Source organism: Kitasatospora sp. GAS204B (genome assembly GCF_029892155.1).
Classification (GTDB): domain Bacteria; phylum Actinomycetota; class Actinomycetes; order Streptomycetales; family Streptomycetaceae; genus Kitasatospora.
The window spans coordinates 342,494-398,232 of the sequence record NZ_JARZAG010000004.1; the positions used below are offsets into that span (position 1 = coordinate 342,494).

Sequence of the window (55,739 nt, forward strand, 5' to 3'; positions counted from 1 at the left end):
TGGCACCCCGGCCGCACGTGTGACGCGCGGCGCCTCGCCGGTGCGGCTCCCGAAGCCCGGCGGTGGTGCGTGCGGTCACTGTAGCGAAGTTACCGCGAGGTAGGAAGGGTGCAGGCGAGGGCAGATCGTGGCATTCGGCGGGCCGTCAGCTTCGGGGTGCCGGAATCACTCGTCCGGGTAATACCGGGGCCATCGCCCGCGCGGGAGCATGAGTCGTATGGGCACCACCATGGCTGAGCAGGACGGATCGCCGCTCGAATCACCGGATGCGTCGCCGTTCGGATCATCGTTCGGGTCGCCCGCCGACGAGCCGCTCGGCGCCGAGCTGCGCGGCGAGCGCGCCGCCCGGGCTCGGATCGCCGCCGCCCGGCTCGCCGCCGAGGGCGTCGAAGGCGTGATCCTCAGCTGGGTGGACAACGCCGGTCTCACCCGGGTGAAGACCGTCCCGGTCCGCCGTCTGGAGCACGCGGCCGCCTGGGGCGTCGGCGCCGCCCCCTGCTTCGACGTCTTCCTCGTCGACGACTCGGTCACCACCAGCCGCCACATCGGCGGCCCGGCCGGCGACCTGCGGCTGATCCCCGATCTGCACCGGCTCACCCGGCTGTCCGCCCAGCCCGGTTGGGCCTGGGCCCCCGCCGACCGCTACGCCCAGGACGGCTCGGTGCACCCCGGTTGCCAGCGCCGCTTCGCCCGCCGGCTGACCGGGGCGGTCTCGGCGCGCGGGATCGAGCTGCGGGCCGGGATCGAGATCGAGTGGGTGGTGGCGCTGGCCGGCGCCCCCGGCGAGCCGCCCTGCTACCCCACCTTCGGCCCCGCCTACGGCCTGCACCGCCTGGTCGACCTCTCCGACTACCTGCGCGACCTGCTGCACGCGCTGGACGAGCAGGGCCTGAGCGTCCTGCAGCTCCACCCCGAGTACGCCCCCGGCCAGTTCGAGGTCTCGCTGGCCCCCGAGGGCCCGCTCGGCGCAGCCGACACCACCGTGCTGGTCCGCCAGACCATCCGCGCGGTCGGCGTCCGGCACGGCCTGCGCACCTCGTACGCCCCGGCCGTCGAGCCAGGCACCGTCGGCAACGGCGGCCACCTGCACCTCTCGCTCTGGCGCGGCGAGCACAACCTCGGCCAGGGCGGCCCCGGCCGCTACGGCCTGACCGGCGAGGCGGAGTCCTTCCTGGCCGGCGTGCTGGCCGAACTGCCCGCACTGCTCGCGCTCGGCGCGCCCAGCCCCGCGAGCTACCTGCGCCTGGTCCCGCAACAGTGGGCCGGCGCCTACCAGTGCTGGGGCCTGGAGAACCGCGAGGCCGCCCTGCGGCTGATCCCCGGGCCGCCCGGCGAGGGCCCGGCCGGTGCCAACGCCGAGCTCAAGTGCTTCGACGCGGCAGCCAACCCCTATCTCCTGGTCGGCAGCGTGCTCGCGGCCGGCCTCGCCGGTCTGGACGCCCGCCGCTCGCTGCCCGCCGAGGTCCCCGGCGACCCGGCCGCCCTGCCCGAAGGCGAGATCCCCCGGCTGCCGAGCAGCCTGGCGCAGGCCCTCGCCGAGTACCGCACCTCCGGCATCCTGCGCGAGGCACTCGGCGATCCGCTCTACGAGGCGGTGCTGGCGGTGCGGTTGGGCGAGCTGGCGCTCTTCGACGGGTGCTCGCCCGAGGAGCTGGCGGCGGCGACCCGCTGGCGGTACTGAGGGCCGAGCCGGCCGCCGAGACCTGTCCCGCGCCTGGGCCGGCGCAGGAAGCGAGATCGATGGCCACCCTGTTCCCCCGTTGCTCATGAACCGTGCTCGGCCGCTCAGCCGTGCCACCCCGGGGCGGAGGTCGTCCGCAGTCACCGGGCCTGCCCCGCTGAGTGGGCCTGACCAGGGGATCCTCTAGCTTTGGATCATGATGCAGAAGGGCGCGACTTTCCCAAGTCGCTGCTTTCAACCGCAGGGGGAATGTGATAGTGCGTAACAACATTGGTCGCCGGATCGCCGGGGCCGCCATGGTCGTCGGCCTGCTCAGTGCCGGTGCTCCCGTCCTCGCGGCGCCCGCGTTCGCGGACTCGACCACCGGCACCACCCAGGCCCAGGACGCCCAGGGCATCCCCTCGTTCAGCGACCTGCTGCGCGGCGTCGAGGTCGACTGGGCCGAGAGCCACTGGAACTGGACCGCCTGGAACGACAGCACCCCGGTCGCCTTCGGCGCCGACCAGGAGAAGTACCAGTGCGCCGAGTACGTCGCCCGGGCGCTGGCGGCGGCCGGCCTGGTCCCCGGGCTCGGCCCGGACGACTCGCAGGACGCCTACTTCAACTACACGGCGCCCAACGGCAAGACCTACGACCTGCTGCTGATCGGTGACCTGCCGCAGTACCACAACCTGTACGACTACCTGATGGACAGCGGCCTCGGCACCGACATCGGTGACCACCCCGAGGACGCCCGCCCCGGCGACGTGGTGGTCACCTACGCCGGGCCCGGCGTGACCAAGAGCCACACCGGCCTGGTGGCCACCGCCGCCGACGGCTCGAACGAGCCGACCGTCGACGCCCACAACCGGGCGCGCCTGCACTACGGCTACCACTTCTACGCGCCCTCGCACCTGGTGCGGATCGAGCCGCTGGGCCTGCTGACCGGCTTCCTGCCGAGCGGCACGCAGCTCGCCGCGCCGAAGACCGCCATGCAGAAGCTGGCAGTCACCCCGCGTTCGACCGCCCCGCAGGCCCCGACCGCCCCGGCGCTCCCGACCGTGGGACGTCAGGACCCGGCCGGCCCGCAGGTCTGACCCACCGAACGGGGTGCCGCCGCCGCGCAGGTCACGGCGGCGGCACCCCGCCCCGAGGTCATTGACAGTGACCCGTAGGGCAGTTGGGGCCTCGTCGGGGTCAGCGGCTCTCGATCACGACCGACTCGATGACCACGTCCTTGGCCGGCCGGTCGTTGCGGCCGGTCTTCGTCCCCGCGATGTCGTCGACCACCTTCCTGCCGGCGTCGGTCGTCACCTCGCCGAAGATGGTGTGCTTACCGGTCAGCCAGGCGGTCGGCACCACCGTGATGAAGAACTGCGAACCGTTGGTGCCAGGACCGGCGTTGGCCATCGCGAGCAGGTAGGGCTTGGTGAACGCCAGGTCGGGGTGGAACTCGTCGGCGAACTCGTAGCCCGGGCCGCCGGTGCCGGTGCCCAGCGGGTCCCCGCCCTGGATCATGAAGTCCTTGATCACGCGGTGGAAGACGGTGCCGTCGTAGAGCTTGTCGGTCGACTTCTTGCCGGTCGCCGGGTGGGTCCACTCCCGCTCGCCCTTGGCGAGTTCCACGAAGTTCCGGACCGTTTTCGGCGCGTGGTCCGGCAGCAGCCGGATCTCGATGTCGCCCTGGTTGGTCTTCAACGTCGCGTACAGCTGCTCGGCCATGGGTGCCTGCGCCTCTCACTGGTCGTCATGCGGGCACTAGACGCTACCTCTGGGGGACGCCGACGGGTGGCGCGCCGCGCACTCAGAGCGTGCCGGCGTCCTGCTCGACGGGCGCGGCCTCGGTGTCCGCGCCTTCTGCGGCGGGTTCGACGGCCGCAGGCGCGTCCGCCCGTCCCCGCCGGTTCAGCGCCGCGAACCAGGCCAGCCCGGCCAGGGCCACCAGCGAGGCGATGTAGAAGTTCAGCCGGAGGCCGAGAAAGTACTGCGAGTAGTCGACCCGCAGCGACTCCTCGAAGATCCGGAAGGCCGAGTACCCGGCCACGTACAGCGCGAACAGGCTGCCCGGCTTGACCTTCCCGCGCCGGCCGAGCCAGATCAGGAATCCGGCCAGCGCCAGGTCCCAGACGAGCTCGTAGAGGAAGGTGGGCTGGAAGGTGGTGTCCTGGAGGTACCCGGCGGGCCGGAAGGCTGGGGCGATCTCCAGGCCCCAGGGCAGCTTGGTCGGTCCGCCGAACAGCTCCTGGTTGAAGTAGTTGCCGATCCGCCCGATCGCCTGGGCCACCAGCAGGCAGGGCGCCAGCGCGTCCATCATGCCCGTGACGCTGGCGCCGGCCTTCCGCAGCCGCCAGACGCAGACCAGCGTGGCCAGCAACACACCGCCCCAGATCCCGAGGCCGCCGTCCCAGACCGCCAGCGGGCCCCACCAGTGGTGCGGGATGCCGGCGGGCGTGGTCACGTCGAAGTAGAGGCGCCCGCCGAGGATGCCGAACGGCACGCCCCAGGTCGCCATGTCGTCCACCAGCTCGGGGTTGCCACCCTTGGCCGCCCAGCGGCGGCGGCCGACGAGGACGGCGATCGCGATGCCCACGATGTACATCAGCGCGTAGAAGTGGATGAACAGCGGGCCCAGGTGGAAGCCGTTCACCGACGGCGAGGGGATGGCGGCAAGCAGCATGCTGCGAGGGTACGCGAGCTGGGCGAACAGCCGGGTGTCGGGATATCGGATGACCGCGCCCCGGCCGTCCCCTACGGTGGCCGGATGACCCCTCGGATGATCATCCTCAACGGCGGCTCCAGCTCCGGAAAGTCCGGCCTGGCCCGGTGCCTGCAGGCGGTGCTGCCCGACCCGTGGCTGACCTTCGGGTGCGACACCTTCGTCGAGGGCCTGCCCGCCGCGCTCCGCACCTCGGATGCGGGGATCGAGTTCGCCCCGGACGGCGCGGTGGCGGTCGGCGAGGTGTTCCGGGAGCTGGAGGCCGCCTGGATCGCGGGCGTCGCGGCGATGGCCCGGGCGGGCGCGCGGGTGATCGTGGACGAGGTGTTCCTCGGCGGCGCGCAGTCGCAGCAGCGCTGGGAGCGGGCCCTCGACGGGCTGGAGGTGCTCTGGGTCGGCGTGCGCTGCGAGGCGGCGGTCGCGGCGGGACGCGAGCTGGCACGCGGGGACCGGGTCGGCGGGATGGCGGCGACGCAGGCCGAGCTGGTGCACCGCGGGGTGCGGTACGACCTCGAGGTGGACACCGCCCACGCTGAGTCGATCGAGTGCGCGCGGCAGATCGCGGCCCGGCTGTCCTAGGGTCTGTCGCTCGTACGGGCCGCCCGCCCCCGGTCAGTGCCCGTGCAGGTCCGGCACCTGTTGCAGCCAGGCCGGCCGCCCCGCCGCCGTCCGCTTCGCCCGGGCAGCCTCGGCGACCCGCAACTCCGCCTCGGTGGCGAAGTGCTGCGGCAGCCAGCGCTCGGAGACCGCCGCCCGCGCGGCCAACTGCCGGACGTAGGCCTCGCGCAGCTCGGCGACGTCGGCGAAGCCCTCCTCGACCTCCAGCCACTGCGCCGGCACCAGGGCCACCACCTCGCGCAGCAACTCCTCGGTCACCTGCGGCGCCAGCTCGGCATCGGCCGCCGCCACGTCGGGGTGCTGGTCGCCCAGCGCGTGGCCGCTGAGGTCGTAGGCGCGGTCCACGGCGGCGGCCGCGCCGGACCAGCGGTGGTGGAAGACCAGCGCCGCGCCGTTGTCGATCAGCCAGAGGCGGCGGTGCCAGACCATCAGGTTGGGGTTGGCCCTGGTGCGGTCGACGTTGCCGGTGAGCGCGTCCAGCCAGACCACCCGCCCGGCTTCCAGCGGGTCGATCGTCGGCCCGTCAGTGGCTCCGGGCCTGAAGTCGTGTGCCCCCGGCAGGTAGTCCATCCCGAGGTTGAGCCCGGCGCTGGCCCGCAGCAGGTCCTGGATCTCGGCGTCGGGCTCGTGCTCGGCCACCGCCGGATCGAAGTCGACCAGCACCAGTTCGGGCACCCGCAGGCCGAGCCGCCGGGCCAGCTCGCCGACGATCACCTCGGCCACCAGCGCCTTGCGGCCCTGCGCGGCGCCGGTGAACTTGACCACGTAGGTGCCCAGGTCGTCGGTCTCGACGATGGCGGGCACCGAACCGCCGGCCCGCAGCGGGGCGAGGTAGTGCAGGGCGTTCACCCGGGTCAGGTCAGCAGACACCCGCCCAGCCTAAACGGAGCCCCGCGGCGGCGTCCCGGGCCTGCGACGATCCCACCCACCAGGTGTGGTTGGCTGTCCGCGACGTACCAGACGTACCACCCGAGCAGTACCCCCCGAAGGAGCCCAGCCATGGCCCAGGTCCACGCCCACACCGAGCGGACCTACCCCGCCACCGCCGAGCAGGCGTACGAGGCGATCGCCGACTACACCACCGTGCGGCCCACCCTGCTGCCCGCGCAGTACAGCGAGTACGAGGTCCGCGCGGGCGGTGTCGGCGCCGGCACGCAGGTGCACTGGCGGCTGCAGGCCACCGAGAAGCGGGTTCGCGACTGCCTCTTCACCGTCTCCGCGCCGTCCGCCGGGAAGCTGGTGGAGACCGACGCCAACTCCTCGATGGTGATCACCTGGACGGTCTCCTCGGTGGCCGGTGGCCAGACCACCGTGGCGATCGACACCACCTGGCAGGGCGCGGGCGGCATCGGCGGCTTCTTCGAGCGCACCTTCGCCCCCAAGGGCCTGAACCGGATCCACGACGAGGTGCTGAACCGCCTCGCCCAGCACCTCGGCAAGTAGCACCTCGGCACGTAGCACCATCGGCCGGACACCCGTACGACTGACAGCTCGTACGGGTGGACCGCGGCCCCGGGGGAGTGACGGCACGCGAACCGACCTGCCGCGTCACCCTAGGCTCGCGGCCGTGCATCTGACGATCCTTCACGTTTCCCAGCCGGTGGACGGCGGGGTGGCCCAGGTGGTCACCGATCTGGTCCGCGGCCAGCGCGCGGCCGGCCACCGGGTGCTGGTCGCCTGCCCACCCGGCGGCCGGCTCGGCCCCCGGGCCGGCGCCGCCGGGGGCGAGCTGCTGGAGTGGCCGGCCCGCCGCTCGCCCGGGGCGAGCGTGCCCGGCGAGGCCGCCCGGCTGCGCCGGCTGGTGCACGCGGCGGCGCCCGATCTGGTCCACCTGCACAGCGCCAAGGCCGGCCTGGCCGGCCGCCTCGCGCTGCGCGGCCGGCTGCCCACCGTCTTCCAGCCGCACGCCTGGTCCTTCGCCGCCGCGACCGGCGTGCTCGCCACCGCCAGCACCCGCTGGGAGCGGTACGCGACCCGCTGGGCGGCCGCCGTGCTCTGCGTCAGCGAGCAGGAGCGGCTGGACGGCGAGGCGGTCGGGATCAGCGCCCCGTTCGCCGTGGTCCCCAACGGGGTCGACCTGGCGCACCACACGCCCGCCGAACGCCGCGCCGCGCGGCTCTCGCTGGGGCTCGACCTGTCCGAGCCGCTGGCGGTCTGCGTCGGGCGGCTCTGCCGGCAGAAGGGGCAGGACCTGCTGCTCGCCTGCTGGCCCGCGGTGCTGCGGCGGGTGCCGACTGCCCGGCTGGCGCTGGTCGGCGGCGGCCCGGACGCGCAGGCGCTGGCCGCGCAGGCCCGGGCGCTGCCGGAGCCGTACCGGGTGCGGCTGGCGGGCGAGGTGACGGACCCGCGGCCCTGGCTGGCGGCGGCCGACCTGGTGGTGCTGCCTTCGCGCTGGGAGGGAATGGCGCTGGCGCCGTTGGAGGCGATGGCGATGGCCCGCCCGGTCATCCTGACGGAGGTGCCGGGGGCCCGCGAGCAGCTGCCGCCGGAGCAGCGGGAGACCGGACTGGTGCCGGCCGGGGACCCGGCGGCGCTGACGAACGCGCTGGCCGAGGCGCTGGCGGATCCGCTGGAGTGCGCCCGGCGCGGAATGGCGGCGCGTGCCTGGGTGGCGAGCCGGCATGACGTGCGCACGATGGTCGCTCGCGTGTCGGAGCTCTACCAGAAGACGATCAGCGAGGGCTAGTCGACTCCCCGTGTCTCCGCGCGGATCTGATCGTTTCTCAGGCAGTGACGTGCATGTTGTTCGGTAGGGGCGACTTGGTCGATCACCTGTTCAGGCCGTGCCCAGCGGCTAAATCGGAAATTCCGATTAATGGGCGGGTGGAATGAAACGGCAAGTCAACTCCCCATCAACGTCCGGGAATTTAGCCGTCGCTCGGTAATGTCTGATTTTGCTCACTTCGTTACAAAATGTACGAGATCCTGACGACCTCTTGTACGACTCTGTGCGAATTCGGGCGATTGAGGACGAACGGTACCGCGAAATCCGCCACCAAGGGCACACTGCAGGGGAGTTCGTGCGCGATGACCATTGACCACGAGAGTGTGCCGCGGCCTGGGCGACCCGCGGCGGGCGGTCGGCGGCTCGCGACCGAGCTGCTCGACCGGCCGACCCGGCGGCCGCCGCAGACCCGCAGCGCCGCCCAGCTCGGCCGGCACCGCCGAGGTCTGCGCGTCGCCGGGCTGCTGCCCGTGGCACTGCTCGTGGTCGACCTGCTGGCCGTCGGCGCGGGTTCGATCGGCTGCGCCTCCGCCCGCGCCCAGCCGCTGGGGGCCGCCGCGGCGCTGCTGCCGATCCTGCTGCCGCTGAACCTGGCCGGCGGCCTCTACCGCACCCGGATGAGCCCCTCGGCGCTGGACGAACTGCCCGCGCTGATCGGCCGGGTCGCCGTCGCGCTGGCCTTCGCGATCACCCTCTCCGACTGCCTCGGCGGTGCCTGGCCGTCCGGCGGCCCGGCCGGCTGGGCCCGGCTGCTCGCCCTGCTCACCGCGCTGGTGACGCTGGCCGCGCTCGGCCGCGCGGTGGTCTACGGACTGCTGCGCCGGCTGCGCCGCCGCCGTCCGGTGCCGGTCCTGGTGCTCGGCGCGGGCCCGCTCGGCCAGCGGATCGCGAGCACCCTGCGGGAACACCCCGAGTACGGGATGCGCCCGATCGGCTACCTGGACCAGGACCCGGTGCTGCTGCCCGCCGACTCCCCGCTGCCGGTGCTCGGCGGTCGCGACGCGCTGGAGCGGGAGCTGCGCCGGCACGGCGTGGTGCGGTTGATCGCCACCGCGGGCGCCGCCGACGAGCAGGAGGCGGCCGGCGCGATGCGCGAGGCGATCCGGCTCGGCTGCCAGGTCTGGCTGGTCCCCGGGCTGCGCGAGCACGGCGGCCTCGGCAGCGCGGGCCGGGCGGCCGACCACCTGTGGGGCTACCCCTGCCTGCGGCTGTCCCGCCCGCCGCTGCGCCGGCCCGGCTGGCTGGTCAAGCGGGCCGTCGACATCCTCGCCGCCGGCCTCGGGCTGCTCGCCATCTCCCCGCTGCTGGCCGCGTGTGCGCTCGCGGTGCGCCTGGACACCGGCCCCGGCGTGCTCTTCCGCCAGCAGCGCACGGGGCTGGACGGCCGGGTCTTCACCCTGCTCAAGTTCCGCACCCTGCGCCCGAGCAACGAGCACGAGTCGGCCACCCACTGGAACATCGCCCAGGACCACCGGATGAGCGCGGTCGGCCGGCTGCTGCGCCGCAGCTCGCTGGACGAGCTGCCGCAGCTGTGGAACGTGTTGCGCGGCGACATGACCCTGGTCGGCCCGCGCCCCGAACGCCCTTACTTCGTCATGCGGTTCAGCCAGGCCTACCCGGAGTACGCCGACCGGCACCGGGTCCCGGTCGGGCTGACCGGTCTGGCCCAGGTGAACGGGCTGCGCGGGGACACCTCGATCGAGGACCGGGCCCGCTTCGACAACCACTACATCGAGAGCTGGAGCCTCTGGCAGGACGTCAAGATCCTGCTGCGCACCGCCGCGCTGATGCTCCGTCCGGACGGGAGCTGACCCAACCGTGGCCCTGAGCCTGCCCCTCGACCCCGCGTTACGCTTCGGCCGGCCCTGGCCCGAGCTGCTCCGCGCGCTGGCCACCGCGCCGCTGCGCCGTCCCAGCCTGCTGGCCGCCGCCACCATCCTGCTGGTCTGCGTACCGACGGGTGAGAAGGACGTGACGGCCGCCGTCCACATCACCCCCGCCGACCTCGCCTCGCTGGCCCTGGTCGCGCTGCTCGCCCTCGACCTGCTGCGCGGCCGCCCGCTCGGCCTGAGCCGCCAGGCCTGCCTGGTCTTCAGCGGTGTGGTCTGCGCGGCCGGCGCCGCCACCGTGACCTCGATCGACCCGTCCGCCAGCCTGACCGGCTTCATCCGCCTGGTGCAGATCTTCGTGCTGGTCCCGGCCGCCGTGCTGGCCGCGCTGCGCGACCGCACCGATCTGCGCCTGGTGCTCGGCGCCTTCGTGCTGGCCGCGCTGATCGAGGGCGGCGTCGGCGCGGAGCAGTACCTCACGCACACCGGCGCCTCCTACGCCGGGGAGTCGATCCGGGCGGTCGGCACCTTCGGCGCGCTCGACATCATGGCGATGTCCGGGGTGGTCAGCTTCGGCCTGCTGGCCGCCTTGGCCCTCGGTCTGACGATCCGTCAGGGCGGTTGGGCGCGGCGCTGGCTGCTCGCCTCGGCGGCGTTCCTGGTGTTCCCGCTCGCAGTCTCGTTCAGCCGGGGCAGCTGGATCGCCACGGCGGTCGCCGCCACCGTGCTGCTGCTCAAGGCCGACGCCCGGCTCGCGCTGCGCTGGGCGGCGCTGGGGCTGGCGGCGGCGATCGTGGCGGTCGGCGGGCTCGGTGCGGGCGGTGGCGGGGTGACCGAGCGGCTGGACAGCATCGGCACGGTCTCCGGCGGCAACGAGGACCACTCGGTCAGCGACCGCTACGACCTGTGGGCCACCGCCCGGGCGATCTGGGCCGACCACCCGGTCACCGGCGCCGGGCCGAAGAGCTTCCCGCAACTGCGCGACTCGCACGCCCCGCTGCGGCTCTCCTCCGGCAGCGACGCGGCCGACTCCACCATCGGCTTCGAGCGCGAACCGCTGCTCTCGCCGCACAACATGTACTTCCTGGTGCTCTGCGAGCAGGGCCTGGTCGGCATCGTCGCCTACGGCGGGCTCTTCCTCGCGCTGCTGCTCGGCTGCCTGCGCCGCCGGGGCACCGGCGGCCCGGCGGCGATCGGACTGCTCTGCTGGGTACTGGTCGACTTCCTCTACGCCGACATCGGCGGCACCACCACCGTGCTCACCTCGGTGATCCTGGGCGTGGCGGCCTGGTGGGCGCTGCCGGAGCCGGAGCCCGCGCCATGACGCTGAGCCAGGAGGTCCGCCCCGCGCCCCCGGCGGCGCCGCCGGTGGAGCGCGGGCCGTCCTTCCTCGCCAAGGCCTTCGGCATCACCGCGGTGCTCAGCGCGGCCGGCTCCGCGCTGGGCCTGCTGCGCGACCTGCTGCTGGCCAGGTTCTTCGGCGCCGACTCCGGCACCGACGCCTTCCTGGTCTCCTGGACCGTGCCCGAGACGGCCGCGCCGCTGCTGATCGAGGACGCGATGGCCTTCCTGATGGTCCCGGCCTTCAGCCTGGCCCTGGTGCTGCGCGAGGAGCGTCCGGAAGGACCGGACCCGGTACGGCAGTTGACCGCCGACACGCTGCCCTGGCTGCTCGCCGGGCTGTGCGCGCTGTCCGGGGCCACCATGCTCTGGGCGCCCGAGGTGGTGCACGCCCTGGCGCCGGGCCTGGCCGACCCGGCGCTCGCGATCACCTGCACCCGGATCACCGCCGTGACCATCCTGCCGTTCGGCGTGGCCGGGTACCTGGGCGCCGCGCTGCGCGCCCACCACCGGTTCACCGCCCCCGCCGCCATCTACGTGGCCTACAACCTGGGCATCCTCGGGATCCTGACGACCTGTCACCTGCTGCTCGGGGTGCGGGCGGCGGCGCTCGGGGTGGCCTTCGGCAGCCTGCTGATGGCCGGGGTGCTGGTCGGCCCGTTCGTCCGCGCCCTGCGCGGCGGCCTGCACGGGCGCCGGCGGTGCGCCGCCGACGGGCGCGGGCTGCTGCTCAGCCCGCTCGCGCTGCTGCCGGTGGCCGTCTTCACGCTCACCCGGCAGTCCCAGGTCTTCATCGAGCGCTACCTCGGCTCGACGCTGCCGGCCGGCACCATCTCGCACCTCAACTACGCGGCCAAGGTCTCCCAGCTGGCGATGACCACCGCGATCCTGATCTGCACGGTCACCTTCCCGCTGGTTGCCAGGGCGCTGGCGGCCGGCGACCTGGTGGCGGCCCGCGACCGGGTGGAGAAGGACCTCGGCCAGGCGGCGGCGGTGGTGCTGGCCGGCACGGCGTTCCTGATCGCCTGCGCGCCCGCCGTGGTCTCGCTGCTCTTCCAGCGCGGCGCGTTCGACGCGGCCGACACCGCCGCCACCGCGCAGGTGATCCAGGTCTACAGCTTCGGACTGCTCGCCCAGGCGCTGATCGGGGTCATGGTGCGGCCGTTCTTCTCGATGCGCCCGGCCGTCCGGCGGGCCGACGACCCGCGCCCGGACACGGCGGCGGGCCGGGGGCTGCTCGACTGGTACCCGGTCGCCGCGATGGCCGTCGGGCTGCTGGTCACCACCGTGGTGGGCCTGTCGACCGCCCGGCACTTCGGCGCGCTGGGGCTGGCGGCGGGCAACGCGGCGGGCATCACCACCACCGCCGTGCTGCTGCTGCGCGGGCTCGCGCTGCGCGGCATCGCGTTGCGGATGCCGCAGGTGCTGGGCGGCCAGGCCCGGCTGCTGCTGGCCGGCGCCGCCGCGGCGGCCGTCGGCGGCTGCGCGGCCCGCGCGGTGCACCCGGCGGGGCTGTCGCTGCTGGCCGGCGGCGTGAGCGTGCTCGTGGTCTACCTGGGGCTCGGCACGCTGCTCGGGGCCCGCGAGCTGGCCGGGCCCCTCGCCCGGCTGGCGGCCCTGCTCCGGGAGAACCGAGCGCCGGCCGAGGGGTCGGCCGTGGGGGATGACCTGTTGGAGGAAGGAACCTTGCCCGATGGTCGCTGAACTCACCCGCCGTCCCCACCTGCCGCAGCAGGCGATCGACGTCGGCCGCCGGTCCGGTCGGCCGTGGATCCTGATGTACCACTCGGTGGCCGAGGAGGAGGAGGATCCGTACCTGCTCACGGTCAGCCCCGCCCGGTTCGCCGCCCAGATGCGCTGGCTGGCCGTGCGCGGCTGGCGCGGGGTGAGCATGCGCGAACTGCTGGCCGCCCGGGCCGCCGGCCGCCGCGACCGGCTGGTCGGCCTGACCTTCGACGACGGCTACGCCGACTTCGCCCGTCACGTGGTCCCGGTGCTGCGCGGCTACGGGTTCACCGCCACCGCCTACGTGGTGGCCGACCGCCTGGGCGGCGACAACTTCTGGGACGTCAAGGGACCGCGCAAGGCGCTGCTCACTGTCGAGCAGGTGCGCGAACTCGCCGACACCGGTTGGGAGATCGGCTCGCACGGGATGAGCCACCTGGCGCTGCCCGGGCTGCCCGGACAGCTGCTCGCCGCCGAGGTCGGGGACAGCCGGCTGGCCCTGGCCGAGCTGCTCGGCGGCCCGGTGGGCGGCTTCTGCTACCCGTACGGCGCGGTGGACGAGCCGGCTGCCAGGGCCGTGCAGGAGGCCGGCTACGACTACGCGGTGGCGATCGACCACAGCCTGCTGGCCAGCCGCTTCGCACTGCCCCGCTGCTACGTCGGCGACCGCGACGGCGCCTGGCGGCTGCGGGCCAAACGCGGCAGGCACGGCCTGCGGGACGTGGTCACCGAGCTGCGGCGGCTGGCGGCGACGCGATGAGGGTGCTGCATGTGATCACCGGCCTGGCCGCGGGCGGCGCCGAGCAGCAACTGCTGCTGACGATCCGTCACCTGCCCTCCTCGGTCGACTGCGAGGTGGCCACCCTGACCAATCCGGGCAGCGTGGCGGCGGCACTGCGCGCGGACGGCGTCACGGTGCACGACCTGGCGATGCGCGGCAACCGGGACCTGGCGGTGCTGCCCCGGCTGATCCGGCTGATCCGGCACGGACGCTACGACGTGGTGCACACCCACCTCTACCGAGCCGGCCTGTACGGGCGGTTGGCGGCCCGGCTGGCCGGGGTGCGCACGGTCCTGGCGACCGAACACTCGCTGCACGCCGGGACGATCGAGGGGCGCCCGGTCGGCGCCGGCGTCAAGTCCCTCTACCTGGCCGCCGAACGGCTCGGTGTCGCCACGGTGGCGGTCTCCGGGCGGGTGGCCGGGACGCTGGCCGACTGGGGCGTGCCAGGTCGGCGGGTGGCGGTGCTGCCGAACGGTATCGAGGCGGCCGGCTTCGCCGTGCCGTGGGCTCAACGGGTGGAGATCCGGCGGAAGTTGGGCCTGGCCGGGGATGCTTTCGTGGTCGGCGCGGTGGGTCGCCTGGTGCCCGGCAAGCGGTTCGACGTGCTGGTCTCGGCACTGACCGTGCTGCCGGGTGCGGTGCTGCTGCTGGTCGGCGAGGGGCCCGAGCGGGCGGCGCTGACCGAGCTGGCCCGCGAGCTCGGGATCGGCTCGCGGGTCCTGCTGATCGGCGAACGCACCGACGTACCGGAGCTGTTGAGCGCGATGGACGTGCTGGCCGCGCCGTCGGTCGAGGAGACCTTCGGCCTGGCGGTGCTGGAGGGCCTGGCGGCGGGGCTGCCGGTGCTGCACAGCGGCTGCCCGGCGCTGGAGGAGTTGCCCGCCGAGGCGGCGCCCGCCGCCCGCAAGCTGCCCTCGACGGTGGCGGCCTACCAGGAGGCGCTGCTGTCGCTCGGCCCGGCCCCGCTCGCCGTCCCGCTGCCCAGGCCACCCGCCGTGGCGCACTACGACATTGTCCGCACAGCCGGCCAACTGGGCGAGCTGTACGAGCGGTTGGGACGGGCCACCGCGCCGGTCCCGGCCGGGAGGGAGAACCGAACATGAACGGCACCGAGCGAGGGACCGACCAAGGCGACAACCGGGGCGGCGACCGGGTGGCCGGCGTCCGCGCGCTGGCCCGCCGCTGGTGGCCGCTGGCCGCCGCGATCCCGCTGGGCGCGGTCGCCGGGGCGGGCTACGCGGTGGCCGCGCCCCCGGTCTACACGGCCAACTCCTACGTGGTGGTGGTCCCGGACAGCAGCAGCGAGGCCGGCCTGGCGGTGAACTTCGCCCAGGCGTACGGACGGCTGGCGGCCCAGCCCCAGGTCCTCGCGCTGGCGGCCCCCGACGCCGGCCGCAGCGGCGCCGAGCTGGCCGGCCTGGTCGCCGGGACCACCTCGCCGGACGCCCCGGTGATCGAGATCGCGGGCAGCGGCGGCCACCCGGCCGACGCGGTGAAGGCGGCGGACGCGGTGGCCAAGGCCCTGATCTCGTTCGCGAACACCAGTAGCAAGGAGACCGGAGTGAAGCTGGTCCCGCTGGCGGCGGCCGCGGAACCGGACAAGCCGACCACCCCGAGCCGTCAGCTCGACGTCGCGGTGGGCGGCGCGGCGGGCGTGCTGGTGGGTGCGCTGGCGATGATGGCGCGCCGGAAGCCGAGCACTGCGACCCCGAGCGCGACGCCGGTCGCGACTCCGAGCGCGACTCCGAGCGCGGCGCCCGAGCCCCTGCCCGTGCCGACGCCGGCGGCCGCCGTCCCGGCGCCGCAGCAGGCCGAACCCGCGCGGAGCAAGAAATGACGGCTCCCCAACCGATCCGGGAGCCCACCCCGGCACCTCGTCCCCCGGCACCTCGTCCCCCAGCGCCGACCGCCGCTGCCGGCTGGACCACCGAGCTGCACCGCGCGGACGACACGCTGACCCGGCTCGCGGCGGAGTGGGACGCGCTCGCCGCGCGCTGCCGCACCGCGACCCCGTTCCAGTCCGCCGCCTGGCAGGCGTCCTGGTGGCGCGCCTACGGGCGCCCCGGGCGGCTGCGGGTGCTGCTGGTCCGCCGGGACGGCGAGCTGGTGGCGGCCGCCGCCCTCGCCGCCGGCCGGACCGGCACCCTCACCGCCCTCGGCGGGCAGCTGATCGACTTCACCGACGTGCTGCTGGACGACTCCTGCGCCGCCGAGGCCGCCGCCGAGCTGGCCCGCGCGCTGCCGCTGCGCCGTCCCTGGCAGGCGCTGGACCTGCGGGAGGTGCGGCCCGGGTCGGCCGCCCACCAGGTCTACGCGTGCTGGGCCGGGCGGCGCCATCAGCTGCTCGACTCGGTCTGCCAGCACCTGCCCGCCGTCCCGATGGAGCAGCTGCTCGCCCGGCTGCCGGGCCGGACCGCGCAACGCAGCCGGGCCAAGCAGCGCAAGCTGCTGGAGGCCGGCGTGGTGGCCCGCCGGGTGCCGGTCGACCAGGTCGAGGCCGCGATGGGCGACCTGTTGTGGCTGCACGCCCTGCAGTGGGAGAGCCGCACGGTCACCGCCGAGCACGTCAGCGAGCGCTTCGCGGCCCACCTGCGCGAGTCCACGGCGGGGCTCGCGCGGCACGGCCAGGCGGTGGTCTACCGCTACTACCTGGACGAGGAGCTGGTGGCGGTCGACCTGCTGCTGCTCTGCCCGTCCTTCGCCGGCCTCTACCTCTACGGCGCGCATCCGAGGCTGCGGGAGCGGATCGACATCGCGGGCCTGCTCTTCGGCACCTCGCTGGAGGAGACGGTCCGCGCGGGCATCCCGGAGCTGAGCCTGATGCGCGGTGAGGAGCCGTACAAGGAGCGCTGGCGCCCCGAGCACGAACGCAACCACCGCCTGCTGCTCGGGCCCGCCCACCTCGCCGGCGTGCTGAGCCTGCGCCTCGCCCTGGTCCGGGCCCGCGCGGCGGCCGTCCCGCACCTGCGCGGACCGGTCACCCGCCTGCGGGCGCTCGCCGGCCGCCGCTGACCGAGGCCGACGCGGACGGCGACCCGCTCGCGGACGGGGTCGCCGACACCGACGCTGCCGCCGACGCTGCCGCCGACGGGGACGGCGACATGGACGCGGACGGGGACGGGGACGCGGACGGGACCGCCGAAGCCGACCCGGAGGCCGAGGCGGTCGGCGACGGAGCAGCGGACGCCGACGGGACCGCCGCCGCGGACGCCGGCGCACTGGCCGATGCACCGGGAGACCCCACCCCCGCGCACCCGGGCAGCAGCGGAATCAGCGGCGGCCGCATCCAGGGCAGGTTGCCGAACAGCCCCTGCGGCAGCGGACACGGTGGCGCGGTCGGAGCCGTCGGCGCGGTCGGCCGGTTCGGAGCCGCTGACGCCTCGCCCTTGGAGCCGCTCAGCAACTGCTGGTAGACCGAGCTGGAGCGCGGATTGCTGCGGCACTCCCAGAAGCCGTGCGGGCAGTAGTCCGTGACGGTCTGGTAGAGCGTGTCGTGGGTGCGCATCCACTCGACCATCCGGCGCACGAACTCCGGGTTGTCGCCGTTGCGGAACAGCCCCCACTCCGGGTACGAGACCGGCTTGCCGCGCTTGGCGGCGAACTCCACCTGGTCCTCCAGGCCGTACGGCTCGCGCACGTAGTCGTCGAAGGTCGCGCCGGCCGGCTGGTCGTAGCTGTCGGTGCCGATGATGTCCACCACGTCGTCACCCGGGTAGCACTTGGTCCAGGCGATCGCGTCCAGCCCCCGGTTGGGGGTGAAGTCGAAGCGGAACCGCTGCCCGGGCACCGAGCGCATCACGTCGACGATCCGCCGCCAGTCCGCCTTCCACGCGGCCGGGTCGGGCCGGCAGCGACTGGTGTAGGTGGTGCCGTTCATCTCCCAGCCGAGCACGATCACCGTGTCACCGCCGCCGAGCGCCACCAGCTTCCGGGCGAGCCTGCGGAAGTGCTGGTCGTACGCGCCCTGCGCACCCTGTCCGAGCAGTTGCGCCACCTTCTCGTCGGGCACGTCGCCCTCGTTGGGGACCAGCATCGGCACGTTGAGCACCAGCGTCCGGCCGTGCTGGCCGAGTCGCCACTGCGACCAGAGGGCCAGCATCTTGGTGTCGCCGTCGATGTCGCCCCAGCTGTTTCCGGCCAGATAGGTGTGGCCGACCTGGAGGTTGGCGCCGCTCAGCCAGTTGGAGAACCTGGCGATCTGCGGGATGTAGTCGTCCCAGGAGCCGACGAAGGCGCCGAACGGCACCTCGTGGTCGGCCCGCCGGGTGCTCGGCTTGGGCGCCGGCCCGCGCGGCTGCGTGTTCGACGCGATCGCGCCGTCCACGGCGGCGGGACCGCGGTCGGCGCTGGTCAGCGGGCTGCCACCGGAGGAGATGCCGGCCGTGCTGAGCAGCAGCAGCGCGGAGGCGGCCAGGGCCAGGCGGCCGATTCGCATGGTCTCTCCTCCAGCACGGGAGCGGTCCAGCACGACGCTGGGCACGGGGGCCGGGCGTTCTGCACGCGGCCGCCCACCGACCGTAAGCTGATGCGCTGTCAGAAAAGCCGAATGTCACCCCAAAGTGGACAGTTATCGCGAGCCTGGCCGATCTCGACTGGCCCCGATCGCCGTCCTGATCGATCCTCAGCGGTTTCTGCCGCGTCAACCGTCGCCGATTCGCGCGGCCTGGTGCCGAGCCGGTCCGCCGACCCCCGTCGAATGTCCGGTTCTGCGCCTGTGGGACCGCAGGGGGGCACCACCGTGCTGACGCCCAAGCGCCCACCAGGTACCCTCCCGAAGTGTCCTGGAAGCCGCTTCGTACTCTGACCCCCCGGTCGGCCCTGCCCGCCATGGCCGTCCTGCTGGTGCTCGGCGCCGGCGCCGCCGCGCACGCCAACCGCCCGGTTCCGTTCGGCGACCAGGTGTCGGCACCCGGCAACGCCCAGGCCAGCCCGGTGGTCGCGCAGTCCGCCGCACCGGTCGTCCCGGACTTCCGGGTGGGCCCCGGCCTGGAGGCGTACGACCCGTCCAGCGGCGCGCTGCTCTGGTCCTACCGCCGGGACGGCGCCACCGCGCTGCACGTCACGCCGTTCGGCCAGAGCGCCGTGGTGGTCTGGGACGACGGCATGGTCACCTCGGTGGAGATCGACAATCACCAGGTCCGCTGGCACCGCTCCGTGCCGGGCCTGTCCGACTGGCTGCAGGGCGTCGGCGAGCCGGGCGCCGACCAGCGCACCGAGGCCCAGCGCGAGCAGCTCGAACTGCAGCGGGCCGCCGCCGCCGTGCAGGTGGCCAGCGAGCCCGAGCCCTGGGTCCAGGTGCTCACCCCGGGCCTGACCATGGGCTTCCGCGACCGTGACGGAGATCTCAGGTTCAACGCCCGCCCGCAGGACGGTTGCACCTACGACCCGTTGCGTGCGGTGGACACCGACATCGCGGTGCTGGTCCCGCGCAGCTGCACCGCCACCACCGGCGCGGGCCACCAACTGCTGCCCGGGTCGATCACCGGCTTCCGGCTGGACGGTCACGGCTATGTGCTCAACGCCGGCCCCAAGGTGAAGATCACCAGGCTGGACGCCAAGCGGGTGCAGATCGACGACGGCCCGCTGGTCGGCAGCCGGGTCTTCGACACCGACCAGGGCGCCTCGGCGATCCCGTGCGACAGCCCCGAGGCACCCTTCGCGGCGGTCAAGCCGCAGGACGGCTGCCCGGTGGCGGCACCGGCCGCCGACCACTGACGGCCCCGGCCGGCCGGGCACCCGCGTTATACCGCCGAGCATGCTCGGGGCGCCCGGTAGACTGGCCCGCATGGCTGTTCTCCTCGGGCATTAGCGGCGGCAGCCGGTGAGGCTCCCGGTCCGCGCCCGTGCGTGCGGTCGGGTGCCGGCGCCGGACCGTCCAGCACGCCCTGACCCCCGCCGCACCCCCGTGCCCGGCCGCGCCGCGCTCCGCGCGCCCCGGGCCGCCCAGCTTCAGGAGTTCTCGCAGCCATGATTTCCGCCAACGCCCTCGAACTGCGCGCCGGCGCCCGCATCCTGATCGAGTCCGCCAGCTTCCGGGTCGCCCCCGGCGACCGGATCGGCCTGGTCGGCCGCAACGGCGCGGGCAAGACCACGCTGACCAAGGTGCTGGCCGGCGAGGGCCTGCCGGCCGGCGGCACCGTGACCCGCTCCGGCGAGGTCGGCTACCTGCCGCAGGACCCGCGCACCGGCGATCTGGACGTGCTCGCCAGTGACCGGATCCTCTCCGCCCGCGGCCTCGACACCGTGCTGAAGAAGATGCGCGAGAACGAGGAGCGGATGGCCAACGGCAAGGGCGCCACCCGTGACAACGCGATGAAGAAGTACGCCCGCCTGGAGACCGAGTTCCTCACCAAGGGCGGTTACGCCGCCGAGGCCGAGGCCGCCACCATCGCCGCCGCGCTCGGCCTGCCCGACCGGATCCTCGGCCAGGAGCTGCACACCCTCTCCGGTGGTCAGCGCCGCCGGGTGGAGCTGGCCCGGATCCTCTTCTCGGACTCCGACATCCTGCTGCTCGACGAGCCGACCAACCACCTGGACGCCGACTCGATCGCCTGGCTGCGCGACTTCCTGAAGACCTACAAGGGCGGCTTCATCGTCATCTCGCACGATGTCGAGCTGGTCGAGACGGTCGTCAACAAGGTGTTCTACCTGGACGCCAACCGCTCCGCGATCGACATCTACAACATGGGCTGGAAGCAGTACAAGCAGCAGCGCGAGGACGACGAGAAGCGCCGCAAGCGCGAGCGCGCCAACGCCGAGAAGAAGGCCGCGACCCTCAACTCGCAGGCCGACAAGATGCGTGCGAAGGCCACCAAGACCGTCGCCGCCCAGAACATGGCCCGCCGCGCCGAGAAGCTGCTGGCTGGTCTCGACCAGGTCCGGGTCTCGGACAAGGTCGCCAAGCTGCGCTTCCCGGACCCGGCGCCGTGCGGCAAGACGCCGTTGATGGCCGAGGGCCTGTCCAAGTCCTACGGCTCGCTGGAGATCTTCACCGACGTCGGCCTGGCGATCGACCGTGGGTCGCGGGTGGTCATCCTCGGGCTCAACGGCGCGGGCAAGACCACCCTGCTGCGGATGCTCGCGGGCGTGGAGAAGCCGGACACCGGTGAGATCATCCCGGGGCACGGCCTGAAGATCGGCTACTACGCCCAGGAGCACGAGACGCTCGACCCCGAGCGCACCGTGCTGGAGAACATGCGCTCCGCGGCGCCGGACACCGACCTGGTGCAGATCCGCAAGATCCTCGGCTCCTTCCTCTTCTCGGGCGACGATGTCGACAAGCCGGCCGGGGTGCTCTCCGGCGGCGAGAAGACCCGGCTGGCGCTGGCCTCGCTGGTGGTCTCCAGCGCCAACGTGCTGCTGCTCGACGAGCCCACCAACAACCTCGACCCGGCCAGCCGCGAGGAGATCCTCGGCGCGCTGCACTCCTTCAGCGGCGCGGTGGTGCTGGTCACCCACGACGAGGGCGCGGTCGAGGCGCTTCAGCCGGAGCGGATCATCCTGCTGCCGGACGGCGTCGAGGACCTGTGGAGCCCGGCGTACCACGACCTGGTCTCGCTGGCCTGAGCCCGCTGCTCATTTCGCCTTTCTGTCGCCCGTGATCGGTTCGCCGGTCGCGGGCGCTCGACTTCGGTAGACGCGCGCTCCTGCATCCAGCCGATGCCGTCTCATCAGGTGGACCCATTCGGGAATGTCGGCGGGAGAGATTCCGTTTTATTCGGATCCGTTCGTGTCGCCGCCCGGGCGGCCCTGCTGATCAGCTCTTTCGCCCCACCAGGCCGGATTCCGCCGGGGGCGCACACCCAGGGTGAGCGGCCCGACGCGCTCGGATCACGCCCCTGCTGGGCCCTTTTCGCCGGATGGACCTTGTCGAATGGGTGGCCAGGACGCTGGGGATGGGTGATCATGGGAATCTGACCGAGCACAGCTACGAGGAGGCACGGGTGGCCGAGACTCTGAAAAAGGGCAGCCGGGTGACTGGTGCCGCGCGTGAGAAGCTCGCGGCCGAGTTGAAGAAGAAGTACGACTCCGGAGCGAGCATTCGCGCGCTGGCGGAGGAGACCGGCCGCTCGTACGGCTTCGTGCACCGCATGCTGAGCGAGTCCGGAGTGAACCTCCGGGGTCGCGGTGGCGCCACGCGTGGAAAGGCCAAGGCTGCTGCGGCAGCCGGTTCCTGACTGGCCGTCAGGTCAGGTGCCGCGTTCTCTCCGGTCAGCCGGTGGCCGGGTGGCATCAGGTTCCGACAGTCCGTCAGTACGCCCTATCAGTACGCCCGACGCATCGGCGACCGTGACAGGTACCTTCCCCCAGCCTCCGGCCGGGAGGGGCCCCATGGCCGCCGATCGTCATGTCCGCACGCAGGGTGAAGCTCGGCCGGAGCCACGGCGGTACCCAAGGCTCGGACAATAAGTTACTCTCCGGTAGACCCAGTGGGCAGTGCGCTGGAGCCTGTCCCGACCCTCGCCGGAGGTGCCCATGACCGCGCCCGTCCCCACCCCTGACCACTCGGCCGCGTGGCAGGAGGCCGGCGTCCGACTCGACGTCGAGGGCGAGTTCGCGACGGTCACGCTCTGCCACCCCGGGCGCCGCAACGCGCAGACGCCCGCGATGTGGCGGGCGCTGGCCGCCATCGGCCGTGAGCTGCCCGCGACGGTCCGGGTGGTGGTGCTGCGGGCCGAGGGCGTCTCCTTCTCGGCCGGCCTCGACCGGGCCATGTTCACTCCGGAGGGGATCCCCGGAGAGCCGAACTTCCTGTCGCTGGCCGCCTCCTCGGACAAGGAGCTGGACGAGGCGATCGCCGGCTACCAGGAGGCGTTCACCTGGTGGCGGCGTCCCGACCTGATCAGCATCGCGCTGGTGCAGGGCCACGCGGTCGGCGCCGGGTTCCAGCTCGCGCTCTCCTGCGACCTGCGGATCTGCGCCGAGGACGCCCAGTTCGCGATGCGCGAGACCTCGCTCGGCCTGGTCCCCGACCTGGCCGGCACCAAGCCGCTGACCGACCTGGTCGGCTACGCCCGCGCGCTGGAGATCTGCGCCACCGGCCGCTGGGTGCACGCGGCGGAGGCCGCCGCGACCGGGCTGGCCAACCTGGTGGTGCCCAGTGCCGAGCAGCTGGACGAGGCCGCCCGCGACCTGGTCGCCGCGCTGCTTGCCGCGCCGCGCGCCGCGGTGATCGAGACCAAGGCCCTGCTGGCCGGCGCCGGCGACCGCTCCTACGAGGAGCAGCGCGCCGCCGAGCGGGGCGCCCAGGCGCGCCGGCTGCGGGACCTGGCGGGGATCGGCGACTGACGCGCCCTGGGCGACACGGTCCGGGCGGGGTCCGGCTCTCGGAGGGGGAGAGCCGGACCCCGCCTTTTCCATGTCCGTGACCAGGGGGACTCCAGGGGCGAGTTTCGTGGCGGAATGTCACAGTTGGGGCAGATTGCGGTATAGCTGGAGACGTCCTTCAGGAGGCACCCCCATGCCCGAGACCCCCAAGCCGTCCGACCTGAGCAAGTCCGGCCCATCGCACGGCGAGGCGCACACCGGCCCGCCCCTCGAGGAGCGCGGGCGAACCGCACTGGCCGATGGTGTGGTGGAGAAGATCGCCGGGATGGCGGCCCGTGAGGTCCCCGGCATCCACGCGCTCGGCTCAGGTCTGGCCAGGACCTTCGGCGCGATGCGGGACCGGGTGCCCGGCGGACGGTCCAGCATCTCGCGCGGCATCAAGGCCGAGGTCGGCGAGAAGCAGACCGCGATCGACATCGCGCTGGTGGTCGAGTACGGGGTGGTGATCCCGGAGCTCGCGGCGACCGTGCGACGCAACATCATCCTCTCGGTCGAGCGGATGACCGGCCTGGAGGTGGTCGAGGTGAACATCGCCGTCAACGACGTGCACCTGCCCGACGAACCGGACGAGGAGGAGGAGCTGTCCTCCTCCTCGGACCGGCGCTCCCGGGTCCAGTAGTCCCCACCGAGTCCGCAGCGAACTGCGCAGCGCGGCCCGCATCGCACTCCGCCTGGAGTTACTCCGTTTGGGAGCTCAACGATGAATCTCGCCCTGATCGGCATGGTGGCCGGGATGGCCCTGGGCTTCGCCGGCTACTTCGGCGGGTTCGCGGCCTTCCTGCTGGTCGCGGTGCTCGGAGTGGTCGGCTTCGTGGCCGGCCGGGTCCTCGAGGGCGACATCGATCTGCGCGATCTCGGTGACCTGCTGCGCGGCCGCGACCGGCGCCGGTGAGGGGCGGCGGCGCGGCCCGGGGCTTCGCGGCGGAGCCGGGCTGGGGGCGGGACACCGGGCGCGGCACGCCGCCCGCGCAGCGCGGGCGGCTGGGGATCGCCGATCGGGTGCTGGTCCGGATCGCCGAGCTGGCCGCGCGCGACGCGCTGGGGCCCGACCGGGTCGGTGAGCTGCCCCGGGTGGAGGTGGCCGTCACCCAGGGGGTCGCCCAGGTGCGGGTGGGGGTGGAGCTGCCGTTCCCGGCCGACCTCGGCCGGTGGGCGGCGGCGGTGCGGGCGGCGGTGGCCGAGCGGGTCGGTGGGCTGACCGGGATCCCGGTGCGCGAGGTGCTGGTGGTGGTGGAGCGGCTGCACCCGGTGGGGCTCGGGGACGAGGCGCCGTCGGACGGAGCCGCTGATGAGTGAGGCCGGACAGGTGAGCCCGGGCGGGCCCGGCTTCCGGGTGCCCCGCTCGCCGCGGACCAGGGCGGCGGCGCTGGTGGCGGGCGTGCTGCTGGCCGGGGCGGGACTGCTGTTCTACGACGCCGCCTCGCGCTGGGCCGGGCACCGGACCGGCAGTTGGCGCCGCTGGCTGGCCGATCAGCTCGACTCGCGGCAACTGGACACCGGGTGGGTGCTGGCCGGGGCGGTGCTGGTGGGACTGCTCGGCTGCTGGCTCTGCGTGCTCGCCGTCGCCTCGGGCGCGGGGCGTTGGCTGGTGCTGCGGCAGGCTCCCGGGACGGTGGTCGACCGGCACGGGGTGGCCGCGCTGCTGGAGACCAGGGCGCTGGAGCTGCCGATGGTGGCGTCCGCCCGGGTGCGGGTCGGGCGGCGGCGGGCACGGGTGACCATCCACGGCAGCGCCGATCTGGCGCGGGCCGAAGCGGTGCTGGGGGCGGAGCTGGCCCGGCTGGGTCTGCTGCGCGCACCTGTGCTGCGGGTGCGCGGGCGGCCGGCCAAGCACCGTCCGCCGATGCACTGACCGCCGCCTGACCCCCGGACCGAGGCTGAGAGGAGGTGACCCGCGGTGAGTCGAGCCACCGTCAACCGGCTGCTGCTCGGGCTGATCGGGGTGCTGCTGGTGCTGGGCGCGCTGCTGGTGCTGGCCGGCGGGCTGGACGTGTACCGGCACCTGGGCGTGACGCCGCCCGGTTGGTGGCCGCTGACCTCACCCCACCAGCCCGTGCTGAGCACCGCCTCGCGCACCCGCTGGCGGGATCGGGGTTGGTGGTGGCCGGCGGTCGTCGCGGGGCTGGCGGCGCTGGTGCTGCTGGCACTCTGGTGGCTGCTCGCCCAGCTGCGGCGGCCGACCCCGACCGAGCTGGAGCTGCCCGCGGTGGCCGGTCCTGGCCTGCGGGTGCGGCTGCGCGGGACGGCGCTGGCGGAGGCCGTCCAGGGTGCCTCGCTGGGGCTGCCCGAGGTCACGGCGGCTCGGGTGCTGCTGCTCGGCCGGGGCCGGCGGTTGCGGCTGCAGGCGATCCTGCTGCTGGAGCCGGGCGCGGGGGTGGCGGCCGCGGTCGAGGCCTTCCGGGCCGGCCCGGCCGCGCACGCGGCGGCGGCCGTGGGGCGCACCGGGGAGCAGCTGCCGCTGGACCTGCGGGTGCAGGTCGCCCGGAGCCCGGCCCCGCAGCACCCCCGGCAGCAGCGCCGCCGGGCCCGCCGGGCGGCCCGGGTCAGCTGCCCCGGGCCGCCCGGCGGCCGGAGCAGCCGTCAGAAGGTGTGCAGGGCGCCGCCGTCGACGGGGATCATCAGGCCGGTGAGGTAGGAGGCGGCCGGGGAGAGGGCGAAGGCGGCGACCTTGCCGAACTCCTCGGGGGTGCCGTAGCGGCCGAGCGGGATCCGGGCGCCCGCGGCGGCCCGGGCGGCCTCGGGGTCGGGTGCGAGCGCGTCGAGTTCGCGCACCCGGTCGGTGTCGATCCGGGCGGGCAGCAGGCCCAGCACCCGGATGCCACGCGGGCCGAGCTCGCCGGCCAGCGCCTTGGCGGCCATCGCGAGGCCCGGGCGCAGGCCGTTGGAGATGCCCAGCCCCGGGATCGGCTCGCGCACCGAGCTGGAGAGCACGAAGGCGATCACGCCGCCCTCGGTGAACGCCGCGGCCGCCGCGCGGGCCAGCCGCAGCGCGCCGAGGAAGACCGTCTCGAAGGAGTCGCGCCAGTCCTGGTCGTCCGTCCCGAGCACCGATCCGGCGGGCGGGCCGCCGACGCTGATCAGGATGCCGTCCAGGCGGCCGAAGCGGGTGACGGCGGTGGTGACGATCCGTTCGGCGGCTTCGGCGTCGGCGTTGTCGCCGACCAGGCCGACGGCGGCCGGCTCGCCGCCGAGGGAGTCGACGGCGGCGTCCAGGCTCTGCTGCTGACGGCCGGTCAGCAGCACCTTGGCGCCGTCGGCGGTCAGCTCACGGGCGGCGGCGAAGCCGAGTCCGCGGCTGGCGCCGGTGACCACGTACACCTTGTCGTGCAATCCGAGATCCATGGGCCCATCCTGCCGCAGCGGCGGGCGGGGCGGCTCAGCTGCCCGGGTGCACTGCCACGTCGGCGAGCAGCTGCAGGAACGCGTCCTCGCCCATCGTCGGGGTGCCCAGCTCGCGGGCCTTGCGGGCCTTGCCGCTCCAGCTGCCCGGCTCGTTGGTGACCAGCAGGCTGGTGAGCCGGCTGACCGAGCTCGCGATGTGCAGGCCCGCCGCGATCGCGCGGTCCTCCAGCAACTCCCGGTCGGTGGCGGTGTCGCCGGTGATCGCCACCCGCATGCCCTGGATCAGCGGGCCGCCCTCCCGCCAGCGCCCCGGGTTCGGGTACGGGCAGGCCGGGCGCTTGCGGCCGGGCCGGTAGGAGGTGGCGCCCCAGGAGCCGCGGGCGGGCGAGGCGGACACGGTCTGGCCGTCCTCGCCGAGGTCGGTGACCGCCACGCAGGTGGTCAGCGGGAGCGGCACGCCGCCGCTGCGGGCCAGGTGCAGGCTGGGGCGGAACGCCTCGGCGAGCACCCGGGCGTCGTCCAGCGCGTTGTGCGCGTGGCGCTGCTGGACGCCGAAGTAGTCGGCCAGCGTGGAGAGCTTGCCGTTGGCCAGCGGCAGGCCGAGGTCGCGGGAGAGGACCATGGTGCACAGCCGCTGCTCCACCGGCGCGCGAAGCCCGGCGCGGGAGAACTCACGGGAGATCATGTTCCAGTCGAAGAGCGCGTTGTGGGCCACCATCACCCGGTCGCGCAGCCGTTCGGCCAGCTCCTCGGCGATCTGCGGGAAGGTCGGCGCGTCGGCCAGCATCACGCTGGTCAGGCCGTGGATCCAGACCGGCCCTGGATCGCGCTCGGGGTTGACCAGGGTGTACCAGTGGTCGACCATCTCGCCGTCGGCGTCCAGCCGGTAGACGCCCGCCGAGATCACCCGGTCGGTGCGGCCCAGGCCCGTGGTCTCCACGTCGACCACCGCATAGCCCGCGGAGCCTTCGGATGCACCGGTGCGCTGCGTGGGGATCGGGCGAGCCGTGGGCTGGAGCGCATGCATGGTGCACCAGCTTAAGGGGCGGTGCCCTCGACGGATGACGGAACTCCTCGGCACGCCGGGCGATGCGGCGTGGATCACGTTGAAGCGGACCGCGGAATAGAGTGGCAGGTGGGGCGGGTCGTACAGCTGGACGAATTTCCATCAGGTACCCGAAGGGCATCACCATGCGCGCCACCGTGATTCACGGCCCCAATGACATCCGGATCGAAGAGGTCCCCGACCCGGTGATCCAGCAGCCCACCGACGCGGTGGTCCGGGTGGTGAACGCCTGTATCTGCGGCAGCGACCTGTGGGCCTACCGGGGCGTGGCGGACCGCGAGGTCGGCCAGCGGATCGGGCACGAGTTCCTCGGCATCGTCGAGGAGGTGGGCCCGGCGGTCGACGGATTCAAGGTCGGCGACTTCGTGGTCGCCCCGTTCGTCTGGTCGGACGGCACCTGCGACTTCTGCCGGGACGGCCTGCAGACCTCCTGCCCGCATGGTGGCTTCTGGGGCAGCGTGGGCTCGGACGGCGGCCAGGGCGAGGCGGTCCGGGTCCCGTTCGCCGACGGCACGCTGGTCAAGCTGCCCCACGACGCGGCCACCGACCCGGCGCTGCTGCCCAGCCTGCTCGCCCTCTCCGACGTGATGGCCACCGGTCACCACGCCGCCGTCGCCGCCCGGGTCCGGCCCGGCTCGACGGTCGCCGTGGTCGGTGACGGCGCGGTGGGGCTCTGCGGCGTGCTGGCCGCGCACCGGCTGGGTGCCGGTCGGATCATCGCGCTGGGCCGGCACGAGGCCCGCACCGAGATCGCCCGGAAGTTCGGCGCCACCGATGTGGTGGCCGAGCGCGGCGAAGCGGCGATCGAGGCGGTCCGCGAGCTGACCGGCGGTCAGGGCGCGCACGCGGTGCTGGAGGCGGTGGGCACCGAGGAGTCGATGCGCACCGCGATCTCGATCGCCCGCGACGGCGGCGCGGTCGGTTACGTCGGCGTGCCGCACGGCGGCAGCGCGGGCGTGGACATCGGCCAGATGTTCGGCCGGAACGTGGCGCTCGGCGGCGGCGTCGCGCCGGCCCGCGCGTACATCCCGGAGCTGCTGGCCGACGTGCTGGCCGGTGACATCAACCCCGGGCTGGTCTTCGACCGCACGGTCGAGCTGGACGGCGTCCCGGCCGGATACCAGGCGATGAACGACCGCACCGCGCTGAAGGTGCGGATCGCCTTCTAGGCCCTGAGCGAGCCAGGCGGTCGCCTCGCAGGGCCGCCGCGCCGGCGGGCCGGCGACGTAGGCTGACTTTGGAGGTTCGCTCCCGTACCGGGATCGGCGCGCACCCGGGCCCAAGATCCCTCTGGTCTAAGCTGGCGCCCGGTCCGCCCCCGGTGGGTCGGGCGCCGGTCCGTGACAGGGAAGAGGTGGGCACCGTGCTGTTGGATAGCTTCGGCCGACAGGCCGTTGATCTGCGGGTTTCGCTCACCGACCGGTGCAATCTGCGCTGCACCTACTGCATGCCCGAGCAGGGTCTGCAGTGGCTCGCCAAGCCCGAGCTGCTGACCGACGAGGAGATCGTGCGGCTGGTCGCGCTGGCCGTCCGGGACCTCGGGGTGCGCGAGGTGCGGTTCACCGGCGGTGAGCCGCTGCTGCGCCCGGGTGTGGTGTCGATCATCGCGGCCTGCGCCGAGCTGGCGCCGCGCCCCGAACTGTCCCTCACCACCAACGGCGTGGGTCTGGCGCGCACCGCGCGGGCGCTGCGCGAGGCCGGCCTGGACCGGGTCAACGTGTCGCTGGACACGCTGGACGAGGAGACCTTCCACACCCTGACCCGCCGGCACCGCCACCAGGACGTGCTGGACGGTCTGGCCGCCGCCGAGGCCGCCGGGCTGACCCCGGTCAAGCTCAACACGGTGCTGATGCGCGGGGTCAACGACCACGAAGCACCCGAACTGCTCGCCTGGTGCCTGGAGCGCGGCTACCAGCTGCGGTTCATCGAGCAGATGCCGCTGGACGCCCAGCACGGCTGGACCCGCTCGCAGATGGTCACCGCCGAGGAGATCCTGGAACTGCTCGCGACCCGCTTCACCCTCACCCCCGAGCCCAGCGCCGCGCGCGGGGCGGCACCCGCCGAGCGCTGGCTGGTGGACGGCGGCCCCGCGACGGTCGGGGTGATCGCCTCGGTCACCCGGCCGTTCTGCCGGGCCTGCGACCGCACCCGGCTGACCGCCGACGGCCAGGTCCGCAACTGCCTCTTCGCCACCGGTGAGACCGATCTGCGCACCGCCCTGCGCTCCGGTGCCTCGGACGCCGAGCTGGGCGCGCTGTGGCGGGCGGCGATGTGGGGCAAGAAGGCGGGCGCGGGAATCGACGACCCGCAGTTCCACCAGCCGGACCGCCCGATGTCGGCGATCGGCGGCTGACGGGACGTCAGGACTCGTCCTGGTCCTGCGCCTGGTCCCGCGCCTGCTGTTGTGGCCGGTCGGCCAGCGCCACGGTCTCGCGCAGGAAGCCGCGCACGCTCAGGAACTGGCTCAGGTGCTCGCGGTGTTCGCCGCAGGCCAGCCAGGTCTTGCGGCGGTCCGGGGTGTGCAGTTTCGGGTTGTTCCAGACCAGTACCCACTCGGCGGCCGCCTTGCAGCCCTTGGCCGAGCACTTGGGGGGACCGTCGGGGCCGTCGGGAGCGCCGCCCGCCGCGCCGAAGAAGTCGATGCTCATGATCGACAGTTTCTCACCCGGGCCGGTTTCCCACCTCGGCCGGTGGAGCAGGATCCCTGCGCACCACCCTGATGCGGACATGGCGACGCCGGGCAGCCACGGGGGGAGCCGCCCGGCGTCGGTCCGTCACTCCGACGGGGGATGCGGAGCGCGTACGCAGTATGTCACGGAAAGGTGGGCCTTTGGCTAGCCCTCTCAAGACTAATTTGAGCTTCTCCTGAGGTTCAGAGCTGACAAAAGGCATGAAAAACGGGCAAGTTGGTCACAGCTGATATGAAACCTCAGCTGTCGCCCTGACTTGCCCGTATACGGAGAGTCAGCTTTTGCCGGGTGGCTCCGGGGCGGCCTCGCCCCGGCCGCCGCCACCCGTACCGCCGGGGCCGAGCATCAGCGGGGTGTCGGCCGGCATGTCGAAGGTGCTCGGCAGGCCCGGGGCCCGCTCCCGGCCGGCGTTGGCGATGATCACCGCGAAGTACGGCAGCAGGACGGCGCCGGCCAGCGCGCCGAAGGCGACGTAGCGCTGCACGTTCCACAGCGCCACCGCCAGCAGCACGCAGGCGGTGCGGACCAGCATCGAGATGATGTAGCGGCGCTGCCGCCCGCGGACGTCCTCGGAGAGGCTGGTCCGGGCTCCGGTGATCCGGAAGACCCGACCGTCGTCCGACTGCCTGCCGCCCATCTGCATCGCCGCCCTTGGCTCCACCCGCGCGACACCGATTCCGCCCGGTTTGCTCCACCGTACGCTCCCTCGATCCCCGGTCGGAGAGCGGGGGAGCGGCCGCTCATCCGGCGCTGTGCCGGGTGAGGCGGTCGGGTGGCACGGTGTCGGTGAGCCAGACGCCGTTCGCGCTGATCCGGAACTCGTGGCCGGCCGCGGCCAGGCCCGCCGCGTCCACCCGCAGCACCACTGGACGGCCGTGCCGGGCGCCGACCTTGAGTGCCGTCTCGACGTCGGCGGAGAGGTGCACGTCCTGCCGGCTCATCGGGCGCAGGCCCTCGGCGAAGATGACCGGCAGGGTGCGTTCGGCGGTGCCGTGGTAGAGCACCGGCGGGGGCTGGGTGGCGGCCAGGCCCAGGTCGACCGCCACCGTGTGGCCCTGGCTGGCCCGGATCCGGCTGCCGTCCGCCGAGTAGGCGAAGCGTTGCTTGTTGTTGTTCGCCACCACCAGGTCCAGGTCGGCCCGGCTGAGCCGGTTCCCGGACCGGGCGAAGGCGGCGAGCAGCGTGTCGACCGGGACCCAGCCGCCCTCGTCGAGGGTCAGGCCGACGGCGCCCGGGTCGTGGCGGAGTATGCGGGAGAGCCGCTTGGAGGTCTTGACCAGGCGTTTTTCGTCCAAAGGGGGGTTCCTCACTAGGAAGCTTGACTGACCGAGCTCATGTTGAAGTCCGAGACCCGCACCGGCGGCATCGCGGCGCGGCTGAACCAGTCGCTCCACTCGCGCGGCAGGCAGCGCTCGGTGCGGCCGGCCTCGGTGATCCGGCCGAGCAGGTCGACCGGCGATTCGTTGAAGCGGAAGTTGTTGACCTCGCCGACCACTTGGCCGTTCTCGACCAGGTAGACGCCGTCCCGGGTGAGGCCGGTGAGCAGCAGGGTGGCCGGGTCGACCTCGCGGATGTACCAGAGGCAGGTGAGCAGCAGTCCGCGTTCGGTGCGGGCGACCATGTCGGCCAGCGTCGGAGCCGCGCTCTGGTCGGCCAGCTCCAGCAGCAGGTTGTCGCCGGCCGGGCGGACCGGCAGCCCGGTGAGGGCGGCGGTGTGCCGGGTGGTCTGCAGCTCGGCCAGCTCGCCGCCCCTGATCCACTCGGTGGCACCCACCGGCAGGCCGTTGTCGAAGACCGAGTGCGAGTCGGTGGAGGAGTGCGCCAGCACGAACGGCGCGCTCTCCAGGCCGGCGGCGGCCGGGTCCGAACGGAGCGTCAGCGGCAGCTGCGCCAGCCGTTCGCCGAGCCTGGTGCCGCCGCCGGGCCGGCTGAAGACGGTGCGGCCCTCGACGGCGTCCCGGGCGTTCATCGACCAGCTCAGCGAGATCATCAGGTCGGCCAGCGCGCTCGGTGGCAGCAGCGTCTCGTAGCGTCCGGCCGGCAGGTCGATCCGGCGCTTGCCCCAGCCGAGCCGCTCGCCGAGGGTGGACTGCAGCTCGGCCACGTCCACGTCGGCGAAGTCGCGGGTGGCGGCGCCGGCCCAGGCGGAGGCGGCGCCGGCCTTGGCGTTCAGCTCCACGGTGCCGGTGGGCTGGTCGTGGCGCAGCCGCAGGCCGGTGGAGCTGCCCAGGTAGCTGCTGATCAGCTCGTGCCGGGCGAAGCCGTAGAGCGCCTGGCCCGCCGTGCGGGCCCGGGCGAAGGCGGCGCCGAGCTGCGGGGCGAACTCGGCGAAGACGTCGATCGAGGTCTCGGCGGGCGGCTCGGTGAAGCCGGCGCTCGCGGGGGCGGCGTCGGGGCCGAGCAGCGGCTGGGCGTCCTCGGCCGGGCCGGCCGCGCGGGCGGCGGCCTCGGCGGCCCGGACCAGCTCCTCGATGTCGGCTGCGGTGACCGCCTCGCGGGCCAGCACGCCCGAGGCGGTGCCCTCGGTGCCGTGCACGGTGGAGATCACGGTCAGCCGGCGGCCTCGGGTGACGCCGTTGGTGGTCAGCGCGCCGCCCGGCCGGTTGTCGGGGGCGGCCCAGCGCAGGTTGGCGCTGGTCTCCTCGTCGACCAGGACCACGCAGCCGTCGGCCCGGGAGAGTTCCAGGGCCCGCTCGACCAGCTCGTGCGGAGAGTTGTGCTGACCGGCCATCAGTGCGCCGCCTCCTGCTGCGTGTTGAGGATGTTGACCTGCTCGAAGAGGGCGGAAGGGCAGCCGTGGCTGACCGCCGCGATCTGGCCCGGTTGGGCCTTGCCGCAGTTGAAGGCGCCGGCCAGCAGGTAGGTCTGCGGCCCGCCGACCGCCTTCATCGAGCGCCAGAAGTCGGTGGTGGTCGCCTGGTAGGCGAAGTCCTTGACCTGGCCGGCCAGCTCGCCGTTCTTGATGGCGTAGGCGCGCTGGGCGGTGAACTGGAAGTTTTACCGCTGCATGTCGATCGACCAGGACCGGTCGCCGACCAGGTACAGGCCGTTCTCGACGCCGGCCCAGAGCTCGGCGGTGTCCGGCCCCGCGGCGGCGGGTTGCAGCGAGACATTGGCCATCCGCTGCACCGGGACGTGTCCGGGGGAGTCCGCGAAGGCGCAGCCGTTGGACCGGCCTAGGCCCTTCGACTTCGCCATCCGGCGGTCGAGTTGGTAGCCGGTCAGGATGCCGTCGCGGATCAGGTCCCAGGACTGGGTGGCCACCCCCTCGTCGTCGTAGCCGATGGTGGCCAGGCCGTGCTCGGCGGTGCGGTCGCCGGTGACGTGCATCGAGTCCGAGCCGTAGCGCAGCACGCCCAGCTGGTCGAAGGTGGCGAACGAGGTGCCGGCGTAGGCGGCTTCGTAGCCGAGCGCGCGGTCGAGTTCGGTGGCGTGGCCGATCGACTCGTGGATGGTGAGCCAGAGGTTGGTGGGGTCGATCACGAGGTCGTAGCGACCCGGCTGGACGCTGGGCGCCTTGACCTTCTCGGCCAGGTACTCGGGGATCCGTGCCAGCTCGCCCGCCCAGTCCCAGCCGGTGCCGCCGAGGTACTCCCAGCCGCGCCCGGCCGGCGGGGCCAGGGTGCGCATCGACTCGAAGGCGCCGGTGCGGTCGTCCACCGCGACGGCCTCCAAGGAGGGGAGCAGGCGGATCCGTTGCTGGGTGGTCATGGTGCCGGCGGTGTCGGCGTAGAACTTGTTCTCCTGCACGGTCAGCAGGGTGGCGTCCACGTGCGAGACGCCGTCGGCGGCCAGCAGGCGGCTGCTCCAGTCGGCCAGCAGGCCGGTCTTCTCCGCGTCCGGCACGTCGAAGGGGTTGATCTCGTAGGCGGAGATCCAGGTGGCGTCCTGGTGCACCGGCTCGTCGGCCAGCTCCACCAGGTCGCCGCCGCCGGCGGCCTTGCTGATCCGGGCCGACAGCCTGGCCACCGCCACCGCCTGCTCGGCCACCTGGGCGGCGGCCTGTTCGGTCAGGTCCACGCCGGCCGCGAATCCCCAGGCGCCGTCCAGCACCACCCGCACCGCGAAGCCGAGCTGGAGGCTGTCGGAGCTGCCGGCCGGCTTGGCGTCGCGCAGCCGCCAGGACGCGCTGCGCACCCGCTCCATGCGGAAGTCCGCGTGGCTGACGCCGAGTTGGCGGGCCCGGTCGAGCGCGGCGGCGGCCAGCCGGCGCAGCGGCAGGGCGAGGAAGAGCGGATCGACCTGGCGGCCGGCTGAGCTGCTGGCGGTCGGCGGCATCGGACTCCCTGGTGGTGACGGGCCGGCGGGCGGCGAGCGGTGCGGGCCCGCCCGGGTCAAGGGGGTCCCGCACCGCATCATGGCCTGCCAGCGCCCTTTCAGCCAGGAAATAACGGTCCGCGTGGCTGACGATCCGTCAGTTCCGTTCTGCTCAGGCCAGATCGGCCCACCAGGGGTCCAGCTCCGGCGGGTCGGACACCTCCACCCGCTCGCCCGGGCGCGGGACCGCGACCGGCACGCCCTGCGCCTTGGCCTCGGTGAGCAGCCGCTCGATGGGCTCGGACCACGGGTGCAGGCCCAGGTTGAAGGTGCACCAGTGCACCGGGACCAGCAGCCCGCCGGTCAGCTCCCGGTGGGCCAGCACCGCGTCCTCGGGGCTGAGATGGATGTCCGCCCAGTACCGGTCGTACGCGCCGATCTGCACCAGCGCGGCGTCGAACGGGCCGTGTTCGGCGCCGATCGCCGCGTAGCCCTCGAAGTAGCCGGAGTCGCCGGTGTAGAAGACCTTGCGGCTCTGCCCGGCGATCACCCAGGAGCCCCAGAGCGTGGTGTTGCGGGTCAGCGAGCGGCCGGAGAAGTGGTGCGCCGCGGTCAGCGTGACGGTCAGCTCGCCCAGCGTGCAGGTCTCGTCCCAGTCGAGCTCGATGATCCGGTGCTCCGGCACGCCCCAGCGGCGCAGGTGGCCGCCGATGCCCAGCGGCACCGCGAACGGTGCGGACTGGCTGCGCAGCAGGCGCTTGACGGTCGGCATGTCCAGGTGGTCGTAGTGGTCGTGCGAGATCAGCACCACGTCCACCGCGGGCAGCTCCTCCAGCTCCATCGGCACCGGGTGCAGCCGCTTGGGGCCCAGGTGCGCGGAGGGCGAGCAGCGTTCGCTCCACATCGGGTCGAGCAGCACCCGGGCGCCCTCGATCTCCACCAGTGCGGAGGCGTGCCCGTACCAGGTGATCGCCACGCCCTCGGCGGCCGGCCGGTCGGCGGGGGCCGGCTCGCGGACCAGCGGGACCGGGCGGCGCGGGGTGCCCCCGCCGCGCTCGGTCAGGAAGCGGCGCAGCACGGTCGGGTCGGTCGGCGAGAAGCGCTGCGGGGAGCGGGCCACCGTGGAGGGCGCGTTGTGGAAGGTGCCGTCCGCGTACTGGGGAGAGTTGCGGATCCGGTCACCCGGCTCGGCGTCGGGGTCGCGCCCGAAGGCGGCGGGGACCTCGCGCAAGGCCCAGGCCGCGGCGCCGAGCCCGACGGCCGCGGTGGTCAGGGTGAGCAGTCGGCCCCGGCGGCTGCCGCCCTGGGGGTTTGCCTCGCTCATCGGGATGCCGCCCTTTACTGGAGTGTTCTCGGCAGTCGGTCGGGCCACAGGCTACGACTCCACCCGCCCGCACGGACAGGCCAACGGGTATCCGCCGCTTGGCGTTCCCGACAGCTCGACCCGGTCAGGTCAGGGCAGTCTTTGTCGGAAGGCGACAGATCCGACCCGAATCACCTGTTGAGCCCTGATTCGTCGCGATGCGGAGGCAACCGATAGCGTCACACTGCGTACGCTGCCCGTGCGTCGCGCAACCACGAAAGGGAGAGGTGGATCGTTGAGCCGCTCGGTTCTCGTCACCGGAGGTAACCGGGGCATCGGCCTCGCCATCGCCCAGGCCTTCGCCGAGGCGGGCGACAAGGTCGCCATCACCAGCCGTTCCGGCGAGCTGCCCGAGGAGCTGGCCAAGTTCGGCGTCCTCGCGGTGCGCTGCGACATCAACGACACCGCGCAGGTGGATGCCGCCTTCACCGAGGTGGAGAAGGAGCACGGCCCCGTCGAGGTGCTGGTCGCCAACGCCGGCATCACCAAGGACGTGCTGATGCTGCGGATGACCGAGGACGACTTCACCTCGGTGGTCGACACCAACCTGACCGGCACCTTCCGCGTGGTCAAGCGCGCCTCGGCCAAGATGCTGCGGGCGAGGAAGGGCCGGATCGTGCTGGTCTCGTCGGTGGTGGGCCTGCTGGGCTCGCCCGGCCAGGCCAACTACGCGGCCTCCAAGGCCGGCCTGGTCGGCTTCGCCCGCTCGCTGGCCCGCGAGTACGGCCCGCGCAGCATCACCGTCAACGTGGTCTCGCCCGGGTTCGTCGACACGGCCATGACCGCGGTGCTCAGCGAGGAGCGCCGCCAGGAGATCGTCTCGGGGGTGCCGCTGGGCCGGTACGCCGCGCCCGCCGAGGTCGCCTCCACCGTGCGGTTCCTCGCCTCCGACGAGGCCGCGTACATCACTGGAGCCGTCATTCCCGTGGACGGCGGATTGGGCATGGGTCACTGAGAACATGAGCGGAATTCTCGAAGGCAAGCGGATCCTGATCACCGGCGTGCTGATGGAGTCCTCCATCGCCTTCCACACCGCGAAGCTGGCCCAGGAGCAGGGTGCCGAGATCATCCTGACCGCCTTCCCGCGGCCCACCCTGACCGAGCGGATCGCCAAGAAGCTGCCCCGGCCCGAGAACGTCAAGGTGCTGGAGCTGGACGTCAGCAACACCGAGCAGCTGGACGGCCTGGCCGACCAGGTGCGCGAGCACCTCGGCAGCCTGGACGGCGTGGTGCACTCGATCGGGTTCGCGCCGCAGGACGCGCTGGGCGGCAACTTCCTGAACACGCCGTGGGAGTCGGTCGCCACCGCGATGCAGATCTCGGCGTACTCGCTGAAGTCGCTGACCATGGCCTGCCTGCCGCTGATGGCCGAGGGCGGCTCGGTGGTCGGCCTGACCTTCGACGCCCAGGTGGCCTGGCCGCAGTACGACTGGATGGGCCCGGCCAAGGCGGCGCTGGAGGCGACCTCCCGCTACCTGGCCCGCGACCTGGGCAAGCAGGGCATCCGCTGCAACCTGGTCTCGGCCGGCCCGCTCAAGTCGATGGCCGCCAAGTCGATCCCGGGCTTCGAGCTGCTGGCCGACACCTGGAACCACCGCTCGCCGCTGAACTGGGACGTCACCGACATGGACCCGGCGGGCCGCGGTGTGGTCGCGCTGCTCTCGGACTGGTTCCCGAAGACCACGGGCGAGATCATCCACGTGGACGGCGGGCTGCACGCGATCGGCGCCTGAGCGCTGCACTTTCAGCGGCGACCCTCGTCGCGGCCGGTCGACCGGTCGTGGCGGGGGTCGCCGCTGTTGGTCGCGACAGACCCTACGACTCGGCGTCCATCCGGCCGCAGGCCCCGATCACGGCCGAGGACTCCGTCGCGGCGGCCGCCGGATCGCCACTGCTGATCGCGGCGAGGATCCGGTCGTGGCCCACGTAGCGCTCGGGCGAGAGCACCGGGCCGATGTCCTGGCGCAGATGGGCACGGGTCACCTCGCCGAGGTCGGCGTAGACCTCGGCCAGCACGTCGTTGTGCGCGGCGGCCACCACCGCCTGGTGGAAGGCCGCGTCGGCCTGCACGAAGACCTCGGCGTCGCCGCCGAACCAGGCCTCCTCGCGCCGGGCCAGCGCGCCGCGCAGCAGCGTCAGGTCGCGTTCGGTGCGCCGGGTCGCGGCCAGCGCCGCCGCGCCCGCCTCCAGCACCGAGCGGAGCTCGGCGATCTCCTGCTGCTCGGCGTCGGCGAACCGCCGGTGCATCACCCCGGCCAGTTCGCTGGTGGCCAGCACGTAGGTGCCCGAACCCTGGCGGATGTCCAGCAGGCCGTTGTGGGCGAGCGCGCGGACCGCCTCGCGCACGGTGTTGCGGGCCACGCCCAGCTGTTCGACCAGCGCGGCCTCGGTGGGGATCCGTGAGCCGACCGGCCACTCACCCGAGGTGATCTGGGCCCGCAGCTGGGCGATCACCTGATCGGCCAGCGGGGTGCGCCTGGGCGAGGACAGCGTCATGGTGCTCCTTCGGAGGCTCGGCTGGGACCATCTTCTCTCGATGATGGCTCGCTAATTCATCCCATCATTCTATGATGGTGCCTATGCTCTCAGCGTCCTCCGAAGCCGCGTCCCGCGAAGCCGACTCCGACACCACCGCCCGAACGACTCCCGCGCCGGCCCCTGCGCCGACCCCTGCTCCGGCCGTGGGCCACCGCTCCGGCCGGCTCGGCTGGCTGCTGGCCGCCGCCGTCGCGCTCGCCGCGTTCAACCTGCGGCCCGTGGTGACCAGCCTCGGCCCGCTGCTCCACCAGGTCCGCGACGACCTGCACATGAGCGCCACGGTGGCCGGGCTGCTCACCGCCGTGCCGTCCTTCTGCTTCGCGATCTTCGGCTTCGCCGCCCCGGCGCTGGCCCGCCGGTTCGGGCCCACGGTGGTGGTGACCGCGGGGCTGGGCGCGATCACCGCCGGCGTCGCCGCCCGCGCCTTCTCCGGCAGCACCGCCGTCTTCCTGCTGCTGACCGCCCTCGCGCTGGCCGGGGTGGCGGTGGCCAACGTGCTGATCCCGGTGGTGATCAAGCGCTACTTCCCGGACCGGGTCGGGCCGATGATCGGGCTGTACTCGATGGCACTGTCGGCCGGCACCGCGCTGGCCGCCGCCGTCACCGTGCCGCTGACCAGCGCGCTGGGCGGCAGCTGGCGGCAGGGCCTGGGCATCTGGGCGGTGCTCGGCGGGCTCGCGGTGCTGGTCTGGCTGGTCACCCTGGCGGTGCGCCGGGACGGGCGGCCGGCGCGGGACGGGGGTGCCGCCGCCGGGAGGCTGGCGATCACCCGCAGCCGCACCGCCTGGGCGCTGGCGGTCTTCTTCGGCTGCCAGGCCACCGGCGCGTACGCCGTGATGGGCTGGCTCTCGCAGATCTTCCAGGACGCGGGCGTCAGCGCCGGCACCTCGGGCATGCTGCTCGCCCTGACCATGGCGATCGGCGTGCCGATCTCCTTCGTGCTGCCCAGTTGGGCGGCCCGCCGTGGTGATCAGCGGATCTTCGTGGTGGTGCTGGCCGGCTGCGGCCTGGCCGCCTACCTCGGGCTGGCCCTCGCCCCGGCCGGCGGGCAGTGGCTCTGGGCCGTGCTGCTCGGCCTGTCCAACTGCGCCTTCCCGCTCACCCTGACGATGATCGGACTGCGCGCCCGGACCAGCGGTGGGGTGGCCCAGCTGTCCGCCTTCGCCCAGGGTGTCGGCTACCTGATCTCGATCCCTGGCCCGATCCTGGTCGGCACCCTCTACCAGCGCACCGGCGGCTGGGACCTGCCGCTCGGCTTCCTGGCCGTGCTGCTCGTGCCGCAGCTGCTGATCGGTCTGCGGGCGGCCCGGGCCCGGCACATCGAGGACGAGGTGACGGCGCCCCCGGCGGCCGGCTGACCCGGAATCGTGGACGAGGTGACGGCGACCCCGGCGGCCGGCCGACCCGGAAAGGATGCGAGACTCGGGCCATGCCCGTTCTCGAACCCAACCCGCCCGACAGCCGCCGCAAGCTGCTCCAGGTCTTCGGCGCGATCCTCGGAATCGTCGTGTTGATCTCGATCGTGGCGACGATCGCCCAGTCGATGGGCTGATCCCGACCGGCGGGCCGTCTGGCCCGGTAGCGAGCACGGTTTTCTGCGAAGCTTTCTCGTATGAGCCTCAACGCGCCTCGCAGGATCACCGTGCTCCGCCATGCCAAGGCCGACTGGCCGGAGGTCGCCGACCATGAGCGCCCGCTCGCCGACCGCGGTCGCCACCAGGCGCCGGCCGCCGGGCAGTGGCTGGCCGACTCGGGGATCAACCCCGACTTCGTGCTCTGCTCCAGCTCGGTGCGCACCCGGGAGACCTGGAAGCTCGCCTCGCACGAGCTGCCCAAGCGCAGCCGCAAGACGGTCTTCGAGGATCGGGTCTACGACGCGACCGCGGGCGAGATCATCGCGGTGCTGCAGGAGACCCCGGACCAGTTCGCCGACCTGATCCTGATCGGGCACAACCCGGGGGTGCAGAACCTGGTCGAGGTGCTGGCCGGGGACGAGAGCATGGGCGACGAGCTCGCCCGGCTGCGCCAGGGCGGGTTTCCGACCGCCGGGATCGCGGTGTTCTCCCTCGACGGTTCCTGGAAGTCGGTCGAACCCGGGGCGGCCAAGCTGGTCTCGTTCTACGTGCCGCCGCAGGACTGACGCCGCAGTGCCGCAGTACTGACATCGCAGCCGGTGTGGTGGGCCCGGTACGTGGTGCGCGTACCGGGCCCACCACCCGCGCGTCGAGAAGGGGCTCCTACTCCGGCGGCGTCCCGTGCAGCTCGTCCGCCGCCTCCACCTCTTCGCGGGTGATCCCCAGCAGGTAGAGCACGGTGTCCAGGAACGGCACGTTGACCGCGGTGTCGGCGGCCTCGCGGACCACCGGCTTGGCGTTGAAGGCCACGCCGAGTCCGGCCGCGTTCAGCATGTCCAGGTCGTTGGCACCGTCGCCGATCGCCACGGTCTGCTCCAGCGGCACCTTGGCCTGGTCGGCGAAGCGGGCCAGCCAGCGGGCCTTGCCGGCCCGGTCGACGATCTCCCCGGTGACCCGCCCGGTGAACCGGCCGTCCTCGACCTCCAGCGTGTTCGCCGCCGCGAAGTCCAGCCCGAGCAACTCCACCAGGTAGTCGGTGACCTGGGTGAACCCGCCGGAGACGATGCCCACCTGGTAGCCGAGCCGCTGCAAGGTGCGGATCAGGGTGCGCGCCCCCGGTGTGAGCCGCACCTCCGAGCGCACCTTCTCCACCACCCCCGCGTCCAGCCCGGCGAGCAGCGCCACCCGGGCCCGCAGGGATTCGGCGAAGTCCAGCTCGCCGCGCATCGCCGCCGCGGTCACCTCGGCGACCTCGGCCTCGCAGCCCGCGTGGGCCGCGAACAGCTCGATCACCTCGTCCTGGATCAGGGTGGAGTCCACGTCCATCACCACCAGGCGCTTGGCCCGCCGCTCCAGGCCCGCCGAGACCACCGCGATGTCCACCCGCTGCGCGGCCGCCTCCACCGCGAGCGCGGCCCGCAGCCGCTCGGTGGCCACGCCGGAGACGGCCAGCTCGACCGCGGTCACCGGGTACTTGGCCAGCCGGAAGACGCGGTCGATGTTGCCGCCCTCGCAGGTCACCTGCCGGGTCAGCGCCGAGACGGCCGCCGCGGTGAGCGGGTGGCCGAGCACCGTGACGTGTGAACGGCCCTCGGCGCGCGGCCGGTTGTCGCCGGTGCCGGAGATGATCTCGGCCTGGAGCCTGGTGTCCTCGGCCCACCGGTGCACGGTGGCGCGCAGCGCACCCTCGGCCCCCAGCGCCCCGCCGGCCGGCGGGGTGATCAGAGCACAGAGCGTTATCCGGCCACGGGTGACCACCTGCTCGATGTCGATCACGTCGACGTCGAACGCGGCCAGCGTGGCGAAGAGTCCGGTGGTGATGCCCGGACGGTCCTTGCCGAACACCTTGACCAGCAGAGTGCGCTCGTCGTCGGCAGTCCGGGGCTGCGGGGGAGTGCTGTTCATGGTGCTGCCCACGCTACCTGGCCGCACCCCGCGCACTCGGGCGCGTCCGTCCTCTGGACGTCCGTTGTTCACCGGCGATTCGCCGCGCGATCCGGCACGAGATCCGCACGAGATCCGCACGAGCTCGGGCGCGTGATCCGGCTCGTCGTCCGGCACCCGGGGCGGCGGGGAGCAGCCGCTGTCACCGCGCGGGCGGCGGATGGTTGCCGCCAGGTCACAGTCCACGGGGCTGGCTTTTCGCCATCGGGACCGAGCTGGAATGATTACCCCCCGTCAGACGCGATATTCCTCACTCCCCGTCTGCGGGGAAGCCATCGGGGGACCGAGAGAGCGGGGCAGGCGGACAGTGCCGCAACTCGTACTAGAGATCAACGGCCAGCAGCGGACCCTGGAGCCGGGGCGGGCCTACACCATCGGACGGGATCCCCAGGCGGACTTCCCGTTCGACGACGCCAGGGTCTCCTGGCGGCACGCCACCATCTCGTTCAACGGCGCCGCTTGGCAGCTGGAGGACCATGGCAGCACCAACGGCACCTACCTCGGTGGCGGCCGGACCCTGCACGCGCAGTTGGTGCCCGGCACGGTGCTGAACCTGGGCAACGCCGAGAACGGGCCGCGCCTGGCCTTCTCGGCCCCGGCCGCGATGCAGGCCGGCGTGCCCGCGCAGGCCGCGCCGGTCCAGGCCGCGCCGGTCGCCGCGGTGCAGCCCGGCCCCGCGGCGGGCTGGCACGACGCCGAGACCAACCGGCACGCGGCCTCGCCGCAGGCGCCGTTCCAGCAGCAGGCCCCGGCCCAGGCGCCGTACCAGCCGCAGCCGTTCCCGTCGCAGCAGCAGGGCCAGCCCTACCCGCCGCAGCCCTACCAGCAGCAGGGCCAGCCGTACCAGGGCCAGCCGCAGCACGGGCAGCCGCAGCAGGGCCAGCCGTACCAGGGTCAGCCACAGCCCGGTCAGGCGCAGCACGGACGGGCCCAGCACGGACAGCCGCCGTACCAGCAGCCGTTCGTGCCGGCCCAGGCCGGCGGCGAGCGCAACCCCACGATGATCCGCAACCTCACCGCGGGCATGCGGACCATCCGGATCGGTCGGGCGCTCGAGAACGACATCGTCGTCTCCGACCTCCAGGTCTCCCGCCACCACGCGGAGCTGCGCCAACTGCCCGACGGCCGCTACGAGATCGTCGACCTCGGTTCGCACAACGGGATCTTCGTCAACGGTATTCCGGCGCAGCGTCAGCTGCTCGGCCCACAGGACCGCCTGACGGTCGGGCACTCCTCGTTCCAACTGGTCGGCGACCAGCTGCAGGAGTTCATCGACAACGGCCCGGTCTCCTTCTCCGCCCACCACCTGACCGTCGAGGTCGAGCACAAGGGCGCCAAGAAGATCCTGCTCAACGACGTCAGCTTCGGGGTGCCGGAGAAGTCGCTGGTCGCGGTGATCGGCCCGTCCGGTTCCGGCAAGTCCACCCTGCTGCGCGCGCTCACCGGCTACCGTCCGGCCGACCGCGGCGAGGTGCTCTACGACGGCCGCAACCTCTACAAGCAGTTCGCCGAACTGCGCCAGCGCATCGGTCTGGTGCCGCAGTCGGAGATCCTGCACAAGCAGCTGACCGTCCGCACCGGCCTCAAGTACGCGGCCCAGCTGCGCTTCCCCGGTGACACCGAGGCGGCCGAGCGCGAGCGCCGGATCGACGAGGTGCTCTACGAGCTGCGCCTGGACAAGCGTGCCGACAACCGGATCACCGCACTCTCCGGTGGCCAGCAGAAGCGCGTCTCGGTCGCGTTGGAGCTGCTCACCAAGCCCTCGCTGATCTTCCTGGACGAGCCCACCTCGGGCCTGGACCCGGGCATGGACCGCGAGGTCATGCAGATGCTGCGTGGCCTGGCCGACGACGGCCGGACCGTCCTGGTGGTCACCCACTCGGTGGCCGAACTCGCGCTCTGCGACCGGCTGCTGGTGATGGCCCCCGGCGGCTCGGTGGCCTACTTCGGTCCGCCGGCCGAGGCCCTGCACTTCTTCGGCTACGAGACCTGGGCGGACGTCTTCCAGGCCTTCGAGAACTACCCGGACCACGACTGGGCCGGCCGCTACAAGGGCTCGGTGCACTACCAGCAGTACTCGGCGGACGTGGACGCGGTCGCCGTGCAGCAGGCGCCGGTCAACCACCAGCCGCTGAGCAGCCCGCCCAAGCCGCAGAGCTGGGGCTCGCAGTTGTGGACGCTGATCCGCCGCTACCTGTCGGTGATCGCCTCCGACCGCGTCTTCCTGGGCCTGTCGGTGCTGCTGCCGCTGGTGCTCGGCCTGGTCTCCACAGTGGTCCCGGCCACCCACGGCCTGGCCCCCAACCCGCTGGGCGGCTCCAACAACGCGGCCGGCACCATCATGCTGGTGCTCGCCATCGGGGCCTGCTTCTCCGGGGCGGCCAACTCGGTCCGTGAGTTGATCAAGGAACGGGCGATCTACGAACGAGAACGCGCCACCGGTCTGTCCCGGTCGGCGTACCTGGTCTCGAAGATCATCGTGCTCGGCGCGTTCAGCCTGCTGCAGGGCACGATCATCGCAGCGGTCGGCTTCTTCCCCCGCAAGCTGCCGGCCCACGGCCTGATCTTCAGCAACTCGCCGGCCATCGAGATGGCGATCGGCATCATCCTGCTGAGCTTCACCTCGATGATGTTCGGCCTGGTGATCTCCTCGCTGGTGAAGACCGCCGAGACGACCATGCCGCTGCTGGTGATGTTCGCGATCATCCAGGTGGTCTTCACCGGCTGCCTCTTCCAGCTGTTCGACAAGGTCGGACTGGCCCAGTTCGCCTGGCTGATGCCGGCCCGCTGGGGCGTCGCCGTGGTCGGCACCACGCTGGACCTGGGCCACATCATGGTGCTCGACCCCACTCACATGAGCGCGCATGACGGACTGTGGGCGCACAGCGCGCTGCAGTGGTTCATCGACTCGTTCATGCTGCTGGTCCTCTCCACCGCGATGGCCTTCCTGGTGCTGCGGCTGCTGCGCCGCCATGAGCCGGAGGTCATGCAGAAGGGCTGACGATCCTTCATCAGGGCTGACGGGTCAGGGCTGACGGCGCCCTCGTCGCAGGCCAGTGCGGGCGGTCCCCCGAACGGGGGTACCGCCCGCACTCGTATCTCATCCATGAGATATCGTCTCGCCCATGGCAGATGACTACCTTTCGCGCATCGGCAAGCTCATCCGTGACGCCCGCAAGCACCGCGGCTGGACCCAGGCGGAGCTGGGCACGGCACTCGGCACCAGCCAGAGCGCGGTCAACCGGATCGAGAACGGCGGGCAGAACATCAGCCTTGAGATGATCGCCCGGATCAGTGAGGCGCTGGACAGCGAGATCGTCTCGCTCGGCTACGCCGGACCGATGCACCTGCGGGTGGTCGGCGGCCGTCGCCTGTCCGGCAGCATCGACGTCAAGACCAGCAAGAACGCCTGCGTCGCGCTGCTCTGCGCCTCGCTGCTGACCACCGGCCGCACCACCCTGCGCCGGGTGGCCCGGATCGAGGAGGTCTACCGCCTGCTGGAGGTGCTGAACAGCATCGGCGTGAAGACCCGCTGGATCAACGACGGCGCCGACCTGGAGATCACCCCGCCCGCCGAGCTGGACCTGGACGCCATGGACCAGGCCGCGGCCCGCCGCACCCGCTCGATCATCATGTTCCTCGGCCCGCTGATGCACCGGGTGGACCGCTTCAAGCTCCCCTACGCCGGCGGCTGCGACCTCGGCACCCGCACCGTCGAGCCGCACATGGCAGCGCTGCGCCGCTTCGGCCTCGAGGTCACCGCCACCACCGGCGTCTACCACGCCGAGGTCGACCGCCAGGTCGGCCCCGACCGCCCGATCGTGCTGACCGAGCGCGGCGACACCGTGACCGAGAACGCGCTGCTGGCCGCCGCCCGGCACGACGGCGTCTCGGTGATCCGCAACGCCAGCCCCAACTACATGGTCCAGGACCTCTGCTTCTTCCTGGAGCGACTCGGCGTCGAGATCGAGGGCATCGGCACCACCACCCTCACCGTGCACGGCCGGCCCGTGATCGACTGCGACGTCGACTACGCGCCCTCCGAGGACCCGGTCGAGGCGATGAGCCTGCTGGCCGCCGCCGTCGTCACCGAGTCCGAACTGACGGTCCGCCGGGCGCCGGTGGAGTTCCTGGAGATCGAGCTCGCCGTCCTGGAGGAGATGGGCCTGGACTACGACCGCAGTCCCGAGTACGCCGCCGACAACGGCCGCACCCGGCTGGTCGACCTGACGGTCCGCCCGTCCAAGCTGCACGCGCCGATCGACAAGATCCACCCGATGCCCTTCCCCGGCATCAACATCGACAACGTCCCGTTCTTCGCGGCCATCGCCGCCACCGCGCAGGGCTCCACGCTGATCCACGACTGGGTCTACGACAACCGGGCCATCTACCTGACCGAGCTGACCCGGCTCGGCGCCCACGTCCAGCTGATGGACCCGCACCGGGTCCTGGTCGAAGGCCCGACCCGCTGGCGCGCCGCCGAGATGATGTGCCCGCCCGCGCTGCGCCCGGCCGTGGTGGTGCTGCTGGCGATGCTGGCAACCGAGGGGACGTCGGTGCTGCGCAACGTGTACGTGATCAACCGCGGTTACGAGGACCTGGCGGACCGGCTGAACTCGATCGGGGCGCAGATCGAGACGTTCCGCGACATCTGAGCGGCGCTCCGCGTCGCGGGCCCGGCCGATCCTCATGGCGATCGGCCGGGCCGCGGTGTTTCGGGGCAGACGGATATCAGCGGCGGGCCGTCGCGCGCAGGCTCTACGCTGCTGACGATCCGTTCCTGTTCGTCCGCTCTCCTGAGGTCACTTGCCCATGCGCTGGTCCCAGATGCACATCCCCACCCTCCGCGAGACCCCCGCGGACGCCGACGCGCCGAGTCACCGCCTGCTGCTGCGCGCCGGGTACGTCAAGCAGCTGATGGCGGGTCACTACTCGCTGCTGCCGCTCGCGGTGCGGGTGCGGGCCAAGGTGATGGGGATCATCCGCGAGGAGATGAACGCGATCGGCGCGCAGGAGTTCCTGCTCCCGACCATGCATCCGGCGGAGGTCTGGCAGCGCAGCGGGCGTTGGACGATCATGGGCGAGGAGATGTTCCGGCTCAAGGACCGCAAGGGCGCCCAGCTCGCCCTCGGCATGACGCACGAGGAGATCTTCGCCACGCTCGCCGCCGACCTCAGCTCCTACCGCCAACTGCCGCAGATCTGGTACCAGTTCCAGACCAAGTTCCGCGACGAGCCGCGCCCCAAGGCCGGTCTGCTGCGGACCCGCGAGTTCACCATGAAGGACGCCTACTCCTTCGACCTCGCGAGCGACGGCCTGGACACCGCCTTCGAACGCCAACGTGCCGCCTACCTGCGGATCTTCGCCCGGCTCGGCATTCCCGCGATCCCGGTCGAGGCGTCCAGCGGCACCATGGGCGGGTCGACCTCGACGGAGTTCATGTGCCCGGCGGAGGTGGGTGAGGACCTCGTCGTCCACTGTCCCGCCTGCGGGTACGCGGCGAACATCGAGAAGGCGACTTCTCGACTGTCGGCGCTGGAGGAGGCCTCGGGCGCGGCGGAGCTCGAGCGCTTCGACACCCCGGGCGTGCGGACCATCGAGGACCTGGCGACCGGTTTCGGTGCGGCGGCGGAGCGGCAGGTCAAGACGCTGGTGTACGTGCTGGACGAGCGGCTCACGTTGGTGCTGTTGCGCGGCGACCACGCGCTGGCCGAGCAGAAGTTGATCGACGCCACCGGCGCGAACGCGGTGCGGCCGGCCCGCCCCGAGGAGATCCAGGCTGCGCTCGGCGCGCTGCCCGGGAGCCTCGGCGCCGTCGGTGTCTCCTCGCTTCCGGTGCTCGCCGACGAGGCACTGCGCGGACGGCGGGCGATGTTCACGGGCGCGAACGTCGACGGCGTGCACCTGCGGGGCGTGGACGTCGAGCGGGACATCACGGTCGGGCAGTGGGCCGAGCTGCGCGAGGTGGCGGTCGGCGAGCCGTGCGTCTCGTGCGGTGCGCCCTTGCAGGTGCGGAAGGCGATCGAGGTCGGCCACATCTTCAAGCTCGGCTACAAGTACAGCGAGGCGTTCGGCCTGATCGTCCAGGACGCGGCCGGCGCCCCCGTCAACCTCATCATGGGCAGCTACGGCATCGGCGTCGAGCGCGCGATGGCCGCCGCGATCGAGTGCCACCACGACGAGAAGGGCATCACCTGGCCGCTGTCGATCGCCCCGTTCGCGGTGGCGGTGGTGATCGCCCAGCCCAAGGACGCGGAGACGGCGAAGGCGGGCGAGGACGTCTACCGGCAGTTGCTCGCGGCCGGCGTCGAGGTGATCGTGGACGACCGCGACGAGCGGCTCGGCGTGAAGTTCGCCGATGTCGAGCTGGTCGGCATCCCGCTGCGGGTGACGGTCGGCAAGCGCGGGCTGGCCGAGGGCGTCGTGGAACTGACCTCCCGGGCGACGGGGGAGACGGAGCGGGTGCCGGTGGGCGAGATCGCGGAGCGGGTGCGGAAGGTGGTGACGTCCGCAACCGAGTTGGGCGCGACCTTCGTCGGCGGCACCATGCTGGGCGGCCGGGCCTTCCCCGCGTACTGAGCGCATCACAGGTCGCGTCGCCGCACCAGCAGCAGTGGCAGCAGCACCGCGACCAGCGGCCAGATCAGGTACGTCAGCCAGGAGCCGGTGATCGTCGCCGGATAGGGGCCGAACAGCTGCTGGCGGCCGCCGATGAAGGCCAGGCGCTCCCAGGCGGCGATCGGCATCAGGTTGTGGAGGTCGCAGATCCACCGCTTGTCGGGGGAGTTGAAGAGGTTCGGCAGGAGCAGCAGAACCCCGACGGTGGCGATCACCGTGGTTGCGCTGTGCTTGATCAGGGCGCCCAGGCCGAAGCCGATCAGCGCGCAGACCACCGGGAAGAGGGCGGAGGCGATGACGCAGCGCAGCGCGCCCGGTTGGCTGATCGAGATCCCGATGTGACGGTGCGACAGGATCGCCTGGGTCAGCCAGAACGAGCCGAAGGCCATCACCGCCCCCGCGACCAGCATCAGCCCGGTCAGCACCGCCACCTTGGCCGCGAGCACCGAGCGGCGGGCCGGGACGGCGGCGAAGGTGGTTCTGATCATGCCCGTGCTGTACTCGCCGACGATCGCGATGGCGCCGATGCCGCCGGCCGCGAGGGCCACGATCCAGGCGGAGTTGTTGGTGAAGGCGTCCCGCATGGCCCAGTACGGGACGAACCAGTAGTTCTTCACCTCCGCCGAGTAGTTGGGGTAGTTGGCCAGGTCCGACCGGGCGGCGTTGGCGTTGGCGGCCAGGATGGCCAGCACGGTGGCGGCCAGCGCCCAGTGGATCGAGCGCAGCGACCAGAGCTTGGTCCACTCGGCGGCCAGCAGGTCGCGGAAGCGGGCACGCGGCTCGGCGACAGCGGCTGCAGCTGTGGCGGCGGGGGACGGGGAGTCAACGGTGATGGTCATGTGCGGTCTCCGGCGAGGTATTCGACGCTGTCGGCGGTGAGTTCCATGAAGGCCTGTTCCAACGAGGCGGTGCGGGTGACGAGTTCGGTGAGCCGGATCCGGTGCTGGAAGGCGAGCTCGCCCACCCGCTCGGCGTCCAGTCCGGTGATGGTCAACTGGTCGGGGCCGCCGTCCGGCCGGACCACCGCCCCGGCGGCGGTGAGCAGCGCGGTCAGCGCGTCGGCCTCGGGCGTCCGGACGGCCACGCCCGGCGCAGTGCCGCGCGCCGCGAACTCCGCGATGCTGGCGTCCGCGAGCAGCGCACCGCGGCCGATCACGATCAGCCGGTCGGCGGTGCTCTGCATCTCGCTCATCAGATGGCTGGAGACGAAGACCGTGCGGCCCTCGGCGGCCAGCCGCCGGCAGAGCCCGCGCACCCAGAGCACGCCCTCCGGGTCGAGGCCGTTGAACGGTTCGTCGAAGAGCAGCACCGGCGGGTCGCCGAGCAGTGCGGCGGCGATCCCGAGCCGCTGGCGCATGCCCAGCGAGAAGCCGCCGATCCGCCGGTTCGCCGCGCTGCCCAACCCCACCTCCCGCAGCACCTCGTCGACCCGCCCGCGCGGGATCCGGTTGCTCTGGGCGAGCGCCGTGAGGTGAGCCCGGGCGCTGCGGCCGCCGTGCACGTCGCCCGCGTCGAGCAGCGCGCCGACCTGTCGCAGGCCGCGCGGATTGCCGGCGAACGGGCGGCCGTTGACGGTGGCGGTGCCGCTGGTCGGCGCGTTCAGGCCGAGCAGCAGGCGCAGCGTGGTGCTCTTGCCGGCGCCGTTGGGGCCGAGGAAGCCGGTCACGTGGCCGGGGCGCACGGTGAAGGTCAGGCCGTTGACGGCGGTGGTGCCGCCGTAACGCTTCGTCAGTTCGTTGATTTCGATCACGTTGAGAACAGTGCCGGGCGGCAGGCCCGTCGCACATGCGGCTGCGGGCTAGAATCGGTGCCGCCGACCTGGCCCCGAGGATTACGCCCGTGGGCCGATGCCCGGGCCGGCCGGAACTGAATACGATCACCGCGTGGACGACACTCCCGCTCTCCCGTTGCTCAAGCGTGTGCCTCCGGCGGTCCGGACGGCCCTCGTCTGGACGGCCGTGGCCCTGTACCCGCTGGTGCTGGTCGCCGCGGTGCGCCTGGCCCAGACGGCGCACGGCGCGCCGCACTCGTTCGGACCGGTGCCGGCACCGGTCGGCGGCGCGAGTGTCCAGGCCGCCTACCCCGTCCTCGCCACGCTGCTGCCCGTCGGCCTGCTGGGCCGACGGCCGCTGCTCGCCCTGGCGTCGATGACGGCGGGCGCCTTCCTCGCGGAGGTGTCGCTGGCGGACTGGCCCTTCCTGATAGTGGCGGAGAGCCTGCTGTTGGGCGCCGCGGTCTGCTTCGTCGCGTTCCGCCACCCGCGCCGGACCTCCGCCGTGGCTGCCGGGTTGACCTGTGCCGGGCTGCTGAGTGCCGCTCCGATCTGGCTGCGCCAGTTCGCGCTGGGCGTGCCCGCCGCCGCGGTCCTGGTCCTGCTGATCCTCACCGCCTGGCTGATCGGCAACTCGGTTCGCCAGCACCGCGAGTACGCCGATTCGCTGCGCGCGCGCAACGCCGCCCAGGCGGTGACGGCCGAACGGCTGGAGATCGCCCGCGAGTTGCACGACCTGGTGGCGCACAGCATCGGCATCATCGCGATCCAGGCCGGGGTGGGCAGCCGGGTGATGGACACCCAGCCGGAGGAGGCGCGCAACGCCCTGCGCGCGATCGAGGCGACCAGCCGCGAGACGCTGGCCGGGCTGCGGCGCACGCTCGGCTCGCTCCGCCGCCCGGTGACCGGCCTGGAGCCGGGCCTGGAACCGGCGGCGCAGGCCGCGCCGCGCGGGCCGGCCCCGATGCTGGCGGACGTCGAGCGGCTGGCCGAGGCAACGGGCGCCACCGGGCTCGCGGTCGAAGTGCGCTGGCGGGGGGAGCGGCGTGTGCTCGCGTCCGAGATCGAGCTCTCCGCCTTCCGGATCATCCAGGAGGCGGTGACCAACGTGGTGCGGCATGCCGGGACGCGGCGGTGCGAGGTGCTGATCGACTATCAGGAGGCGCTGCTGTCGATCGAGATCGGCGACCGGGGGCGGGGCGGGGACGCGCTGGGAGCTGGCGGCGGCAGCGGGTTCGGCCTGATCGGGATGCGCGAGCGGGTGGCGCTGCTGCACGGCGAGTTCAGCGCCGGGCCGCGCCCCGGAGGTGGCTTCCGGGTGGCGGCGCGGCTACCGGTCCCGGTGACGGCGGCGGAGGTGGTGGTCCGATGACGGTGCGCGTGCTGCTGGTCGACGACCAGCCCCTGGTGCGGGCCGGCCTGCGGGTGCTCGCGGCCGACACCCCCGACCTCGTGGTGGTCGGTGAGGCGGGCAACGGCACCGAGGCGGTGCGGCTGACCCGCGAGGAGCAACCCGACGTGGTGGTGATGGACATCCGGATGCCCGGGATGGACGGCATCGAGGCCACCCGGATCATCACCGGAGACGGCGGCCCGGTGCGGGTCCTGATGCTGACCACCTTCGATGACGACGACTACGTGTACGCCGCACTGCGCGCCGGCGCGAGCGGCTTCCTGGTCAAGGACATGGCGCTGGAGGACATCCTCGGCGGCATCCGGGTGGTCGCCGCCGGGGACGCGCTGATCGCCCCCGCGGTCACCCGGCGGCTGATCGAGGAGTTCGTCAGCCGCCCGGAGCACCGCCCTGCCCCACCCCCGCGCCCGCAGGCGGTCGAGGGCATCACCGAGCGGGAACTGGAGGTGCTGACCCTGGTCGGGCGGGGCCGGTCCAACAGCGAGATCGCGATCGAGCTCTACATCAGTGTGGCGACCGTCAAGGCCCATGTGGCGCGGCTGCTCAGCAAACTGGCGGCCAGGGACCGGGTGCAGCTGGTGATCACGGCGTACGAGCTGGGGGTGGTCAGGACGGGTCGCCCGGAGGCCTGAATCCCGCGTCCGCGCACCGCCGATTCGCGGTTCGCGGCAGCCGTGGCCACCAGGCGCGGTGCCCCCGGTGCCCCGACCCCGGACCTACGCCCCCCGCCCTACCCCCGCCCCGCCCTGGGCCCCACGCCGGCGGCGGGGCGCGGCGCTACCGTGGGCCCATGGGGACCACGCAGCACCAGCCCGCCGTCGGCGGCGCCACCGCCCACCCGCTCGATGACGCCTGCGTCGATGGCCTGGAGGCCCTCAGCGAAGCCGTCCTCGCCATGAGCGGCCACCTGGAGGTGCGCGAGGTGCTCCGGCGGATCACCGCCTCCGCGCGTTCGCTCCTCGGCGCCGAGTACGCGGCGCTCGGCGTCCCCGACGATCACGGGGGCTTCGCGCAGTTCGTGGTGGACGGGGTGAGCGACGAGCAGTGGAAGGCGATCGGACCGCTGCCGCGCCAGCACGGGGTGCTCGCCACGATGCTGCACGACCCGGCGCCCACCCGGCTCGCCGATGTCCGCAAGGCGCCCGCGTTCGAGGGGTGGCCCGACGCGCATCCGGAGCTGGGCGACTTCCTCGGGATGCCGATCCGCGACGACGACGAGATCCTCGGCGCGATCTTCCTGGCCAACAAGGCGGGCGGCTTCACCGACCACGACGAGCGGCTGCTGCGGATCCTGGCCGCGCACGCCTCGATCGCGCTCGCCAACGCCCGCCTCTACGAGCGCAGCCGCGAACTCACCCTGGCCGGCGAGCGGGCCCGGATCGCACACGACCTGCACGATGCCGTCTCGCAGAAGCTGTTCAGCCTGCGCCTGACCGCCAAGGCCGCCGCCAAGCTGCTCGACCGCGACCCGGCCCGGGCCCGCGTCGAGCTCACCGAGGTGGCGAAGCTGGCCGCCGAGGCGGCGGACGAACTGCGCGACGTGGTCGTGGAGCTGAGGCCGGCGGCGCTCGACGAGGACGGGCTGGTGGCAACCCTGGCCTCCCAGGCACAGGTGCTGGACCGGGCGCACACCGCCACCGTCGCGTTCGAGTCCGACGGCGGGGTGCGCACCCTGCCGCCCGCCCAGGAGGCGGCAGTGCTGCGGATCGCCCAGGAGGCGCTGCACAACGCGCTGCGCCACGCCGAGCCGACGAAGGTGTCGGTGACACTGCGCGGCACCGAGACCCGAGGAGCGGTGCTCACCGTCGCCGACGACGGGCGCGGCTTCGACCCGGACGCGGTCCGCGAGGCCGGGCGCCACCTCGGGCTGGTCTCGATGCGTGACCGCGCGCAGAGTGTCGGCGGACGGCTCACCCTCACCTCGGCCGCGGGACGCGGTACGGTCATCGAACTGGAGGTCCCCGGTGCCTGAGAGTCCGTCAACACCCATCCGCGTCCTGCTGGTCGACGACCACCAGGTGGTCCGCCGCGGCCTGCGCACCTTCCTGGAGGTCCAGGACGACATCGAGGTGGTCGGCGAGGCCGCGGACGGCGCCGAGGGCGTGACGAAGGCCCAGGAACTGGCCCCGCACGTGGTCCTGATGGACCTCAAGATGCCCGGCGTGGACGGCCTCGAGGCGCTCAAGCGACTCAAGGCCGAGGGCAACCCGGCCCGGGTGCTGATCGTCACCAGCTTCACCGAACACCGCACCGTGGTCCCGGCGCTGCGCGCGGGCGCCGCCGGCTACGTGTACAAGGACGTCGACCCCGAGGCGCTGGCCGGCGCGATCCGCTCGGTGCACGCCGGACACGTGCTCCTCCAGCCCGAACTGGCCGGCGCCCTGCTCGCCGACGACGCCCCACGCGCCCCACAGGGCCGGGGCGGGACCCTGACGGAGCGCGAGCGCGAGGTGCTCGGCCACATCGCCGACGGCCGCTCCAACCGGGAGATCGCCCGCAGCCTCAACCTCTCCGAGAAGACGGTCAAGACACACGTCTCCAACATCCTCATGAAACTCGACCTCGCCGACCGCACCCAGGCCGCCCTCTGGGCCGTCCGCCACGGCGACCTGGCGTAGGTCAGTGACAGGCGGACGGCGCCCTACGCCGCGCCGCGCTCACTGCTGCGCGACGTTCGCGCCTGTGATGACTCCGTTCTGGACGGTGTAGCTGCCCACGAAGAGGTGGTGGCTGCCGTCCGTCTGCGTGGCGTCGAGCTGGACGGTCACCGTGCCGCCTTGGACGCCGGTGACGGTCAGGGTGTCGAGAGAGGTCGTCGAGAAGCCGGCGACGAAGGACTGGTAGTCGTGGGCCAGGTTCTTGCCGCCGAGCGCCCACGCCGTGGCGAAGTCGTGTGCGTTGACGGCGGCGAAGTAGTTCGTCACCACCTGCTGGGGGTCCGTTGCTGACGACGTGCCGGGTGTGGCGGCTGCGCCGGGTGAGCCCGGAGCCGTCGCGGGCGGGGCGCTGCTCGGGACGGAGGTCGCGGTCGCGCCGGAGGAAGCGGGAACGTTCCACTGCCCGGTCTGCTGGGCGAAGCCGGAGGCCAGCGTGAACTGGACCTTCGCCACGGTGGAGGTGTCCGGGACCTGGAAGGTGATGAAGCCCAATGCGGTGCCGCCGGGGGCGATGTGAACGCCGGCCGGGAACGCGGGCCCTGCCGTGGTGGTGTCCGTGATCGCTGCGTTGAAGCCCTGCCCGCTCGTGTCGATCAACTGGGCGCCGTTGGACGGGCTGTCCGAGTAGCCGGTCGTCCCGATGTTGTTCAGCCGGAACTGGACCGCCACGAAGTGCTGCCCGGGGCTCGGGCTGGAGAACTGGTCCGCCGGCTGGGCCGGGTCCACCACCTGGGTCACCGTCACCGCCATCCGCGCGCCGGCCTCCGTCCCCGCCAGCTCCAGGGTGTCACCCACCTGCGCCTGCGCGGCCGCGCTCGACGTCGACGTCGAACCGGGTGCGGAGGCCGAGGCTGTGGCGCGGGCGGAGGAGACCGGTGTGGTGGTGACCGTTCCGGAGGAGCAGCCGGCGGCGACCGCGCCTAACGCGGCCGCGCACAGCGACGCGGCGATCACGGCAGGGCAGTGGCGCACGGCCATCGCCTCCTGAGTTGGGCTGGACCCACCCCTTCAGTACCAGGCTATGGGGCGTGCACCCCGCCCGCTCTCCCAATCAGGCGAGGCGCACGAGCCCATGGCAGGACGGGCCGACGGGCCTACTCCCGCTCGTCCACCAGCGCGTTGTACGCCGCCACCTGCGCCCGGCGCGCCGTGCGGCGCAGGGGTGTCAGTACCGCCGCCCGGGCCGCCATCTCGGCGGCGCTCACCGCCGCGCCGTGGCTCTCGGCGGCGATCGCCAGGAGTGCCGACACTTGCCGCGCCGACTCCAGCACCCGCACCGCGCGCGGTGGGTAGCCGGGGGCCAGCAGCTTGCTGTGCCCGCGTCGGCGGTACTGCTCCAGGGCCTTCAGCGCTTCCGGGCCGGCTCCGGCCACGTCCAGCCGCGAGAGCAGGACGGTCGCCTCGCGCAGCCCGTCGGCCAGTTCGCGCTCGGCCTCGGACAGCGAGGGGACGTCGGCCGGCGGTGCCTCGTGCACCTCGTGGCAGCGCCAGAGCACGGTGGCGGACTGGTCGCCGGGCGGGCCGTACACCTCGATCTCGGGGACGAAGCCGACCGGCACCCCGACCGCCAGCACCGCCTCGCCCACCGTCAGCGCCGCGACGTTGAACGCGGCGGGCCCGGTCAGCCCCAGCGGGTGCCCCTCGGACGGCAGTGCCAGGCGCAGCCCCTTGACGCCGAGCACCCGTAGCCGTCCGAGCGCCCAGCTCAGCGCGTGCTGCTCGCCCTCGACATCGCCGGGCAGCCCGACCACCCGGTGCCGCTCGTCCTCGCCGACCACCT

The 55,739-nt window shown here is 73.1% G+C and carries 52 protein-coding genes and 1 pseudogene (1 of these 53 cut by a window edge); 35 read left to right on the forward strand and 18 right to left on the reverse strand.

Translation table 11 applies throughout. The features are described from left to right. Positions 1–217 precede the first annotated feature (217 nt). A complete protein-coding gene (locus tag P3T41_RS08440) occupies positions 218–1,681 on the forward strand; it encodes a glutamine synthetase family protein (protein ID WP_280688976.1) in 1,464 nt (487 codons plus the stop codon). 257 nt (positions 1,682–1,938) lie between these two features. Further along, complete coding sequence (locus P3T41_RS08445) at positions 1,939–2,757, forward strand: hypothetical protein (RefSeq protein ID WP_280688977.1); 819 nt, start codon at positions 1,939–1,941, stop codon at positions 2,755–2,757. A gap of 100 nt (positions 2,758–2,857) precedes the next feature. Here the strand turns inward: P3T41_RS08445 and P3T41_RS08450 are convergent, their stop codons facing one another. Together P3T41_RS08450 and lgt are read right to left on the reverse strand one after the other, a co-directional pair. Beyond that, positions 2,858–3,382 carry a peptidylprolyl isomerase gene (locus P3T41_RS08450; protein ID WP_280688978.1) on the reverse strand — a complete coding sequence of 175 codons (525 nt, stop codon included), beginning with the start codon at positions 3,380–3,382 and terminating at the stop codon, positions 2,858–2,860. Between the two features lie 82 nt (positions 3,383–3,464). After that, positions 3,465–4,337, reverse strand: coding sequence for a prolipoprotein diacylglyceryl transferase (gene lgt, locus P3T41_RS08455; protein WP_280688979.1), 873 nt, complete (start codon positions 4,335–4,337; stop codon positions 3,465–3,467). Between the two features lie 84 nt (positions 4,338–4,421). Between lgt and cpt the strand changes: the two genes are divergently transcribed. Next, positions 4,422–4,955, forward strand: a complete 534-nt coding sequence (gene cpt, locus P3T41_RS08460; protein WP_280688980.1) for a chloramphenicol phosphotransferase CPT — start codon at positions 4,422–4,424, stop codon at positions 4,953–4,955. A gap of 33 nt (positions 4,956–4,988) precedes the next feature. Here the strand turns inward: cpt and P3T41_RS08465 are convergent, their stop codons facing one another. Next, entirely contained in the window at positions 4,989–5,864 is an 876-nt protein-coding gene (locus P3T41_RS08465; protein WP_280688981.1) for a HipA family kinase, read from the reverse strand. Positions 5,865–5,993: 129 nt separating this feature from the next. Between P3T41_RS08465 and P3T41_RS08470 the strand changes: the two genes are divergently transcribed. The 9 genes from P3T41_RS08470 to P3T41_RS08510 all read left to right on the forward strand — a co-directional run bounded on the left by P3T41_RS08470 (position 5,994) and on the right by P3T41_RS08510 (position 16,410). Beyond that, entirely contained in the window at positions 5,994–6,437 is a 444-nt protein-coding gene (locus P3T41_RS08470; protein ID WP_280688982.1) for an SRPBCC family protein, read from the forward strand. Positions 6,438–6,567: 130 nt separating this feature from the next. Next, complete coding sequence (locus P3T41_RS08475; protein ID WP_280689055.1) at positions 6,568–7,680, forward strand: glycosyltransferase family 4 protein; 1,113 nt, start codon at positions 6,568–6,570, stop codon at positions 7,678–7,680. A gap of 341 nt (positions 7,681–8,021) precedes the next feature. Next, on the forward strand, positions 8,022–9,530 hold the full coding sequence (locus P3T41_RS08480; protein ID WP_280688983.1) for a sugar transferase: 1,509 nt from the start codon (positions 8,022–8,024) through the stop codon (positions 9,528–9,530). 7 nt (positions 9,531–9,537) lie between these two features. After that, a complete protein-coding gene (locus P3T41_RS08485; protein ID WP_280688984.1) occupies positions 9,538–10,872 on the forward strand; it encodes an O-antigen ligase family protein in 1,335 nt (444 codons plus the stop codon). Next, positions 10,869–12,593, forward strand: coding sequence for a lipid II flippase MurJ (locus P3T41_RS08490; protein WP_280688985.1), 1,725 nt, complete (start codon positions 10,869–10,871; stop codon positions 12,591–12,593). Before P3T41_RS08485 ends, P3T41_RS08490 begins: the two co-directional genes overlap by 4 nt. Beyond that, entirely contained in the window at positions 12,583–13,374 is a 792-nt protein-coding gene (locus P3T41_RS08495; RefSeq protein WP_280688986.1) for a polysaccharide deacetylase family protein, read from the forward strand. The genes P3T41_RS08490 and P3T41_RS08495 overlap by 11 nt, the downstream gene beginning before the upstream one ends. After that, the gene (locus P3T41_RS08500) at positions 13,371–14,501 is read left to right on the forward strand and encodes a glycosyltransferase (protein WP_280688987.1); all 1,131 of its coding nucleotides are present in this window, start codon (positions 13,371–13,373) and stop codon (positions 14,499–14,501) included. The genes P3T41_RS08495 and P3T41_RS08500 overlap by 4 nt, the downstream gene beginning before the upstream one ends. Further along, entirely contained in the window at positions 14,498–15,235 is a 738-nt protein-coding gene (locus P3T41_RS08505; RefSeq protein WP_280688988.1) for a Wzz/FepE/Etk N-terminal domain-containing protein, read from the forward strand. Before P3T41_RS08500 ends, P3T41_RS08505 begins: the two co-directional genes overlap by 4 nt. Further along, positions 15,232–16,410: a GNAT family N-acetyltransferase gene (locus tag P3T41_RS08510; RefSeq protein WP_280688989.1), complete on the forward strand. Its 1,179-nt coding sequence runs from the start codon at positions 15,232–15,234 to the stop codon at positions 16,408–16,410. Before P3T41_RS08505 ends, P3T41_RS08510 begins: the two co-directional genes overlap by 4 nt. Here the strand turns inward: P3T41_RS08510 and P3T41_RS08515 are convergent. After that, positions 16,376–17,833: a glycosyl hydrolase gene (locus P3T41_RS08515; protein WP_280688990.1), complete on the reverse strand. Its 1,458-nt coding sequence runs from the start codon at positions 17,831–17,833 to the stop codon at positions 16,376–16,378. The genes P3T41_RS08510 and P3T41_RS08515 overlap by 35 nt on opposite strands. Before the next feature lie 341 nt (positions 17,834–18,174). Here P3T41_RS08515 and P3T41_RS08520 point away from each other — a divergent pair, with 341 nt between their 5' ends. The 9 genes from P3T41_RS08520 (at position 18,175) to P3T41_RS08560 (ending at position 25,360) form a co-directional block, all read left to right on the forward strand. Then, positions 18,175–19,113, forward strand: coding sequence for a hypothetical protein (locus P3T41_RS08520; protein WP_280688991.1), 939 nt, complete (start codon positions 18,175–18,177; stop codon positions 19,111–19,113). Between the two features lie 252 nt (positions 19,114–19,365). Then, complete coding sequence (locus tag P3T41_RS08525) at positions 19,366–20,964, forward strand: ABC-F family ATP-binding cassette domain-containing protein (protein WP_280688992.1); 1,599 nt, start codon at positions 19,366–19,368, stop codon at positions 20,962–20,964. A 377-nt stretch (positions 20,965–21,341) separates the two neighbouring features. Then, entirely contained in the window at positions 21,342–21,575 is a 234-nt protein-coding gene (locus P3T41_RS08530; protein WP_035843861.1) for a helix-turn-helix domain-containing protein, read from the forward strand. A 298-nt stretch (positions 21,576–21,873) separates the two neighbouring features. Continuing rightward, the gene (locus P3T41_RS08535) at positions 21,874–22,686 is read left to right on the forward strand and encodes an enoyl-CoA hydratase/isomerase family protein (protein WP_280688993.1); all 813 of its coding nucleotides are present in this window, start codon (positions 21,874–21,876) and stop codon (positions 22,684–22,686) included. A gap of 172 nt (positions 22,687–22,858) precedes the next feature. Further along, the gene (locus P3T41_RS08540) at positions 22,859–23,344 is read left to right on the forward strand and encodes an Asp23/Gls24 family envelope stress response protein (protein WP_280688994.1); all 486 of its coding nucleotides are present in this window, start codon (positions 22,859–22,861) and stop codon (positions 23,342–23,344) included. An 81-nt stretch (positions 23,345–23,425) separates the two neighbouring features. Beyond that, positions 23,426–23,617, forward strand: coding sequence for a hypothetical protein (locus P3T41_RS08545; RefSeq protein ID WP_280688995.1), 192 nt, complete (start codon positions 23,426–23,428; stop codon positions 23,615–23,617). Further along, the gene (locus tag P3T41_RS08550; RefSeq protein ID WP_280688997.1) at positions 23,614–24,021 is read left to right on the forward strand and encodes a hypothetical protein; all 408 of its coding nucleotides are present in this window, start codon (positions 23,614–23,616) and stop codon (positions 24,019–24,021) included. Before P3T41_RS08545 ends, P3T41_RS08550 begins: the two co-directional genes overlap by 4 nt. Then, complete coding sequence (locus tag P3T41_RS08555) at positions 24,014–24,577, forward strand: DUF6286 domain-containing protein (protein WP_280688998.1); 564 nt, start codon at positions 24,014–24,016, stop codon at positions 24,575–24,577. The genes P3T41_RS08550 and P3T41_RS08555 overlap by 8 nt, the downstream gene beginning before the upstream one ends. Before the next feature lie 45 nt (positions 24,578–24,622). Next, a complete protein-coding gene (locus P3T41_RS08560; RefSeq protein WP_280688999.1) occupies positions 24,623–25,360 on the forward strand; it encodes an alkaline shock response membrane anchor protein AmaP in 738 nt (245 codons plus the stop codon). On the opposite strand, the gene P3T41_RS08565 is transcribed toward P3T41_RS08560, so the two are convergent. Together P3T41_RS08565 and P3T41_RS08570 are read right to left on the reverse strand one after the other, a co-directional pair. Beyond that, positions 25,306–26,067 carry an SDR family oxidoreductase gene (locus P3T41_RS08565; RefSeq protein WP_280689000.1) on the reverse strand — a complete coding sequence of 254 codons (762 nt, stop codon included), beginning with the start codon at positions 26,065–26,067 and terminating at the stop codon, positions 25,306–25,308. The two genes, P3T41_RS08560 and P3T41_RS08565, sit on opposite strands and share 55 nt — an antisense overlap. Positions 26,068–26,101: 34 nt before the next feature. Continuing rightward, entirely contained in the window at positions 26,102–27,094 is a 993-nt protein-coding gene (locus P3T41_RS08570; RefSeq protein ID WP_280689001.1) for a DEDDh family exonuclease, read from the reverse strand. 164 nt (positions 27,095–27,258) lie between these two features. Between P3T41_RS08570 and P3T41_RS08575 the strand changes: the two genes are divergently transcribed. Then, positions 27,259–28,302, forward strand: coding sequence for a zinc-dependent alcohol dehydrogenase family protein (locus tag P3T41_RS08575; protein WP_280689002.1), 1,044 nt, complete (start codon positions 27,259–27,261; stop codon positions 28,300–28,302). Between the two features lie 194 nt (positions 28,303–28,496). Next, a complete protein-coding gene (moaA, locus tag P3T41_RS08580) occupies positions 28,497–29,486 on the forward strand; it encodes a GTP 3',8-cyclase MoaA (protein ID WP_280689003.1) in 990 nt (329 codons plus the stop codon). Between the two features lie 7 nt (positions 29,487–29,493). On the opposite strand, the gene P3T41_RS08585 is transcribed toward moaA, so the two are convergent. The 6 genes and pseudogenes from P3T41_RS08585 to P3T41_RS08610 form a co-directional block, all read right to left on the reverse strand. Further along, positions 29,494–29,781, reverse strand: coding sequence for a hypothetical protein (locus P3T41_RS08585; RefSeq protein ID WP_280689004.1), 288 nt, complete (start codon positions 29,779–29,781; stop codon positions 29,494–29,496). 316 nt (positions 29,782–30,097) lie between these two features. After that, complete coding sequence (locus P3T41_RS08590; RefSeq protein ID WP_280689005.1) at positions 30,098–30,460, reverse strand: DUF3099 domain-containing protein; 363 nt, start codon at positions 30,458–30,460, stop codon at positions 30,098–30,100. 103 nt (positions 30,461–30,563) lie between these two features. After that, a complete protein-coding gene (locus P3T41_RS08595; protein ID WP_280689006.1) occupies positions 30,564–31,118 on the reverse strand; it encodes an RNA 2'-phosphotransferase in 555 nt (184 codons plus the stop codon). A gap of 14 nt (positions 31,119–31,132) precedes the next feature. Continuing rightward, the gene (locus tag P3T41_RS08600) at positions 31,133–32,554 is read right to left on the reverse strand and encodes a metallopeptidase TldD-related protein (RefSeq protein ID WP_280689007.1); all 1,422 of its coding nucleotides are present in this window, start codon (positions 32,552–32,554) and stop codon (positions 31,133–31,135) included. Beyond that, positions 32,554–34,101: pseudogene (locus P3T41_RS08605) on the reverse strand (TldD/PmbA family protein). The gene P3T41_RS08600 and the pseudogene P3T41_RS08605 overlap by 1 nt, the downstream one beginning before the upstream one ends. A gap of 151 nt (positions 34,102–34,252) precedes the next feature. After that, positions 34,253–35,404, reverse strand: coding sequence for an MBL fold metallo-hydrolase (locus P3T41_RS08610; protein WP_280689008.1), 1,152 nt, complete (start codon positions 35,402–35,404; stop codon positions 34,253–34,255). Between the two features lie 274 nt (positions 35,405–35,678). Between P3T41_RS08610 and fabG the strand changes: the two genes are divergently transcribed. Further along, positions 35,679–36,398: a 3-oxoacyl-[acyl-carrier-protein] reductase gene (gene fabG / locus P3T41_RS08615; RefSeq protein WP_280689009.1), complete on the forward strand. Its 720-nt coding sequence runs from the start codon at positions 35,679–35,681 to the stop codon at positions 36,396–36,398. Positions 36,399–36,402: 4 nt separating this feature from the next. After that, entirely contained in the window at positions 36,403–37,176 is a 774-nt protein-coding gene (gene fabI / locus P3T41_RS08620; RefSeq protein WP_280689010.1) for an enoyl-ACP reductase FabI, read from the forward strand. 82 nt (positions 37,177–37,258) lie between these two features. Here the strand turns inward: fabI and P3T41_RS08625 are convergent, their stop codons facing one another. Beyond that, on the reverse strand, positions 37,259–37,939 hold the full coding sequence (locus P3T41_RS08625; protein WP_280689011.1) for a FadR/GntR family transcriptional regulator: 681 nt from the start codon (positions 37,937–37,939) through the stop codon (positions 37,259–37,261). Positions 37,940–38,022: 83 nt separating this feature from the next. On the opposite strand from P3T41_RS08625, the gene P3T41_RS08630 reads away from it, so the two are divergent. From P3T41_RS08630 to P3T41_RS08640, 3 genes are all read left to right on the forward strand, one after another. After that, the gene (locus P3T41_RS08630) at positions 38,023–39,339 is read left to right on the forward strand and encodes an MFS transporter (protein ID WP_280689012.1); all 1,317 of its coding nucleotides are present in this window, start codon (positions 38,023–38,025) and stop codon (positions 39,337–39,339) included. Between the two features lie 71 nt (positions 39,340–39,410). Next, positions 39,411–39,533, forward strand: coding sequence for an SGM_5486 family transporter-associated protein (locus P3T41_RS08635; protein WP_280689013.1), 123 nt, complete (start codon positions 39,411–39,413; stop codon positions 39,531–39,533). Positions 39,534–39,593: 60 nt separating this feature from the next. Beyond that, a complete protein-coding gene (locus P3T41_RS08640; protein ID WP_280689014.1) occupies positions 39,594–40,121 on the forward strand; it encodes a histidine phosphatase family protein in 528 nt (175 codons plus the stop codon). 97 nt (positions 40,122–40,218) lie between these two features. Here P3T41_RS08640 and serB read toward each other — a convergent pair whose 3' ends face one another. Next, on the reverse strand, positions 40,219–41,460 hold the full coding sequence (gene serB / locus P3T41_RS08645) for a phosphoserine phosphatase SerB (RefSeq protein ID WP_280689015.1): 1,242 nt from the start codon (positions 41,458–41,460) through the stop codon (positions 40,219–40,221). A gap of 346 nt (positions 41,461–41,806) precedes the next feature. Between serB and P3T41_RS08650 the strand changes: the two genes are divergently transcribed. The 3 genes from P3T41_RS08650 (at position 41,807) to P3T41_RS08660 (ending at position 48,078) form a co-directional block, all read left to right on the forward strand. After that, positions 41,807–44,500 (forward strand): FHA domain-containing protein, encoded by a 2,694-nt coding sequence (locus P3T41_RS08650; RefSeq protein ID WP_280689016.1) that lies wholly within the window; start codon positions 41,807–41,809, stop codon positions 44,498–44,500. Positions 44,501–44,624: 124 nt separating this feature from the next. Further along, positions 44,625–46,154: a UDP-N-acetylglucosamine 1-carboxyvinyltransferase gene (locus P3T41_RS08655; protein ID WP_280689017.1), complete on the forward strand. Its 1,530-nt coding sequence runs from the start codon at positions 44,625–44,627 to the stop codon at positions 46,152–46,154. A gap of 157 nt (positions 46,155–46,311) precedes the next feature. Then, complete coding sequence (locus P3T41_RS08660) at positions 46,312–48,078, forward strand: proline--tRNA ligase (protein WP_280689018.1); 1,767 nt, start codon at positions 46,312–46,314, stop codon at positions 48,076–48,078. Between the two features lie 5 nt (positions 48,079–48,083). On the opposite strand, the gene P3T41_RS08665 is transcribed toward P3T41_RS08660, so the two are convergent. Further along, the gene (locus P3T41_RS08665; RefSeq protein WP_280689019.1) at positions 48,084–48,956 is read right to left on the reverse strand and encodes an ABC transporter permease; all 873 of its coding nucleotides are present in this window, start codon (positions 48,954–48,956) and stop codon (positions 48,084–48,086) included. Continuing rightward, positions 48,953–49,867 (reverse strand): ATP-binding cassette domain-containing protein, encoded by a 915-nt coding sequence (locus P3T41_RS08670; RefSeq protein ID WP_280689020.1) that lies wholly within the window; start codon positions 49,865–49,867, stop codon positions 48,953–48,955. The genes P3T41_RS08665 and P3T41_RS08670 overlap by 4 nt, the downstream gene beginning before the upstream one ends. Positions 49,868–50,000: 133 nt before the next feature. Here P3T41_RS08670 and P3T41_RS08675 point away from each other — a divergent pair, with 133 nt between their 5' ends. The 4 genes from P3T41_RS08675 (at position 50,001) to P3T41_RS08690 (ending at position 53,920) form a co-directional block, all read left to right on the forward strand. Beyond that, positions 50,001–51,260 (forward strand): histidine kinase, encoded by a 1,260-nt coding sequence (locus P3T41_RS08675; protein ID WP_280689021.1) that lies wholly within the window; start codon positions 50,001–50,003, stop codon positions 51,258–51,260. Next, a complete protein-coding gene (locus P3T41_RS08680) occupies positions 51,257–51,934 on the forward strand; it encodes a response regulator transcription factor (protein ID WP_280689022.1) in 678 nt (225 codons plus the stop codon). The genes P3T41_RS08675 and P3T41_RS08680 overlap by 4 nt, the downstream gene beginning before the upstream one ends. A gap of 263 nt (positions 51,935–52,197) precedes the next feature. Then, on the forward strand, positions 52,198–53,274 hold the full coding sequence (locus P3T41_RS08685) for a GAF domain-containing sensor histidine kinase (RefSeq protein WP_280689056.1): 1,077 nt from the start codon (positions 52,198–52,200) through the stop codon (positions 53,272–53,274). Continuing rightward, on the forward strand, positions 53,267–53,920 hold the full coding sequence (locus P3T41_RS08690; protein WP_280689023.1) for a response regulator transcription factor: 654 nt from the start codon (positions 53,267–53,269) through the stop codon (positions 53,918–53,920). Before P3T41_RS08685 ends, P3T41_RS08690 begins: the two co-directional genes overlap by 8 nt. 39 nt (positions 53,921–53,959) lie before the next feature. On the opposite strand, the gene P3T41_RS08695 is transcribed toward P3T41_RS08690, so the two are convergent. After that, positions 53,960–54,931 carry a DUF4352 domain-containing protein gene (locus P3T41_RS08695; RefSeq protein WP_280689024.1) on the reverse strand — a complete coding sequence of 324 codons (972 nt, stop codon included), beginning with the start codon at positions 54,929–54,931 and terminating at the stop codon, positions 53,960–53,962. A 122-nt stretch (positions 54,932–55,053) separates the two neighbouring features. Continuing rightward, positions 55,054–55,739, reverse strand: the 3' portion of a protein-coding gene (locus P3T41_RS08700) for a hypothetical protein (protein ID WP_280689025.1). It continues 124 nt past the right edge of the window; 686 of the gene's 810 nt are visible here — the last part of the coding sequence; its start codon lies beyond the right edge, outside the window; its stop codon occupies positions 55,054–55,056.

What these genes read in the sequence shown, in the direction of transcription:
- P3T41_RS08440 (WP_280688976.1), top strand. Translation starts at nt 218, where the DNA reads ATGGGCACCACCATGGCTGAGCAGGACGGATCGCCGCTCGAATCACCG.
- P3T41_RS08450 (WP_280688978.1), bottom strand. Translation starts at nt 3,382, where the DNA reads ATGGCCGAGCAGCTGTACGCGACGTTGAAGACCAACCAGGGCGACATC.
- lgt (WP_280688979.1), bottom strand. Translation starts at nt 4,337, where the DNA reads ATGCTGCTTGCCGCCATCCCCTCGCCGTCGGTGAACGGCTTCCACCTG.
- cpt (WP_280688980.1), top strand. Translation starts at nt 4,422, where the DNA reads ATGACCCCTCGGATGATCATCCTCAACGGCGGCTCCAGCTCCGGAAAG.
- P3T41_RS08470 (WP_280688982.1), top strand. Translation starts at nt 5,994, where the DNA reads ATGGCCCAGGTCCACGCCCACACCGAGCGGACCTACCCCGCCACCGCC.
- P3T41_RS08480 (WP_280688983.1), top strand. Translation starts at nt 8,022, where the DNA reads ATGACCATTGACCACGAGAGTGTGCCGCGGCCTGGGCGACCCGCGGCG.
- P3T41_RS08490 (WP_280688985.1), top strand. Translation starts at nt 10,869, where the DNA reads ATGACGCTGAGCCAGGAGGTCCGCCCCGCGCCCCCGGCGGCGCCGCCG.
- P3T41_RS08495 (WP_280688986.1), top strand. Translation starts at nt 12,583, where the DNA reads ATGGTCGCTGAACTCACCCGCCGTCCCCACCTGCCGCAGCAGGCGATC.
- P3T41_RS08500 (WP_280688987.1), top strand. Translation starts at nt 13,371, where the DNA reads ATGAGGGTGCTGCATGTGATCACCGGCCTGGCCGCGGGCGGCGCCGAG.
- P3T41_RS08505 (WP_280688988.1), top strand. Translation starts at nt 14,498, where the DNA reads ATGAACGGCACCGAGCGAGGGACCGACCAAGGCGACAACCGGGGCGGC.
- P3T41_RS08510 (WP_280688989.1), top strand. Translation starts at nt 15,232, where the DNA reads ATGACGGCTCCCCAACCGATCCGGGAGCCCACCCCGGCACCTCGTCCC.
- P3T41_RS08515 (WP_280688990.1), bottom strand. Translation starts at nt 17,833, where the DNA reads ATGCGAATCGGCCGCCTGGCCCTGGCCGCCTCCGCGCTGCTGCTGCTC.
- P3T41_RS08525 (WP_280688992.1), top strand. Translation starts at nt 19,366, where the DNA reads ATGATTTCCGCCAACGCCCTCGAACTGCGCGCCGGCGCCCGCATCCTG.
- P3T41_RS08535 (WP_280688993.1), top strand. Translation starts at nt 21,874, where the DNA reads ATGACCGCGCCCGTCCCCACCCCTGACCACTCGGCCGCGTGGCAGGAG.
- P3T41_RS08540 (WP_280688994.1), top strand. Translation starts at nt 22,859, where the DNA reads ATGCCCGAGACCCCCAAGCCGTCCGACCTGAGCAAGTCCGGCCCATCG.
- P3T41_RS08545 (WP_280688995.1), top strand. Translation starts at nt 23,426, where the DNA reads ATGAATCTCGCCCTGATCGGCATGGTGGCCGGGATGGCCCTGGGCTTC.
- P3T41_RS08555 (WP_280688998.1), top strand. Translation starts at nt 24,014, where the DNA reads ATGAGTGAGGCCGGACAGGTGAGCCCGGGCGGGCCCGGCTTCCGGGTG.
- P3T41_RS08565 (WP_280689000.1), bottom strand. Translation starts at nt 26,067, where the DNA reads ATGGATCTCGGATTGCACGACAAGGTGTACGTGGTCACCGGCGCCAGC.
- P3T41_RS08570 (WP_280689001.1), bottom strand. Translation starts at nt 27,094, where the DNA reads ATGCATGCGCTCCAGCCCACGGCTCGCCCGATCCCCACGCAGCGCACC.
- P3T41_RS08575 (WP_280689002.1), top strand. Translation starts at nt 27,259, where the DNA reads ATGCGCGCCACCGTGATTCACGGCCCCAATGACATCCGGATCGAAGAG.
- P3T41_RS08585 (WP_280689004.1), bottom strand. Translation starts at nt 29,781, where the DNA reads ATGAGCATCGACTTCTTCGGCGCGGCGGGCGGCGCTCCCGACGGCCCC.
- P3T41_RS08590 (WP_280689005.1), bottom strand. Translation starts at nt 30,460, where the DNA reads ATGGGCGGCAGGCAGTCGGACGACGGTCGGGTCTTCCGGATCACCGGA.
- P3T41_RS08600 (WP_280689007.1), bottom strand. Translation starts at nt 32,554, where the DNA reads ATGGCCGGTCAGCACAACTCTCCGCACGAGCTGGTCGAGCGGGCCCTG.
- P3T41_RS08610 (WP_280689008.1), bottom strand. Translation starts at nt 35,404, where the DNA reads ATGAGCGAGGCAAACCCCCAGGGCGGCAGCCGCCGGGGCCGACTGCTC.
- fabI (WP_280689010.1), top strand. Translation starts at nt 36,403, where the DNA reads ATGAGCGGAATTCTCGAAGGCAAGCGGATCCTGATCACCGGCGTGCTG.
- P3T41_RS08625 (WP_280689011.1), bottom strand. Translation starts at nt 37,939, where the DNA reads ATGACGCTGTCCTCGCCCAGGCGCACCCCGCTGGCCGATCAGGTGATC.
- P3T41_RS08630 (WP_280689012.1), top strand. Translation starts at nt 38,023, where the DNA reads ATGCTCTCAGCGTCCTCCGAAGCCGCGTCCCGCGAAGCCGACTCCGAC.
- P3T41_RS08635 (WP_280689013.1), top strand. Translation starts at nt 39,411, where the DNA reads ATGCCCGTTCTCGAACCCAACCCGCCCGACAGCCGCCGCAAGCTGCTC.
- P3T41_RS08640 (WP_280689014.1), top strand. Translation starts at nt 39,594, where the DNA reads ATGAGCCTCAACGCGCCTCGCAGGATCACCGTGCTCCGCCATGCCAAG.
- serB (WP_280689015.1), bottom strand. Translation starts at nt 41,460, where the DNA reads ATGAACAGCACTCCCCCGCAGCCCCGGACTGCCGACGACGAGCGCACT.
- P3T41_RS08655 (WP_280689017.1), top strand. Translation starts at nt 44,625, where the DNA reads ATGGCAGATGACTACCTTTCGCGCATCGGCAAGCTCATCCGTGACGCC.
- P3T41_RS08660 (WP_280689018.1), top strand. Translation starts at nt 46,312, where the DNA reads ATGCGCTGGTCCCAGATGCACATCCCCACCCTCCGCGAGACCCCCGCG.
- P3T41_RS08665 (WP_280689019.1), bottom strand. Translation starts at nt 48,956, where the DNA reads ATGACCATCACCGTTGACTCCCCGTCCCCCGCCGCCACAGCTGCAGCC.
- P3T41_RS08680 (WP_280689022.1), top strand. Translation starts at nt 51,257, where the DNA reads ATGACGGTGCGCGTGCTGCTGGTCGACGACCAGCCCCTGGTGCGGGCC.
- P3T41_RS08685 (WP_280689056.1), top strand. Translation starts at nt 52,198, where the DNA reads ATGAGCGGCCACCTGGAGGTGCGCGAGGTGCTCCGGCGGATCACCGCC.